The 55,828-nt window shown below is 46.5% G+C and carries 64 protein-coding genes and 1 pseudogene (1 of these 65 cut by a window edge); 47 read left to right on the top strand and 18 right to left on the bottom strand.

Annotation, left to right across the window (positions count from 1 at the left end; genetic code table 11):
- The 4 genes in view from CXF70_RS04080 to CXF70_RS04065 are tightly spaced (at most 9 nt apart) and all read right to left on the bottom strand, a layout consistent with a single transcriptional unit that may run on beyond the window.
- Positions 1 to 1,215 carry the 5' portion of a phytoene desaturase family protein gene (locus CXF70_RS04080; RefSeq protein ID WP_101801653.1) on the bottom strand. Its footprint begins 267 nt before the window's first position, so only the first 1,215 of its 1,482 coding nucleotides appear in the window; it begins with the start codon at positions 1,213 to 1,215; its stop codon lies off the left edge, out of view.
- The gene (locus tag CXF70_RS04075; RefSeq protein ID WP_233208538.1) at positions 1,212 to 2,321 is read right to left on the bottom strand and encodes a glycosyltransferase family 2 protein; all 1,110 of its coding nucleotides are present in this window, start codon (positions 2,319 to 2,321) and stop codon (positions 1,212 to 1,214) included. The genes CXF70_RS04080 and CXF70_RS04075 overlap by 4 nt, the downstream gene beginning before the upstream one ends.
- A gap of 9 nt (positions 2,322 to 2,330) precedes the next feature.
- Positions 2,331 to 3,002: a lysophospholipid acyltransferase family protein gene (locus tag CXF70_RS04070; RefSeq protein WP_101801644.1), complete on the bottom strand. Its 672-nt coding sequence runs from the start codon at positions 3,000 to 3,002 to the stop codon at positions 2,331 to 2,333.
- Complete coding sequence (locus CXF70_RS04065) at positions 2,999 to 3,757, bottom strand: carotenoid biosynthesis protein (RefSeq protein WP_101801643.1); 759 nt, start codon at positions 3,755 to 3,757, stop codon at positions 2,999 to 3,001. Before CXF70_RS04065 ends, CXF70_RS04070 begins: the two co-directional genes overlap by 4 nt.
- Before the next feature lie 248 nt (positions 3,758 to 4,005).
- Between CXF70_RS04065 and CXF70_RS04060 the strand changes: the two genes are divergently transcribed.
- The 5 genes from CXF70_RS04060 (at position 4,006) to CXF70_RS04040 (ending at position 7,857) form a co-directional block, all read left to right on the top strand.
- A complete protein-coding gene (locus CXF70_RS04060; protein ID WP_101801642.1) occupies positions 4,006 to 4,848 on the top strand; it encodes a MurR/RpiR family transcriptional regulator in 843 nt (280 codons plus the stop codon).
- 76 nt (positions 4,849 to 4,924) lie between these two features.
- Positions 4,925 to 5,764, top strand: coding sequence for a transporter substrate-binding domain-containing protein (locus tag CXF70_RS04055; protein WP_101801641.1), 840 nt, complete (start codon positions 4,925 to 4,927; stop codon positions 5,762 to 5,764).
- Positions 5,765 to 5,903: 139 nt separating this feature from the next.
- Complete coding sequence (locus CXF70_RS04050; protein ID WP_101801640.1) at positions 5,904 to 6,572, top strand: amino acid ABC transporter permease; 669 nt, start codon at positions 5,904 to 5,906, stop codon at positions 6,570 to 6,572.
- Between the two features lie 12 nt (positions 6,573 to 6,584).
- Positions 6,585 to 7,307 (top strand): amino acid ABC transporter ATP-binding protein, encoded by a 723-nt coding sequence (locus CXF70_RS04045; RefSeq protein ID WP_084243924.1) that lies wholly within the window; start codon positions 6,585 to 6,587, stop codon positions 7,305 to 7,307.
- Positions 7,308 to 7,431: 124 nt separating this feature from the next.
- Positions 7,432 to 7,857 carry a CBS domain-containing protein gene (locus tag CXF70_RS04040; protein ID WP_084243925.1) on the top strand — a complete coding sequence of 142 codons (426 nt, stop codon included), beginning with the start codon at positions 7,432 to 7,434 and terminating at the stop codon, positions 7,855 to 7,857.
- A 67-nt stretch (positions 7,858 to 7,924) separates the two neighbouring features.
- Here the strand turns inward: CXF70_RS04040 and CXF70_RS04035 are convergent, their stop codons facing one another.
- Entirely contained in the window at positions 7,925 to 8,344 is a 420-nt protein-coding gene (locus CXF70_RS04035; protein WP_101801639.1) for a hypothetical protein, read from the bottom strand.
- 146 nt (positions 8,345 to 8,490) lie between these two features.
- Between CXF70_RS04035 and CXF70_RS04030 the strand changes: the two genes are divergently transcribed.
- A complete protein-coding gene (locus tag CXF70_RS04030) occupies positions 8,491 to 8,790 on the top strand; it encodes a cupin domain-containing protein (protein WP_101801638.1) in 300 nt (99 codons plus the stop codon).
- Positions 8,791 to 8,859: 69 nt separating this feature from the next.
- On the opposite strand, the gene CXF70_RS04025 is transcribed toward CXF70_RS04030, so the two are convergent.
- Both CXF70_RS04025 and rluF read right to left on the bottom strand, forming a co-directional pair.
- Positions 8,860 to 9,576, bottom strand: coding sequence for a DUF6904 family protein (locus CXF70_RS04025; RefSeq protein WP_101801637.1), 717 nt, complete (start codon positions 9,574 to 9,576; stop codon positions 8,860 to 8,862).
- 12 nt (positions 9,577 to 9,588) lie between these two features.
- Positions 9,589 to 10,296 (bottom strand): 23S rRNA pseudouridine(2604) synthase RluF, encoded by a 708-nt coding sequence (rluF, locus tag CXF70_RS04020; RefSeq protein WP_101801636.1) that lies wholly within the window; start codon positions 10,294 to 10,296, stop codon positions 9,589 to 9,591.
- A gap of 240 nt (positions 10,297 to 10,536) precedes the next feature.
- Here rluF and adh point away from each other — a divergent pair, with 240 nt between their 5' ends.
- The 4 genes from adh (at position 10,537) to CXF70_RS04000 (ending at position 13,677) form a co-directional block, all read left to right on the top strand.
- On the top strand, positions 10,537 to 12,057 hold the full coding sequence (adh, locus tag CXF70_RS04015; protein ID WP_084246734.1) for an aldehyde dehydrogenase: 1,521 nt from the start codon (positions 10,537 to 10,539) through the stop codon (positions 12,055 to 12,057).
- Between the two features lie 42 nt (positions 12,058 to 12,099).
- Positions 12,100 to 12,462 (top strand): DUF779 domain-containing protein, encoded by a 363-nt coding sequence (locus CXF70_RS04010; protein WP_084243930.1) that lies wholly within the window; start codon positions 12,100 to 12,102, stop codon positions 12,460 to 12,462.
- Between the two features lie 443 nt (positions 12,463 to 12,905).
- Complete coding sequence (locus tag CXF70_RS04005) at positions 12,906 to 13,094, top strand: hypothetical protein (RefSeq protein ID WP_084246736.1); 189 nt, start codon at positions 12,906 to 12,908, stop codon at positions 13,092 to 13,094.
- 16 nt (positions 13,095 to 13,110) lie between these two features.
- On the top strand, positions 13,111 to 13,677 hold the full coding sequence (locus CXF70_RS04000) for a Fic/DOC family protein (protein WP_233208537.1): 567 nt from the start codon (positions 13,111 to 13,113) through the stop codon (positions 13,675 to 13,677).
- A gap of 35 nt (positions 13,678 to 13,712) precedes the next feature.
- Here the strand turns inward: CXF70_RS04000 and CXF70_RS03995 are convergent, their stop codons facing one another.
- A complete protein-coding gene (locus CXF70_RS03995) occupies positions 13,713 to 14,516 on the bottom strand; it encodes an AAC(3) family N-acetyltransferase (RefSeq protein ID WP_101801634.1) in 804 nt (267 codons plus the stop codon).
- Positions 14,517 to 14,622: 106 nt separating this feature from the next.
- Here CXF70_RS03995 and CXF70_RS03990 point away from each other — a divergent pair, with 106 nt between their 5' ends.
- Positions 14,623 to 15,099 carry an acyl-CoA thioesterase gene (locus tag CXF70_RS03990; RefSeq protein ID WP_084243934.1) on the top strand — a complete coding sequence of 159 codons (477 nt, stop codon included), beginning with the start codon at positions 14,623 to 14,625 and terminating at the stop codon, positions 15,097 to 15,099.
- Positions 15,100 to 15,167: 68 nt separating this feature from the next.
- On the opposite strand, the gene CXF70_RS03985 is transcribed toward CXF70_RS03990, so the two are convergent.
- Entirely contained in the window at positions 15,168 to 15,677 is a 510-nt protein-coding gene (locus CXF70_RS03985; protein ID WP_101801633.1) for a DUF421 domain-containing protein, read from the bottom strand.
- Between the two features lie 265 nt (positions 15,678 to 15,942).
- On the opposite strand from CXF70_RS03985, the gene CXF70_RS03980 reads away from it, so the two are divergent.
- Positions 15,943 to 16,149: a hypothetical protein gene (locus CXF70_RS03980; RefSeq protein ID WP_101801632.1), complete on the top strand. Its 207-nt coding sequence runs from the start codon at positions 15,943 to 15,945 to the stop codon at positions 16,147 to 16,149.
- Positions 16,150 to 16,203: 54 nt separating this feature from the next.
- On the opposite strand, the gene CXF70_RS03975 is transcribed toward CXF70_RS03980, so the two are convergent.
- Entirely contained in the window at positions 16,204 to 17,226 is a 1,023-nt protein-coding gene (locus tag CXF70_RS03975) for a YecA family protein (protein ID WP_101801631.1), read from the bottom strand.
- Positions 17,227 to 17,339: 113 nt separating this feature from the next.
- Entirely contained in the window at positions 17,340 to 18,242 is a 903-nt protein-coding gene (locus CXF70_RS03970; protein WP_101801630.1) for an acetamidase/formamidase family protein, read from the bottom strand.
- Between the two features lie 96 nt (positions 18,243 to 18,338).
- Between CXF70_RS03970 and lepB the strand changes: the two genes are divergently transcribed.
- The 8 genes from lepB to CXF70_RS03930 all read left to right on the top strand — a co-directional run bounded on the left by lepB (position 18,339) and on the right by CXF70_RS03930 (position 29,032).
- A complete protein-coding gene (gene lepB, locus CXF70_RS03965; RefSeq protein ID WP_233208536.1) occupies positions 18,339 to 18,911 on the top strand; it encodes a signal peptidase I in 573 nt (190 codons plus the stop codon).
- 23 nt (positions 18,912 to 18,934) lie between these two features.
- Positions 18,935 to 20,359 carry a helix-turn-helix transcriptional regulator gene (locus CXF70_RS03960; RefSeq protein WP_101801629.1) on the top strand — a complete coding sequence of 475 codons (1,425 nt, stop codon included), beginning with the start codon at positions 18,935 to 18,937 and terminating at the stop codon, positions 20,357 to 20,359.
- Positions 20,360 to 20,550: 191 nt separating this feature from the next.
- A complete protein-coding gene (gene hutU / locus CXF70_RS03955) occupies positions 20,551 to 22,233 on the top strand; it encodes a urocanate hydratase (protein WP_101801628.1) in 1,683 nt (560 codons plus the stop codon).
- A complete protein-coding gene (gene hutI, locus CXF70_RS03950) occupies positions 22,226 to 23,473 on the top strand; it encodes an imidazolonepropionase (protein WP_101801627.1) in 1,248 nt (415 codons plus the stop codon). The genes hutU and hutI overlap by 8 nt, the downstream gene beginning before the upstream one ends.
- A complete protein-coding gene (locus CXF70_RS03945; protein WP_101801626.1) occupies positions 23,470 to 24,414 on the top strand; it encodes an agmatinase family protein in 945 nt (314 codons plus the stop codon). The genes hutI and CXF70_RS03945 overlap by 4 nt, the downstream gene beginning before the upstream one ends.
- A gap of 293 nt (positions 24,415 to 24,707) precedes the next feature.
- Complete coding sequence (locus CXF70_RS03940) at positions 24,708 to 26,048, top strand: YjiH family protein (protein ID WP_369916917.1); 1,341 nt, start codon at positions 24,708 to 24,710, stop codon at positions 26,046 to 26,048.
- A gap of 141 nt (positions 26,049 to 26,189) precedes the next feature.
- Positions 26,190 to 27,704, top strand: a complete 1,515-nt coding sequence (gene hutH, locus CXF70_RS03935; protein ID WP_101801624.1) for a histidine ammonia-lyase — start codon at positions 26,190 to 26,192, stop codon at positions 27,702 to 27,704.
- A 257-nt stretch (positions 27,705 to 27,961) separates the two neighbouring features.
- A complete protein-coding gene (locus CXF70_RS03930) occupies positions 27,962 to 29,032 on the top strand; it encodes an NAD(P)-dependent alcohol dehydrogenase (RefSeq protein WP_101801623.1) in 1,071 nt (356 codons plus the stop codon).
- A 95-nt stretch (positions 29,033 to 29,127) separates the two neighbouring features.
- Here CXF70_RS03930 and CXF70_RS03925 read toward each other — a convergent pair whose 3' ends face one another.
- Positions 29,128 to 30,291, bottom strand: a complete 1,164-nt coding sequence (locus CXF70_RS03925) for a pyridoxal phosphate-dependent aminotransferase (protein ID WP_101801622.1) — start codon at positions 30,289 to 30,291, stop codon at positions 29,128 to 29,130.
- A 155-nt stretch (positions 30,292 to 30,446) separates the two neighbouring features.
- On the opposite strand from CXF70_RS03925, the gene CXF70_RS03920 reads away from it, so the two are divergent.
- Together CXF70_RS03920 and CXF70_RS03915 are read left to right on the top strand one after the other, a co-directional pair.
- On the top strand, positions 30,447 to 30,896 hold the full coding sequence (locus CXF70_RS03920) for an OsmC family protein (RefSeq protein WP_101801621.1): 450 nt from the start codon (positions 30,447 to 30,449) through the stop codon (positions 30,894 to 30,896).
- 294 nt (positions 30,897 to 31,190) lie between these two features.
- Complete coding sequence (locus tag CXF70_RS03915) at positions 31,191 to 32,231, top strand: M14 family zinc carboxypeptidase (protein WP_101801651.1); 1,041 nt, start codon at positions 31,191 to 31,193, stop codon at positions 32,229 to 32,231.
- A 68-nt stretch (positions 32,232 to 32,299) separates the two neighbouring features.
- Here CXF70_RS03915 and CXF70_RS03910 read toward each other — a convergent pair whose 3' ends face one another.
- Complete coding sequence (locus tag CXF70_RS03910) at positions 32,300 to 32,965, bottom strand: oxidoreductase (protein ID WP_101801620.1); 666 nt, start codon at positions 32,963 to 32,965, stop codon at positions 32,300 to 32,302.
- 135 nt (positions 32,966 to 33,100) lie between these two features.
- On the opposite strand from CXF70_RS03910, the gene CXF70_RS03905 reads away from it, so the two are divergent.
- From CXF70_RS03905 to CXF70_RS03885, 5 genes are all read left to right on the top strand, one after another.
- The gene (locus CXF70_RS03905; RefSeq protein WP_101801619.1) at positions 33,101 to 35,209 is read left to right on the top strand and encodes a type IA DNA topoisomerase; all 2,109 of its coding nucleotides are present in this window, start codon (positions 33,101 to 33,103) and stop codon (positions 35,207 to 35,209) included.
- 25 nt (positions 35,210 to 35,234) lie between these two features.
- Entirely contained in the window at positions 35,235 to 35,894 is a 660-nt protein-coding gene (locus CXF70_RS03900) for a potassium channel family protein (RefSeq protein ID WP_233208535.1), read from the top strand.
- Between the two features lie 27 nt (positions 35,895 to 35,921).
- Complete coding sequence (locus CXF70_RS03895; RefSeq protein ID WP_084243950.1) at positions 35,922 to 36,128, top strand: heavy-metal-associated domain-containing protein; 207 nt, start codon at positions 35,922 to 35,924, stop codon at positions 36,126 to 36,128.
- A 191-nt stretch (positions 36,129 to 36,319) separates the two neighbouring features.
- Entirely contained in the window at positions 36,320 to 36,562 is a 243-nt protein-coding gene (locus CXF70_RS03890; RefSeq protein ID WP_199172786.1) for a hypothetical protein, read from the top strand.
- 205 nt (positions 36,563 to 36,767) lie between these two features.
- Positions 36,768 to 37,277 carry a DUF2243 domain-containing protein gene (locus CXF70_RS03885; protein ID WP_101801618.1) on the top strand — a complete coding sequence of 170 codons (510 nt, stop codon included), beginning with the start codon at positions 36,768 to 36,770 and terminating at the stop codon, positions 37,275 to 37,277.
- 397 nt (positions 37,278 to 37,674) lie between these two features.
- Here the strand turns inward: CXF70_RS03885 and CXF70_RS03875 are convergent, their stop codons facing one another.
- Positions 37,675 to 38,256, bottom strand: a complete 582-nt coding sequence (locus CXF70_RS03875; RefSeq protein WP_101801616.1) for a protein-L-isoaspartate(D-aspartate) O-methyltransferase — start codon at positions 38,254 to 38,256, stop codon at positions 37,675 to 37,677.
- Between the two features lie 187 nt (positions 38,257 to 38,443).
- On the opposite strand from CXF70_RS03875, the gene msrA reads away from it, so the two are divergent.
- From msrA to CXF70_RS03835, 8 genes are all read left to right on the top strand, one after another.
- Positions 38,444 to 39,124, top strand: a complete 681-nt coding sequence (gene msrA, locus CXF70_RS03870) for a peptide-methionine (S)-S-oxide reductase MsrA (protein ID WP_101801615.1) — start codon at positions 38,444 to 38,446, stop codon at positions 39,122 to 39,124.
- A gap of 155 nt (positions 39,125 to 39,279) precedes the next feature.
- Complete coding sequence (locus tag CXF70_RS03865) at positions 39,280 to 39,474, top strand: PLDc N-terminal domain-containing protein (protein ID WP_084243956.1); 195 nt, start codon at positions 39,280 to 39,282, stop codon at positions 39,472 to 39,474.
- Entirely contained in the window at positions 39,471 to 40,352 is an 882-nt protein-coding gene (locus CXF70_RS03860; RefSeq protein ID WP_101801614.1) for an ABC transporter ATP-binding protein, read from the top strand. Before CXF70_RS03865 ends, CXF70_RS03860 begins: the two co-directional genes overlap by 4 nt.
- Positions 40,349 to 41,134, top strand: a complete 786-nt coding sequence (locus tag CXF70_RS03855; protein ID WP_101801613.1) for an ABC transporter permease subunit — start codon at positions 40,349 to 40,351, stop codon at positions 41,132 to 41,134. The genes CXF70_RS03860 and CXF70_RS03855 overlap by 4 nt, the downstream gene beginning before the upstream one ends.
- 76 nt (positions 41,135 to 41,210) lie before the next feature.
- Positions 41,211 to 41,606, top strand: a complete 396-nt coding sequence (locus tag CXF70_RS03850; RefSeq protein WP_101801612.1) for a VOC family protein — start codon at positions 41,211 to 41,213, stop codon at positions 41,604 to 41,606.
- 1 nt (position 41,607) lies between these two features.
- Positions 41,608 to 42,312, top strand: coding sequence for a CBS domain-containing protein (locus CXF70_RS03845; protein ID WP_101801611.1), 705 nt, complete (start codon positions 41,608 to 41,610; stop codon positions 42,310 to 42,312).
- Positions 42,313 to 42,324: 12 nt separating this feature from the next.
- Positions 42,325 to 43,152 carry a metallophosphoesterase gene (locus tag CXF70_RS03840; RefSeq protein ID WP_101801610.1) on the top strand — a complete coding sequence of 276 codons (828 nt, stop codon included), beginning with the start codon at positions 42,325 to 42,327 and terminating at the stop codon, positions 43,150 to 43,152.
- 39 nt (positions 43,153 to 43,191) lie between these two features.
- On the top strand, positions 43,192 to 43,686 hold the full coding sequence (locus tag CXF70_RS03835; protein ID WP_101801609.1) for a GNAT family N-acetyltransferase: 495 nt from the start codon (positions 43,192 to 43,194) through the stop codon (positions 43,684 to 43,686).
- 19 nt (positions 43,687 to 43,705) lie between these two features.
- On the opposite strand, the gene CXF70_RS03830 is transcribed toward CXF70_RS03835, so the two are convergent.
- Positions 43,706 to 44,029: a CHY zinc finger protein gene (locus CXF70_RS03830; protein ID WP_101801608.1), complete on the bottom strand. Its 324-nt coding sequence runs from the start codon at positions 44,027 to 44,029 to the stop codon at positions 43,706 to 43,708.
- Between the two features lie 425 nt (positions 44,030 to 44,454).
- Between CXF70_RS03830 and CXF70_RS03825 the strand changes: the two genes are divergently transcribed.
- From CXF70_RS03825 to CXF70_RS03805, 5 genes and pseudogenes are all read left to right on the top strand, one after another.
- Entirely contained in the window at positions 44,455 to 44,739 is a 285-nt protein-coding gene (locus CXF70_RS03825; protein ID WP_101801607.1) for a hypothetical protein, read from the top strand.
- Positions 44,739 to 45,371, top strand: coding sequence for a riboflavin synthase (ribE, locus tag CXF70_RS03820; protein ID WP_101801606.1), 633 nt, complete (start codon positions 44,739 to 44,741; stop codon positions 45,369 to 45,371). The genes CXF70_RS03825 and ribE overlap by 1 nt, the downstream gene beginning before the upstream one ends.
- 13 nt (positions 45,372 to 45,384) lie before the next feature.
- A pseudogene (gene ribB, locus CXF70_RS03815) lies at positions 45,385 to 45,981 on the top strand (3,4-dihydroxy-2-butanone-4-phosphate synthase); the annotation flags it as partial.
- A gap of 44 nt (positions 45,982 to 46,025) precedes the next feature.
- Positions 46,026 to 46,493, top strand: a complete 468-nt coding sequence (gene ribH / locus CXF70_RS03810) for a 6,7-dimethyl-8-ribityllumazine synthase (protein ID WP_101801605.1) — start codon at positions 46,026 to 46,028, stop codon at positions 46,491 to 46,493.
- A gap of 38 nt (positions 46,494 to 46,531) precedes the next feature.
- Positions 46,532 to 47,062, top strand: coding sequence for a histidine phosphatase family protein (locus tag CXF70_RS03805; RefSeq protein WP_101801604.1), 531 nt, complete (start codon positions 46,532 to 46,534; stop codon positions 47,060 to 47,062).
- 33 nt (positions 47,063 to 47,095) lie between these two features.
- Here CXF70_RS03805 and CXF70_RS03800 read toward each other — a convergent pair whose 3' ends face one another.
- Positions 47,096 to 47,719: a flavodoxin family protein gene (locus tag CXF70_RS03800; protein ID WP_084243969.1), complete on the bottom strand. Its 624-nt coding sequence runs from the start codon at positions 47,717 to 47,719 to the stop codon at positions 47,096 to 47,098.
- 132 nt (positions 47,720 to 47,851) lie between these two features.
- Here CXF70_RS03800 and CXF70_RS03795 point away from each other — a divergent pair, with 132 nt between their 5' ends.
- The 4 genes from CXF70_RS03795 (at position 47,852) to CXF70_RS03780 (ending at position 52,430) form a co-directional block, all read left to right on the top strand.
- On the top strand, positions 47,852 to 48,865 hold the full coding sequence (locus tag CXF70_RS03795; RefSeq protein ID WP_233208534.1) for a GTPase: 1,014 nt from the start codon (positions 47,852 to 47,854) through the stop codon (positions 48,863 to 48,865).
- A gap of 94 nt (positions 48,866 to 48,959) precedes the next feature.
- Entirely contained in the window at positions 48,960 to 49,640 is a 681-nt protein-coding gene (locus CXF70_RS03790; protein ID WP_101801603.1) for a response regulator transcription factor, read from the top strand.
- Complete coding sequence (locus tag CXF70_RS03785) at positions 49,621 to 51,024, top strand: sensor histidine kinase (RefSeq protein WP_233208533.1); 1,404 nt, start codon at positions 49,621 to 49,623, stop codon at positions 51,022 to 51,024. The genes CXF70_RS03790 and CXF70_RS03785 overlap by 20 nt, the downstream gene beginning before the upstream one ends.
- Positions 51,025 to 51,236: 212 nt before the next feature.
- Positions 51,237 to 52,430 (top strand): S1C family serine protease, encoded by a 1,194-nt coding sequence (locus CXF70_RS03780; protein WP_101801602.1) that lies wholly within the window; start codon positions 51,237 to 51,239, stop codon positions 52,428 to 52,430.
- A 77-nt stretch (positions 52,431 to 52,507) separates the two neighbouring features.
- Here CXF70_RS03780 and CXF70_RS03775 read toward each other — a convergent pair whose 3' ends face one another.
- Both CXF70_RS03775 and CXF70_RS03770 read right to left on the bottom strand, forming a co-directional pair.
- Positions 52,508 to 52,726 (bottom strand): hypothetical protein, encoded by a 219-nt coding sequence (locus CXF70_RS03775; protein WP_101801601.1) that lies wholly within the window; start codon positions 52,724 to 52,726, stop codon positions 52,508 to 52,510.
- 56 nt (positions 52,727 to 52,782) lie between these two features.
- A complete protein-coding gene (locus CXF70_RS03770) occupies positions 52,783 to 53,487 on the bottom strand; it encodes a type 1 glutamine amidotransferase domain-containing protein (protein ID WP_084243974.1) in 705 nt (234 codons plus the stop codon).
- A 226-nt stretch (positions 53,488 to 53,713) separates the two neighbouring features.
- On the opposite strand from CXF70_RS03770, the gene CXF70_RS03765 reads away from it, so the two are divergent.
- Genes CXF70_RS03765 through CXF70_RS03755 form a run of 3 tightly spaced genes read left to right on the top strand, consistent with a single transcriptional unit; the run spans position 53,714 to position 55,618 of the window.
- The gene (locus CXF70_RS03765) at positions 53,714 to 54,031 is read left to right on the top strand and encodes a hypothetical protein (protein WP_101801600.1); all 318 of its coding nucleotides are present in this window, start codon (positions 53,714 to 53,716) and stop codon (positions 54,029 to 54,031) included.
- A 23-nt stretch (positions 54,032 to 54,054) separates the two neighbouring features.
- A complete protein-coding gene (locus CXF70_RS03760; protein WP_101801599.1) occupies positions 54,055 to 54,873 on the top strand; it encodes a manganese catalase in 819 nt (272 codons plus the stop codon).
- A 55-nt stretch (positions 54,874 to 54,928) separates the two neighbouring features.
- On the top strand, positions 54,929 to 55,618 hold the full coding sequence (locus CXF70_RS03755) for a YqjF family protein (RefSeq protein ID WP_145990703.1): 690 nt from the start codon (positions 54,929 to 54,931) through the stop codon (positions 55,616 to 55,618).
- Positions 55,619 to 55,828 lie beyond the last annotated feature (210 nt).

Genomic DNA, 55,828 nt, shown 5'->3' with positions numbered 1-55,828 from the left:
TCCATAGTTTTCCAGAAAATCGTATATCCGATTCTTATATGTTTCGGCGTCGATCTGCAGTTTTCCATCCGGAGTCAGCGCAGGAGCATTTACAAGGATGAACAGATTATCACCTTCTGGGGATACCGAAGGGTCCGTTGCAGAAGAATTACTGATATACACGGTCGGCTCTTCGGAATAGCTTTTCTTTTCAAAGAGTTCATCAAATTCTTTCGGATAATCTTCTGAGAAATAGACGTTATGATGCTTCAGTTCAGGCAGGCGGGTATTCAAACCTGCCAGTATAACAAAAGCGGAAATGGAAGGCTCGAAGGATTCGCTCTTTTCATTGCTGAAAGACGGCCGTTCATTTTCAGCGGTGAGCTGGGGGAAGGCAGTCAACAGGTCGCCGTTCAAAATGACTGCGTCCGCCTCAGATACAGTGCCATCATCCAATTCCACTCCTGCAGCTTTACCGTCTTTGACGATTATTCTTTTGACTGGCTTTCCGGAATAAAGACGTGCCCCTCTTTTTTTTGCCACCGCGGCAAACCCTTCCGCTATGCGAGTGTTTCCCCCTTTAGCGTAATAAACGCCGCCGACCAATTCCAGATAAGCGATCATAGAAAAAGTCGCAGGAGCTTTATAGGGAGATGACCCGATATACGTTGCATACCGGCCGAACGCCTGGAGCAAAACGGGATCTTTGAAATACTTCTTGTAAAAATGATCCATCGTCTCTGCCGGCCGAACCTGCAATAGGGCTTTGCCCAGTGAAGGAGACAGGTAATCACGCCATGACTGAAAAGTGGAAGGGAAGAAATAGCGTTCCGATAAATCATAGATGCGACTGATTTCATTGAGGAAACGTCTATAGTTCTTCGCGTCATCCGCTGCAACGCGGTTCAACTCAGCCTGCATAATTTCCTGATCGGAAGAAAAATCAAGGTGGCGGCCATCTGCGAAATGGTTTCTTGTATGGGTAGTCAATGGGATCAGATCAAAATAATCGGCGGCGGCTTCTCCGGTCTGTTCAATAACCGCTTTAAAAACTTCTGGCATCGTGATGGTATTAGGACCGAAATCAAACGAGTGGGTGCCGAGTTGGACCGGCATCAGCTTGCCGCCGAAATGATCATTCTTTTCATATAACTCTACTTCCATTCCTGCATTGGCAAGAGTCACTGCTGCGGACAGCCCGCCAAGGCCGCCGCCGATGATAATCGTTTTGCTCATAAATAATTCCTGCCCTTCCATGAGTATGATTGCCTTCTGCGGGATTTTTGCATTGCGTGGAGGAGCACAGCAATCATCGCGCCAGCCTGAAAAGGCATCAAAAATGCCAAAAGAGGATTCTGCCGGGTCCTCAGCATGATGTACAGCTGCTGCAGGCAAATAAGCAGATAAGGGACAACGAAAAGCGGCTTGAGCATAAAAATGCCGATGACAGCCAAGGCGAAAGGAATAACATAAAACAGTATATAAAATAGAGTGAGCAAAACTGCCATCACCGGCGATCGCCCGATGCCGGTATAACTATTTTTCAAAAATCCTTCCCAGACTTCCTTGTTGGTGTCATACATTTTACTGCTGACGGATTCCGTAATATTGGCCAGCAGCATGCGGTGGCCGGCTTTCTTTATTTCCCGGGAAATGTGGACATCTTCGACGAGGGAGTTTCGAACCGACTGGTGCCCGCCAATATCTTCATATACTTTTCTGTCAAAAAGCATCCATGCTCCGTGCGCTGCTGTTGCTGCAGGAAATGAGGCATAATTCGCCAATCCCAGCGGCAAATGGAAGAAGACAACAAAATGCTGCATCGGAACCAGCAGTTTACTTAAAAATGGCGCGACTTCGAAGGCCGGAAAGCCAGAAAGCGACTTTGCGTTCTTCTGCTGCATCAATGCAATAGACTGTTGGAATGCTTCGGGACCGAAATTGATATCAGCATCCACAAACATTAAAAGCTCCCCGGCAGCAGCCTTTTGAAGCTGATGGCACGCATGAACTTTTCCCACCCAATCTGTTGGAAGTTCGGCTCCCTGCAAGATCGTAAAACGGCTGTCGCCGCCAATTTCTTCTTCAAGCAATTGCTGCGTCCGATCGGTGGATTGGTCATTCAGGATGATAAATTCTATCTTCGGGTATGTACTGTTTTTGAGCGAAGCAACAAGCGATTTGACATTCCGCTCTTCATTGCGCATGGGCACCAAAACCGACAGCAAGGGATACCCATTGACTGCCGGATTTTTTTTAGGAAGAGAAGGCATGAAAAAGCTATTGAAGATCGTCCATAGCAGAAAAGCGGCCAGGCAAGGGATGAAAATCCACATAATCATTGTTTTGCTTCACTCCTTTCCCAGTAAATCGTTGAATTCAGACACGTTTTCAGCGATGGCTTCTTTCTTTAATGCATCCAACTGAGCGGTTACAGTATCCTGTAGAAACGCTGTGCGCTCTTTTCTGGAAGTTCCAGCGATTTTCTCTATAGATAATGGTGAACTTTGCCGGATCCAAACTTCGGGTTTCTGATCGTGCCGGAATGAATAATAGAATGTAATCGGAACTACCGGTACATCGGGATGTTTTTCAACCAGATAACCGATTCCGGTGGAAAAAGCGAGCGGGCGGATTTCCTGATGATATTCATCGCCTTGCGGAAATAACACAACCGATTTGCCTTCAGCCAACAATTTTTCAGCATATTGAAGGGACCGGATGATATCTTTCGGATTTTGCTTATCAATCGAAAACGCACCTAGATAACGGAAGAAAATATATTTCCTCAGGTTCTTTTCATGCATCATCATGTGGATGTCATGCTTCCAGACTGTGTGGTTCAAAAAGAAGAACAGCAGGCCGTCCCACCAGGAACTGTGGTTTGCGATGAAAATCACCGGTTTTTCAGGAATCTTTCGGATGCCGTATCCCAATAGATGAGAAAACGACCTGCGAAGCAACGGCAAAAGATAGAGTGCAAACCCTTTTTCAAATAAACGGCTTTTTTTCGCAATAATCATAGAGGCCTCCTTTTCCATGCAAGCACTACAAGCAACACAGCCGGAATAGTGCTGGCTGCCACAGCCAGCCATAATCCGCCCAGGGCACCCAGCATGGCGAACATGGCGATCATGAGAAGGTAAAGCAGCACAAGCCGGCGCTCGGCCGTGTCATTGGTAATTGCCATCGATTTACGGCGCATCACCCAATCGATCAGCAGATGAAGAACGAACGATACAATAAACCAGCCCAAAAAATTGGTCCAGGGAATTCCGTAATACCAGCCGGTGTCTTCCCAAATCCAATAAGTTTTTATGCGATAGGCAACAGGATCGATTATAAGGTCCATGATGACCGCCCCTATTCCGCCGGTTACAGCATAAGCGAAAGTGCCGTTCGGAAAAATCCAGCGCGCCAGCACATGGGACGTTGCAACCACCATCAGCCAGGCAAAGCCGATGGCGATGGGCACACCGAACAGGTTCGGAGCAAAATGATCTGTGTAATCATACGAACCGAACAGAAACCCGGAATTCGCGCCTGCTCCTTCAACGATAAAAGTGGCGAAGAATATGATTAAGCCGATGGTGATTCCGGCAGGCTTGCCGAAGCGTTTCAAAAAGTATAGAAAACCTATTGTGCCAGCAAGTATAAGAAAGACGGCGTTAGCCCATTCCAGCCACGAAGGCAATAAATCAAAAGCCAGCAGTATGATGCCGATTGTATACCATATTAAAAAAAGTCGATAAATTCCTTCTTCCCATTTCAAAAACATCACTCCATTACAAGTTATACAAACAGTATACTTGAAAACCGTTTGAAGAGAGAGAAAGAGGACGGCGGCAGGGTGTCTTAAAAAATCCGTAGTAGTTTAGGTGTAAGTAAGGTGGGGAAAAAGAATTAAATAATTCTTCAAATTTTACTTTCTACAAAGAATATTCGGATAATTATTGAAGGAAATCCTGCATTATAGTATACTTAAATTAGTATAGAAGCTTGTTTTTACATTGGGGGCTGTAAAATATGCAGGATTTACTGCGAAACGTTTCGAATTCGTATAAAGATTTTAGTTCTGGACAAAAAAAAATTGGGGATCTTTTTTTCAAAGAGCCCATCTTTCTTGCCTTTTCATCGGCACTTGAAGTAGGCAGGAGGGTCAATGTCAGTGAATCCACAGTAATCAGATGGTCCCAAAAACTCGGTTACCGTGGATACGCGGAATTTCAGCATGTGCTGCAAAGGAAGCTGGCGGAAGAACGTTTTGAACAAGTGGAGGAATCCGATACCCAGCCGGCGGTCGAACAATCCTTTCTTGCAAATCTGCTGGATGCGGATATCGCCAGCATCACCCAGTTGAAGCAGTCTGCGGACGAAGACCAGCTCCTGCAGGCAGTGGATTACATCGGCCAGGCGAAGAGTATATATGTAACCAGTAATTTTTTCGATTTCGGCCTCGCACATTTTATGACGTCCTGGCTAAATTTGACGCTCGATCACGCTGAATTGATGATGCATGGAGACGCCCAATACTACCGGCAATTATCAGCACTGACTGAAGGGGATACCGTTATTGCTTTCGTGTTTCCACGTTATACGAAATCAGTCATCGACACATTGGCGACTGCCAGTAAACAGGGAGCAAAAATTGTGCTGATTACGGATACCGCGGATTCTCCGGCAGCAGAATATGCCGATATAAAGCTGGAGGTTTCCGTAAACTCGAATCTGAACATCGATTCTTACACCGCTGTGCATGCGCTGATTGCTTCAATCATGCGTTTTGTATATGTCAAAGAACATTCAAAAGTAAAACGGAATTTGGCAAAGGTGGAAGCGATATATATGGAGAAAGAAGTTTTTATCTGATTAGACCCAATGTAAAGGCAGGTCCCGGAATGCCCAGGCGTTTTGGTGAATCATAAAATGAAAAGGGGAGAACGATATGAAAAAGAAATATCCATTTTTAGGAATAGTTTTATCAGCAGGGATGATCATGGCCGCATGTGGTGAAGACGATTCGTCTTCCGGTTCAGAAAGTACAGGATCAGAAGGAGCGGGGAGCGATTTCGATCTATTGGAAGAAGGCCAATTCACAACTGCTTCAAGTGGATTATACAAACCCTTCAGTTTTGAAGAAGGCGGCGATTTGAAAGGCTTCGATATCGATATCGGGAATGCGATTGCAGAAGAAATGGGACTGGAGCCGAATCCCGTCACTACACCTTTTGAAACGATCATCCAGGGGTTGAACTCAAACCGTTACGATGCCATTATCGGATCAATGTCGAACACGAAAGAACGCTCGGAGCAGGTTAGCTTCTCTGACCCATACTATTATTCAGGCGGAGCAATCTTTGTAAGGGAAGGAAATACCGAAATCCAATCAGCTGAGGATCTTGAAGGCAAGAAAATTGGCGTAGTTGGACAAAGTACTTATGAAACAGCAGCAGCCGAATATACAGATGACATCCAATATTACACAAGTGATGTCGTAGCGCTTCAGGATTTGACGATTGAAGGCCGTCTGGACGCAGTAATTACGGCAGATGTAGTTGGTTTTGAAGCACAGAATGCCGGACTTGAAGTCGAAATGGTCGGCGAACCGCTATGGATCGAGCAGCCATCCATCGCTGTGCGTAAAGACGATGAAGAACTTCTTGCGGCAATCGATGAAGCATTGGATACAATCATTGAAAATGGAACATATGAAGAGATTTCAGAGAAATGGTTCGGCCGCAATCTCCTCGATGTAGATCTTGAAGGTGTGGAAGTACTCGAATAGAAGCTGTTTGATTGAGTTTACAGCAGCCTGCACTCAGAAAGTGCAAGCTGATTCAATCGGGCTTTTACGGCCAGTGGAACTCTACTCGTATAAGTGGAGTTCCTCCTGCCGTTAAAGAGGGAAAAGAGGAGTGGAATTTATGCCGGACTTATTTGTCGACGTTTTTGACGTATTCATGCGTACTTATCAGGGATTCCTGGAAGCGACAGTCATCACTCTGGAATTGACAGCGATCGGCGTCGTTCTCGGAACGGTCATCGGCCTGATTTTCGCATTGATGAAAATCTCAGGATCAAAAATCCTGAGAGGAATCGCTAATATCTATATCACAGTAATACGAGGCACACCTTTGATTGTACAGATCATGTTCCTGTATTTCGGGATTGTTGAAATTTATACCATGTCTAATTTCTGGGCAGGCGCCATTGCACTCGGCGTCCATAATGGTGCTTATATCGCGGAAATCTTCCGTGGCGCCATTCAGGGGATTGACCCGGGCCAGCGCGAAGCCAGCCTGTCACTCGGGATGAACCGCAAGCAGACCATGCAGCGAATTGTATTTCCACAGGCATTGCGCCGCTCAATTCCGCCGCTCGGCAACCAGTTCATCATTACGTTAAAAGACTCATCACTTGTTTACATCATCGGTGTGGCGGAAATCTTCTCACTTGCAAACCGTGAAGCGGCTCAATCCTACCAGGCTTTCGAATCTTTCCTGGTGGTCGCGCTCTATTACTTAGTGCTTGTAATGATTTTCACATTCCTGTTGCGCTTGTACGAAAATAAACTTGATGTGGACAAAGCCTAAGGAGGGACAGACATGATAGTAGGGAAAAATATACACAAATCCTTCGGCGATCTGGAAGTGCTCAAAGGGGTTGATTTGCATGTGAAACCCCAAGAAGTGGTTGTTCTTGTCGGTGTCAGTGGATCGGGGAAAAGTACACTTCTGAGGTGCTTTAACTTTCTGGAAATGATCAACAGCGGAGAAATTACTATTGACGGGCACACAATCAACCCCAAAAAAGAGGATTTAGCCAAAATACGGGCTGAAGTCGGTATGGTATTCCAGCATTTCAATCTTTTTCCGCACAAATCAGTTCTGGAAAATGTGATTGAAGCACCGATTACAGTCAAGAAGATGAAAAAAGAAGAAGCGAAAAAACTGGGTATGAACCTTTTGAGAAAGGTCGGCCTTGAAGACAAAGCGGATGTTTATCCGAGCAAATTGTCAGGCGGTCAAAAGCAGCGTGTGGCCATTGCCAGATCCCTGGCGATGGAACCGAAAGTCATGCTGTTTGATGAACCTACTTCTGCGCTTGACCCTGAATTGGTCGGTGAAGTCCTGCAGGTTATGAAACAGCTTGCAGAAGAAGGCATGACAATGGTTGTCGTCACCCATGAGATGAAGTTCGCCAAAGAAGTGGCGGACCGGATCATCATGATTGACCAGGGCACTATCATTGAATCTGCGGATCCGAAGAATTTCTTTGAAAATCCCCAGAATGAACGTACAAAACAATTCATCCAATTGGTTGAGTAGTCGATGAGAGCGATTCCGTCTGTAAAGCGGAATCGCTTTTTTCGTGGCCAAAAGGTTTCGGGCGTATGATAAAGGATAAACAACGTATATAGTGTAAATACAAAAAACTAAGGAGGAACATTCAATGAAAGTCGCAGACATAATGACCAAAGAAGTTGATACATGCAATCCGGGACATTCGCTTCAGGAAGTGGCCGCCAAGATGAAGGAGATTAATGTCGGCTCTATACCGATATGTGAAAATGAAAAATTAGTCGGCATCATTACAGACCGCGATATTGTGGTTCGCGGCATTGCGGACAACCTGTCATTGGAGTCAGCTGTTTCTGAAATTCTTTCTGAAAATATGGTGACGGGCAATAAAGACATGAGCGTTGAAGAAGCCGCAGAACTGATGGCTGACCACCAAATCCGCCGTTTGCCGATTGTGGAAAATGACAAAGTCGTTGGAATCGTCTCACTTGGCGACATCGCTGTAAAAGATAAATCGTATGGCAATGCTGATATTGCGCTTGATGAAGTTTCAGAACCGGCTGAACCCGAGAAGTAAGAAAAAGAATAAGCAAAACACCGGCCGAAGTTTCGGCCGGTGTTTTAGTATGCAAGCTTGCTGGATTTTATTCGACTGTAATCACTGAAGCGGAAATGAGTGGCATATCCTCTTCTGCGTTGCCGTCATAGATGCCTTCCAATTGGATGGTGTCTCCCGGTTCAACAGGCGTTTCAGCCATATTCCGTATATATACCTGCTGGCCGTCATTGGAAAGGATAAAGGAAGGGAAAGCGACATCATCCGCCAGTTCTTCTACTGTACCTGAGATTTTTACTGCTGCGCCTTCTTCTATATTCCCAGCAGCCAGGTCTGAAACAAGAGTCATTTCGGCATTTTCCACTTCTTCAGGATCAGTGGGATCAAGGTCGTCGCCTTCAGGAGCGGAAACTTCCGTTTGCGATTCCTCTTCAAGCTCAGGCGTGTCTTCGCCTCCACAGGCTGACAGCAATAGTGCAACACTTATCGGCAAATACCATTTCTTCATTGTGCTCACTCCAGTACGTTGAATTTGATCGTTTCAGGAAATATACCCTTCTTTCGGAGGTTTTAAAACGGTAGGCGGAATTCGCGGGCAGGGATTGCCTGTCATTTGTCGAATGGAATAAACAAGGAAAGGAATGAGGTGCAAGCATGGAGTTATTTGAAATGCCCAATCAGCTGGACAATAAGAAAAAGCACGTACAGAAAGTTGCGAAATTCGAAAAGACCAATATTGTGAATATGCAATTGGGAGCAGGGGAAGAGATATCGGAACATGACGCCGACGCGGATGTTCTGATAATCGTAAACAGCGGACGAGTCGAGTTTACAGTAGAAGGAACAGTCGCGGAAGTATCTACAGGTGTCATGATGAGGATGACGCCGAAAGAAAAGCACAGCCTGAAGGCGATAGAAGATTCAAACTTCCTCGTCATTCAAATTAAGCAATAGAAAAATCCCAAGTCAAACGGCTTGGGATTTTTTCTGTCAATCTATACTTTTGAGATGGAAATTCTCAAATCACCATTCGAAGTCCTCGGGATACTTTGCGGATACTTCGATTTCATGTATTTGCTTCTTGCCGGGTGTGGCGGCAGAAAGAACCTGTTTGCGAAATGCCTGATAATCATTGTCCTGTACAGCCAGTTTCATAGCAATTGTGGAAAGGCTCTTTTCGCGCTGCTCTTTTGTCATGCCGATATACTTGAGGTTCATCAGGTCCACATATTGAATGGCGTAATCATCCACTGTGACGGGCTGGTTAAAACCTTTTAAAATCGTCTCGTATTCTTCATCGGGAACATGGCCCTGCAGGCAATCCAGAACAAGCGACTGGAAACGATAGATGACCGGCAGATGAACATCCCATATCGATTGTGAAACCCGTTTCTGATAAAGGCTCACGAAATCCTTCAGCGCAATTGCCGCGTAAATCAATTCAGGCCAAAGGATTTCTGCAGAAAAATAAATGTTTTTTTCAGGTGCGATAAATCCGTGCTGCTTCATCGTGTGTTCATGGAGGCCGTTGAAGACGAAGTCCACATTGCGGTCGCCTTGGGCAGCATGGCGGATTTCATATGAAATCCCGAGTATGCGCCGGCGTGAACCCTCATAGCCGTGATACTGGTCTTCTTTGCCGATCACTTTATAAAATGCCTGGTTCAACTCATCCAGGTCAAAATAATCACCGCTAATTTTTACACCGGTATGATTCGGTGTACTCTTCATCGTCAGCATGCAAAATCCTCCTCAACGTTTCGGTTTGTAGTCGAGCTGCTTGAATAATTCATTGCGTTCATCATCTGTAAGATCACGCCATTCGCCTATAGGCAGATCTCCGAGCTGGATATTCATGATCCGGATCCGCTGCAGGCTGCGAACTTCATAGCCAAGTGCTGTACACATCCGGCGGATCTGGCGGTTCAATCCCTGTTTGATCGTCAATTTGAAAATATATTTCGTCAGTTTCTCGGCTTTTGCCGGAAGCGTGACTGTATCCAGAATTTCAACGCCTTCCCGCATTTTTTTCAGGAAAGAATCGGTGATCGGCATATCGACTCTGACAATATATTCTTTTTCGTGTTCATTTTCCGCCCGCAGAATTTCATTGACGATGTCGCCGTCGTTTGTCAGAAGGATCAATCCTTCTGAATCTTTATCCAGGCGTCCGACATGGAAAATCCGTTCAGCGTGATTGACGAAATCGACGATATTCCCTTCGATGTGGCGTTCGGTCGTGCTTGTGATGCCAACCGGTTTATTCAAAGCGATATAGACGTATTCCTGCTGCGGCTGTTCGATCAGCTTGCCGTCGACATGCACTTGATCACCCGGCTGCACTTTGCTGCCGAGTTCCGCCGGAGCGCTGTTAATGGTAACGCGGCCGGCTTCGATAAATTTATCCGCGCCGCGGCGGGAGGTGATCCCGGTCTCACTTAAAAATTTGTTGATTCGCATAATAAAATCCCTTCGATTTGTAGAATTTGCTGTGTGTTTCCATTATACCCTCAAAAGGGACAGAACAAAACGAAGGGCTGATTACTTTTACAGCGAAAAAGAAAGTATAATCTATTGCAATTTTCTAATTTGTTTGACAATATAGAAGGTAAGCTGTTTCATTATGCGCAGCCAAATCGACAGTATAATGAAAGCGCATACATAACGGCAAACCAATCAAGGGGAGGAAACAGAATGGTAATGGAATACGCAATTCCGAATACAGCTGGTGCAAAGAGTTCGTTCAAGGAAAGGTACGAAAACTATATTAACGGCGAGTGGAAAGCGCCGGCAAAGGGACAGTATTTTGATAACGTTTCTCCTGTAAACGGCAAAAAGTTCACGGAAATTGCCCGTTCGACAGCCGAAGATGTTGAAGCAGCGATTGACGCGGCCCATGCAGCGAAGGATGCCTGGGGCAAGACATCAGTTACTGAACGCGCTAATATTCTTTTGAAGATCGCCGACCGGATGGAGCAGAATCTTGAAATGCTGGCAGTTGCCGAAACCTGGGACAATGGCAAGGCGGTACGGGAAACCCTGAATGCTGATATTCCTTTGGCGATCGACCATTACCGGTATTTTGCAGGCGTTATCCGTGCGCAGGAAGGATCGCTCAGCCAACTGGATGACGACACTGTCGCGTATCACTTCCATGAGCCTCTCGGAGTGGTTGCCCAAATCATTCCGTGGAACTTCCCGCTTCTTATGGCCACCTGGAAACTGGCGCCGGCGCTTGCTGCAGGAAACTGTGTCGTATTGAAACCGGCAGAACAGACGCCTGCAAGCATCCTGGTATGGGCTGAACTGGTAGGGGATCTGCTGCCGCCGGGCGTATTGAATATCGTCAACGGCTTCGGTCTTGAAGCAGGGAAGCCGCTTGCATCCAGTCCACGAGTCGCGAAAGTCGCCTTCACAGGTGAAACGACTACTGGCCGGATGATCATGCAATATGCATCGCAAAACCTGATTCCGGTCACTTTGGAGCTGGGCGGCAAATCACCGAACATCTTCTTCAAGGATGTGATGGACCAGGATGATGCTTTCCTTGATAAAGCGATTGAAGGGTTTGTCATGTTCGCACTAAATCAAGGCGAGGTGTGTACTTGCCCATCGCGCGTGCTCATCCAGGAGGATATTTATGAAGAATTCATGGAACGTGCGTTGAAACGCGTTGAAGCGATCAAACTTGGTAATCCGCTTGATCCGGAAACGATGATGGGAGCTCAGGCTTCGCAGGAACAGATGGAAAAAATTATGTCCTATCTGGATATCGGCAAGCAGGAAGGCGCCGAAGTCCTTGCAGGCGGCGACCGGAATGTGCTTGAAGGCGATTTGGCGGAAGGTTTCTATATCAAACCGACTGTATTTAAAGGAAACAATAAAATGCGGATTTTCCAGGAAGAGATTTTTGGGCCGGTTGTTTCCGTAACGACTTTTAAAACGAAAGAAGAAGCGATGGAAATCGCCAATGATACATTATATGGCCTTGGAGCAGGCATCTGGACCCGCGATACGCATACGGCTTACCGTTTCGGCCGCGGCATCCAAGCGGGACGCGTCTGGACAAACTGCTATCACCAATATCCAGCCCATGCTGCATTCGGCGGCTACAAAATGTCCGGTTTCGGCCGTGAAAACCATAAAATGATGCTGGACCATTACCAAAACACGAAAAACATGCTGGTCAGCTACAGCCAGGACAAGCAAGGGTTCTTTTGATCGAAAGAAAAGGTCCTTCTTCATTGAAAGGAAGGGATTGCAATGGTTGAACGTGTAACAGCTACTGATGCCGCCCTTGAATTGATCGAGTTTTTAAAAGAGAAGCATGGCCCACTGATGTTCCACCAGTCAGGCGGCTGCTGTGACGGCAGCTCGCCGATGTGCTATCCGGAAGGTGACCTCTTTATCGGTGACCAGGATGTGCTGATGGGTGAAATCGGCGGAAGCAAATTCTATATGCACAAAAATCAGTTTGATTATTGGCGACACACCCAATTGATCATCGATGTAGTGCCGGGACGCGGAGGGATGTTTTCACTGGAAGGCGTTGAAGGGAAACGTTTCCTGACAAGGTCCCGCGCGTTTACTTCGGAAGAATCGAAGGAATTGCAGGAACAAGTGTGAAGATGAAGACGGGATTTTGCTCCCGTCTTTTATTGTTTGGCAAAATTATTGGAGTGGGACTGTTATAAATATACAATTAAATCACTTGCGAATTCCTGAAATGAAATTGGAAAGTATTTGAGTCGAATTGGAAAGTATTTCAGGTATTTTGGAAAGTATTTTAGGAGAACTGGAAAGTATTTTGGTTGAACCGGAAAGTATCGCCAAATTATGGAATTATAAATTCAAGTAATTTAATTTTTGAGCTGCCAAAACTTAAAAATAATTATTTCTGTAAAGAATTTGAAATGATAAACTGCATGATTTTCATTCCTTCTGAAATCCATAAAAATACGAGGAACAGCAAGCGGAAGAAAGTGAGTTTTTTACTCAAAAACGCTTGCTGTCAATAGATTCCGCGCTTGTAAAATGGTATAATGGAAGAATGAAAGGTGGTCATCAATTTGACGAAATTAGTTAACCGGATTTCTTTTGAACAAGCCGAACATGCGATTTCCTATGCCTCACATTCGCTCCATATCGAGGGCTTTGATGTGACACATGAGGACTGTAACTTTGTACGGTCGGTTTTGACAGGGGAAAAAACGGAAGCTCAATTCCATAAGGCCATTCGAAACAGATTTGATGTCTAGGTATAAGCATTCTTCCATGTATTGCTATCCGGGCACGGATGTTCTGGTCAATCATTTTTCCATTCATGATGACAATAAACTGAAGGAATTGGAAACGGTGTACACCTTGCTGCGCCTCTCCGAACTGAAGTTGAAGAAGCCGGCTGATCCTTTGGATATGGACGCTTTTATCGATATTCATCGGACCATTCTTCAGGACATTTATCCGTTTGCTGGTGAATTGCGCAAAGAGATGATTTCCAAGGGTTCGTCGTCTTTCGCACACCCGGATCACATCGAAGTGCAGATGCACCGGATTTTCAACGAACTGAAAGAAGAGAATTACTTAAAGGACCTTCCGCGCGATAAGATGATCGAGCGTTTGGCCCATTATCTTGCAGAACTCAATGCATTGCATCCATTCAGGGAAGGCAACGGCCGGACAGTCCGCGAATTTGCGCGCCAATTGATGGCGAACGCAGGCTACCAGCTGGACTGGGAGAAAATTGCAGGGCCAGCTGAAATCATCAACGCATTCGTGGACTCGTTCAATTCGACTAACGACCGGCTGGAAAATCTTCTTGATGAAATGATAAAACCATAGGATCGCCGCATTTGAAAAGCGGCGATCCTATGGTTTTATTGTTTTTTATTTTCCCGCAGCCACTCGATGCCGAATTCCACCAATGGCCTCATATAGACTAGTTTGACCTCCGCCTGGCCAAGCTTGCCGGTTCTGATGTCACCCTCAAAATCTTTGGTGATTTCGGGAAAACGGTCCGAATCCATATCGACGCATTCGAACCGTTGCCATACCCGTTCGCCGTTCTGCATGACTGCAGCGCCTTGCGGAGAAGTTGTCCGATCGTCCTGTGCAAATTCGGCGTAATGCAAAGCGGTACACGAATCAAAGCCGACGCCAATGAACAGGATTTTCATTTCAGCCTTCATCATTTTCGCAAGCGGTGAGCCTTCGCCGAATGAATCTTCAATGGGATGGTCACGCATCCACTCTGCTGCGTCAGCGCCCCAGGCCATAAAAGAATGGGACGGATGGGGGCTCCGGATCGTGGCAGGGTGCCGGTGAAAGCATTCGGCGATTTTCCCCATGCCTCTGAGCCCCGTCAGATGGGGGTCATAGGCAGGAAGGTTCTCCCGCAAATCCGCGTGCCAGTTTTCAGGGATAGGGGGCTCCATCCAATACACCGGATCTGAGTTGTCAGCGGATTGTGAAGGCATTACGAGGGTGCCGCTCCCAGTCACTGTTTCCATCAGCGCTTCGACGACTGCCTGGGCACCGCCCGCAATCCACCCCATCGACTTCAGCGAAGAGTGGACCATAAGCTGATCACATTCTTGGATGCCGAGTTCTTTAAGTTGTGTTTTCAATGAATCTTTCGATTGGAACTCAGGTGTATTTAAAATACTCATTAATTCTGACATAATGCACCTCCTGTAAGTTCAATATATCATACGGCTAAAAGTTGCCGACCTGAAATATTGCGTATAGCATTAGTATATATTGATTAAAAAAGTAGGAGTGAAAATTATGGAAGCAAGGCTAATGAAAGAATCACGGACAATCCAGACGAAATTGGTGCTTCCGCCAGACACGAACCACATGAATTCAATTTTTGGAGGGAAAGTTCTGGCGTATATCGATGAAATTGCAGGCATTACGGCAATGAAACATGCCCGTCGGCAAGTCGTAGTGACAGCTTCCATCGATTCGGTCGACTTCCTTTCTTCGGCACACGTAGGAGATGTGCTTGAGCTTGAAGCGAATGTCACGTCAACGGGCCGCACTTCCATGGAAGTCTATGTAAGGGTGAAATCGAAAAATCTCCAGACAGGGGAAGAACGGCTTACAACTGAATCCTTCCTGACCATGGTGGCGATGGGCGATGACGGCAAACCAACGCCAGTTCCGGCTGTCATCCCCGAATCAGAAGGCGAGAAGCTGTTTTTCGAAACGGCGCCAGCGCGCCGGGAACACCGCAAGCAGAGAGCGAAAACGCCACGTTAATCCCGAAAGGCCCGGCAGCTGTATCTTATCAGAAAAAGGTTCCGGCAAAAAACAGCCGGAACCTTTTTTTATATCTTCTTATCAGATTTAACATTGGCCAGCGTATTGCCCGGCTCTCCTTGGATGACGGACATACTGCCATCGGTTTCAAGCACTACAGCCTGCACTTCTTCAAGGCTGCCTTTGCCCTGGTTGCGGATGGACTGCAAAATTTCCACTCTGTTGATCCGTTCTTTTTTCATCGCATCTTCCAAAAAGTTGCCGTTCAGATACAATAATTTGGGTTCGGATTTTATGAACTTATTAAAAGTCTTTGATCGTACCGCCAAAAATGTCATGATGTATTGTCCGCCGATCAATAAACCAAATGCAGTCAGCCCTTCGAAAAGGCTGATTTTATTGTTGAGCAATATGGTAGCCAAAGTGGAACCGAGGGCCACAGTCACAACAAGATCGAATGCATTCAATTTAGTCAGTGTCCGTTTTCCTGAAATTCGAAGAAAAAAAACCAAGCCGCTATAAGCCAGAAAACCGACGGTCACGATTCGAGTAAAGCTGCTCCAGGTTATTTCAAACATTCTTCAGACTCCTTTCTGTGGAAAAATACACTTTTTCCAACTTATCAACATGTTGATAACTCCGCTTTATGTTTTCGGAATAAACGCTGAGTTATCCCCGTCATTCACAAAGTTTTCCCATATTCCATCTTTTCCCCATAAACTTCTGAACAAACAGTTTTGGGTGAATCCGTTCCTGAAAAAGATAAGGCTCTGTTCAGGGAGCTTAGTTTGCGCAAAGAGGGTATGTAAAGAAGTAAGAAATTCAGTAAAAGGAGCGCTTGTGATGAAAACGTTTCTGAAGTTCATCCGCTATACGGGATTGGTCATTTTTGGATTGGCAGTCCTTATGCTGCTGGCAGCCATACTTAACTACTTTATATCGTTTACAGATATACTGTGGTTTGAACCGGCCTTCATCCGTCTCTATCTGTTCCTTGCAGTCACTGGGATCCTTGCGTATATATTGGTCAGATTTCGGAGGAGAAAATAAAAAAGCAAAGAGTCGGCCGAAATTTCTTCGGTCGACTCTTTGCTTTATACCTGCTTATTTAGCTTTAGCCAATAGCTCATCAAAATATGAGCTGAATTCTTTTGAACGCTTCAGGATGGTGCTTGAAGCCACGCCGAACTTTTCGCTTAATTGTTTAGGAGCAAGCATAGGTCCCTTGATCAACTCATGATCCTGCAGGAATCTCCAATAACCGCCGACAAGTGCCTCCGGTTTTTGGACGCTTGGCTGCTGGCTTGCCAGGTAGCTGTTCATGATGCTGGTCACATTATCTACCGTTTCCGCGTCAAAATCGGCTTCCTGGACATGCTTTTGCAATTCGTCCATGACAGACTGGTGTTCAGGTGAAAGGTCGATGCTTTCATCTACAGTTCCGGTAGAGTATTTGACGATGCTTTCAACAACCGCCAAATAATTGTCGCGAACGTATTGTTCGCCGTCAGTTGCATTCTCTTTCGCCATCTCCGCTTTTAATTGTTCAAAGTAAGGAGCGAATTCGCCGACAATCGTCAAGTAGCCATTAAGGAATAAAGCACCTTCTTCACCGACGCGTGAATCAGGCAACAGGATTGCAAGCAAGCCTTGTCCGTCTTCCATATCTGTCGGTGGCTGGTCAGCCATTGTGTACATATGGCCGGTAAAGGCATCTTTGAATTGAGCAGAGCTTTCATCGCCTTTTACATATTGGCCGACGAAGACTTTTACGTCGTTCCAGTTTTTCAGGACGTCCTGAGTGGTAGGGCGCTGGGAAAGTTCAATCTGCTTATCCAGGTGTTCCTGCCAAAGTTCAGGTTTTTTCATGAACAGAAAATTCTCGATGACAAATGCCTGTGCATCATTTTCTGCCATTGTTTTCATCAGGCGAGGCTGCCATTCCTGCTGCAATTCACGGAAATCCGCAAGCTGTTCCTGATTCGGGTTTTCTGAAAAGAACAACTGGCGCACTTTGAATAGTTCTTCGTTCACCAAGTCATTTACCGAGACAGTTTGTTCTTTTCCGTGACATTTCTTGTATTTTTTTCCGCTGCCGCATGGGCAAGGATCATTTCTTCCTACCATTCTAATCACCTACATTTTTTCTTGAGTGTACCATACATTGCGGTTTCGCTCAAAAGTCCGACGATTCTGACGCACTTTTGGTAGGGGAATCGCAAATGATTGGTCTTTTAGACCTATGAAAATAACTTAATTTCTAAAGCTTCCAGAATGTGCTGAGGAACGAAGAAGCGCGCCGTTACCAGTGGATCGACGACTTGGCTGATCTGCGCTTCGCCGGCCGCACTCATGAGCATGGTCATTTCGCTGACGCTCAAATCCGTGAACGGCAATAATAGATCGATCATCTCTTCAGTGGCGACTTTTACAGCTTCATCGAGCGTCATTGCGGAGACGAGAAGTGAAACCCCTTCGCTGTTAATCAGTACTGGGAATTTGGAATGGAAGCCTTTCACCACTTCAAGGGTCACCGTGGCGCGTCCTGGCACTTCAATGCCGGAAACGCTGACTTCGCCGTCGCCCATGGCGGCATGGAAATCACCAAGGGCAAACAATGCACCTTCGGTAAAGACGGGAAAGTAGAGGGTGGCGCCTTGGGTGATGTGCTTTGTATCCATATTGCCGCCGTGAGCACCGGGCGTCCCACAGGAAACCGGTTCACCTTCAGGGGCAACACCGATGACACCGATCATCGGGTTCAATGGCAGATGCAATTTTTCATTGAAAATGGCTTTACCGTCCCTGATCGGAATGATTTTGGATTCCATCTCCTCAAGGCGGTGGCCCATGACACCAAGATCCGGACCTGTGACCATGACGCCCTGATCACCGATTTCAAGTTCATCGATTGTCACTTTGAGTAAATCGCCGGCGGAAGCTCCTTCCACATAGACAGGACCAGTTGCCGGATTGATCCGGTTCCAGTCGATCGCAGCCACTTCCTGATCCGCCGAATGGATCTGGTCGGTGAAGCAATCGCAGGTATCAATGCTGACCGTATCTCCCGAATTCACACGGAGTACGGGGGCGTTTTTTCTTGAAAAAGAATAAATGACATCATTGTTGGACAGTTTATGCACAGAAAATCACTCCTTTTCTTACTATTTAGTTAATTGTAGCAACTGCCACTTTGAATAGCAAAACCCTGGATGCGCCCAGTTCAGCAGTATAGTATGATGAGAGAAAACAAAGTGGCGTTGAAGGAGGAAGCTGAATTGATCGAAGAACCTTCTGAGCGGTTGATTGCCTGGATGAAAGTAATCATTTTAGCCTCATTGGTCGTTCTGGGCGCCCGGCAATACATATTTGAACCAGTTGAAGTGCACGGCAAGTCGATGATGCCGACATTTGAGGAAAATGACCGCATCATCCTGATGAAAATAAGTGAAATCGAACATTCCGATATGATTGTGTTCAAAGTGGCTGAGGATAGAAATTATTTGAAGCGTGTAGTTGGAATTCCGGGAGACGTGGTGGAAATGAACAACGACCATCTATATATTAATGGCATAGAGACAGACGAACCTTATCTTGAGCAAAACAGGAAAGTGGCAGAACAATTGGGATTCAGTCAATTGACGGAAGATTTTGCGGCAGTGACTGTGCCTGCCGGTTATTACTTTGTGATGGGCGATAATCGCCTGAACAGTGTCGATTCCAGGATGCTCGGCTTTATCAAAGGCGATAATATCCTTGGGGAAGTGAAGTTCAGGCTGTCACCAGTTGACCATTTGGGACCGGTCAAATAGCGTCGAAGGAAAGGGGAGTCTTTATGGAAATTGCGGTGATTTCTCAGAACGAACTGGAAGCCCAAGGATTGAAGTGGGTGATGGAGTCGCATATGAACGGGGTCTCCGTCTCATTTTCAAAGGATGCTCGGGCAGACTGCCTGGTGGTTGATATGGATATGTGGACCGATGATCTGGAAAAGGAATTGAACCAGCGCAATATTTCATGGGTCGGTTTGTCATCCGACCGCACATTCATGACGGCTTACCGGGCTTTAAAAGGGAAAGCGGCCGATTTGCTGTTTCGGCCATTCGATCCACTGCTTCTCGTAAAGCAGCTGCAGCAGATCCGCTTCCAGCTTCGCAATGAAAAAACAAGTGAAGGAAGCTTGAAACAGACGCTTCTCAGATACGAAGATTTCTTTGATGCTGAAGTTCTGACCCCAGCTGTGACGTTGGCTGCATTCGTGTTGCCGGATAAAGCGGGCTATCCGCTGTTGAGCAAGCAGCTGAAAAATTATCCTTTTCATAAAGGGGCGGAAATCTTCGCTTTTTCCGATTTTGTTTTAGCTGCGTTTCTGACGGATGATGAGCAGGCCTGCATCGAAGAAAGCCGGATGTTCTATGAATCCTGGAAACGGGAGAACCGGGAGGACCTGTCGATTTTCGTCAACGCTAACCGCCAGCTGCGGCTGAAAGACTATTATCAGGGAACAAGGGATATGACTTCTCTGATCTTTTATGAAGGCTATGATATTACTGTCATTGAATATGAACCGATTGGCTGGCAGCCGCTGGACCCATTTTTGACGCCGGTTGAGCAGCGCGAATGGATTGAAATGCTGGAGAGGAAAGACACACGGGCCATCCATGCCTGGATGCAGCATGAATTTCTTTCCTATTCGCGTCCATATCCAGATCCGGAAATGATCCGCGTTCGGCTGACAAGTGTCCTTGCCCAGGCGCGCCGATACATGAAGTCCGTCCATTTGCAGGATGAGCAATGGGAGCAGCGCTATCATGAAATTTTTGAAGTGATCGTCAAAGATCCCGTCGTCTATAAGATCGCGCAATCCACATTGAACTTTATTGTGAATGTGGTGTCCGCAGCAGTGAAGCATGCGGAAAGCGGAGAATCACCCGCTTCGGAAGAAATCCGTGCGCTCATGGAAGCGAATTACTGGAATCCGGATTGGAATTTATCGGCCTGTGCTGAACAGCTGCGCATGAATAAGAGCACATTAAGCCGCAGATTCCAAAAGCAGAGCGGCCGGAAGTTCAGCGACCTGCTGATGCAGATCCGCATACGTGAAGCCAACCGGCTTATGAAAGAGACGGATATACCACTCGATGAAGTGGCTCGGCTCAGCGGCTTCGGCAATGCTTCTTATTTCAGTGCAGTCTATAAGAAACGTGAAAAATTGACTCCTTCCCAATATCGGCAGGGAGAACTTCATACGATGGATTGAACGGTCTTCTTCGGAAGGCCGTTTAAAATTTGTTTAAAATTCATGAAAATAAAGTGATTTGAAAAATAATTCTAAAATCGACTGTTTTATTCAAAATTAAAGTAAATAAAACTAAATAAATGAAATAAATTATAAATAATTAACTGAATAATTCATATAGAATGAAAATATACACAAAGGAGGAAGTCGAAATGAAAACGGTTTCAGAACAAAAAGTGATTCAATATACAGGCACAAAGCTTAATACAAAAGGGTGGCAGCAGGAAGCGGCATTGCGCATGCTGATGAATAATCTGGATCCCGATGTGGCGGAACGGCCCGAAGATCTGGTCGTCTACGGTGGTATCGGCAAAGCGGCGAGAAACTGGGAAAGTTTTGACGCTATCGTACGTTCATTGAAAGAACTGGAGAACGATGAAACGCTGATGGTGCAGTCCGGCAAACCGGTCGCTATTTTCAAGACGCATGAAAATGCGCCGCGAGTGTTGATTGCCAACTCAAATATTGTTCCGGCTTACGCAAATTGGGAAACGTTCCATGAACTCGATAAGAAAGGGTTGATGATGTATGGCCAGATGACAGCCGGTAGCTGGATCTACATCGGTTCGCAGGGCATCGTGCAGGGGACGTATGAAACGTTTGCGGAACTTGCGAAACAGCATTTCGGCGAGTCGCTGAAAGGGACAATTACGCTGACTGCAGGACTCGGCGGCATGGGCGGCGCACAGCCGTTGGCGGTCACGATGGCCGGCGGTGTCTGCATCGGCATTGAAGTGGATGAGACCCGCATCGATCGCCGCATCGCCACACGCTATACAGACGTAAAAACAGATTCACTCGACGAAGCGATCCGCTTGGCTGAAGAAGCGAAGCAGGAAGGGCGCGCGTTATCCATCGGCTTATTGGGCAATGCTGCGGATGTCCTGCCGGAAATGATCGACAGGGGCTTTACACCGGATGTCCTGACGGATCAGACTTCGGCGCATGATCCATTGAACGGCTATATTCCGTCGAAAATGTCCTTGGAGGATGCAGCTGCTCTGCGGGAATCCAATCCAACGGAATATGTCAAGCTGTCGAAAGCGTCGATGGCGCAGCATGTTCGTTCAATGCTGGAAATGAAAGAAAAAGGCGCCATTACATTTGATTACGGCAATAATATCCGCCAGGTCGCAAAAGACGAAGGCGTCGAAAATGCGTTTGATTTCCCTGGATTTGTACCGGCTTATATCCGTCCGCAATTCTGTGAAGGCAAAGGTCCATTCCGATGGGTGGCGCTATCCGGCGATCCGGAAGACATCCGCAAGACGGATAAAGTGATTTTACGTGAATTCAGCTACAACACGCATCTTTGCAATTGGATCAAGATGGCGCAGGAAAAAATCCAGTTTCAGGGATTGCCTGCGCGGATCTGCTGGCTCGGGTACGGCGAACGCGCCCGCTTCGGAAAGATCATCAACGATATGGTGGCGAGCGGCGAGTTGAGCGCTCCGATCGTTATCGGGCGCGACCACTTGGATTCCGGTTCCGTGGCATCGCCGAACCGCGAAACCGAATCGATGAAAGACGGCTCGGATGTTGTTGCTGACTGGCCGATCCTTAACGCCATGGTCAACGCGGTCGGCGGCGCGACATGGGTTTCGCTTCATCACGGCGGCGGTGTCGGCATGGGCTATTCCATACACTCCGGTATGGTCATAGTTGCGGATGGCACGAAAGATGCCGAAGCGCGTCTGGAAAGAGTATTGACGACAGATCCGGGAATGGGTGTCGCGCGCCACGTCGATGCCGGCTACGAAATCGCCGAGAAAACAGCGCGTGAAAAAGGCGTTAACATTCCGATGATGAAAGGTGGAAACCAGAAAAATGACTAAAGCGGTTTGGATTAAACATGCACAGCTTGCAACCATCAAAGGCCAGCAGGGCCCAAGATCTAAAGAAGCGATGAGCGAACTTGGATTGATTGAAGACGGCAGTGTCTGGCTTGAGGATGGAAAGATAGCGGCAGTAGGCACAACAGCCCAATTGGAAGAGAAATACGCTGACCGTTCAGCGGAAGCCGAAGTCATCGATGCCAAAGGGCAATTGGTGACGCCGGGGCTAGTGGATCCGCATACACATGTCGCGTATGGCGGAAGCCGCGAAGGCGAATTTGAAAAACGGCTGCAGGGCGTTTCCTATATGGACATTATGAATGCCGGCGGCGGAATCCACGCCACGATGCGCATGACCCGTGAAGCGACGGAAGAGGAATTGGTGGAACAGACGATAAAGCGGCTGGACTCGTTCCTTGAACACGGCGTGACAACGGTTGAAGGCAAAAGCGGCTACGGCATGAACCTGGAAACAGAGCTGAAGCAATTGAAGGTCATGAAACGATTGAACGCGGAGCACCCGATTGATCTGGTGCCGACGTTCATGGGCGCGCATGCGGTGCCGTCCGAATACAAAGGAAAAGAAGATGAGTTCGTCGATTATTTAATAGAAACAATGCTGCCGGAAGTTGCGGACTTGGCAGAATTCAACGACGTGTTCTGCGAAAAGAATGTCTATACGCCGGAACAGTCTGAGCGCATTCTGGAAGCTGGCAAAAAGTACGGCCTGACGCCAAAAATCCACGCTGATGAAATCGTCTCTTACGGCGGAGCGGAACTGGCTGCGAAAGTCGGCGCCATTTCAGCGGAGCATCTATTGAAAGCTTCCGATGAAGGCATCAAGGCGATGGCGGATGCCGGCGTAATCGCCTGCCTTCTTCCTGCAACAGCCCTTTATCTCCGCGAGGAAGCGGCACAGGGCCGTAAAATGATCGACTCGGGAGTAGCGGTTGCGATATCGACTGACTGCAATCCGGGGTCATCGCCGACCGTCTCCATGCCGCTGGTCATGAACCTGGCCTGCATCTCGATGCGCCTGACGCCTGCGGAAGCTTTGGTGGCTGCGACGTATAATGCCGCCTGTGCCATCAAGCGTGAAAACCGGGCCGGATCGATTGAAGTCGGCAAACAGGCGGATGTTGTTCTGTGGAAAGTGAAATCGTATCAGGAACTCCAGTATTTATTCGGCGTGAATCATGTTGAATCGGTTTGGAAAAATGGCGAGAAGGTGGTCGGATGAGTTATTTGAAAAGACCGGAATGGGCATGGCAGCCAGCGGACAGAGTGACTCATGTGCATCATTGGGTGAAACAGGAAGGGGAAGCGGATGTCGTCCTTTTCGGCGCGCCGCTCTCGCGTTCGTCCATCTCCGCTTCAGCGGCTTCGGAATATCCCGAAGCTTTCCGTAAAATGTGGAAAGGCTTTGCCGCCTACAATCTGGACGAACGAATCGATCTGACAAAAATTTCAGTGCGTGATGCGGGTGACGTCGCCATGCACACGACGAACATCAAAGAATCGCAGCGGCGCATTGAAGAATCGGTGGAAGGTTTGGCCGACAGCAAATTCACCTGCATGATCGGCGGCGACCACTCGACGACGGCCTGCGCTGTCAGAGGGGTGAAAAAAGCCTTTTCCGGTGAACGCATCGGTATTCTGCAGCTCGATACGCATCTCGATGTGCGCGACCCCAAGGAACTGGGGCCAGCGAACGGTACGCCAATCCGCCAACTGATCGATGGCGAAACGGTTCGAGGGGAAGATGTTGTGAATATCGGTCTTCACGGCTATTTCAATACGAAAGACCTGGTTGAATACGCGGATCAAAACGGCATCAGGATGGTGACAATGCGGGAAGCGAGAAAGGCAGGTTTAACTGAAACAATCCGCAAAGCAGTGGAAGCTCTTGACCATGTGGACCGCATCTACGCCACGATCGACATGGATGTGCTCGACATCAGTGTGGCTCCGGGGGTCCCTGCTTCGACGCCGGGCGGAATGAAATCAGAAGAGTTATTTGAAGCTTTATTGGAGATAGGAAAAACGGAGAAAGTGCGGCATATCGATTTTGTCTGCCTGGATCCGCAGAAAGATGATCATGTGGCAGCCACAGTCAAAACAGGGGTGTATGCGTGGCTGCAGTTTATGACAGGCGTTGCGATGAGAAGTTCTACAAGTTGAAATAGCTTTTATATACCGCTTCGGCGCTTTGGACAAGTCTCCCGCAATAAGCCGAGAAGGACACTCGTCTTATTGCTCCGACCAGTCCGGAGGCGCGCCGGCGCTGAGGGAAGTCTCTGAAGATATGGAGCAAAACAGCGAAGACTCCCAGGGGAGCAAGCGAAGTGCTGAAATCCACTCGGGCGTTTAGCCCGAGTGGATTTCAGCTCGAGCCCCCAGGAAAGCGCAGCTGTTTTGCGGAATATCGACTACATTAGATTATTGATTCAACTTACTTAATCCAATAAAAGGGGATGGGGAAAATGGTCACAAAAGGGGTTAAAGAAAACGATTTTCCGGAAGTGAAAAGTAATACGGGGATGTGGAAATTCTTCGTTTACAGTTTTATCGGCGCGTTCATGTTTTTTGTACCTGTGACAATCGGTGAAAAGAACTCGATCATGCTGGATCACATCGTTACTTTTCTGCGCGCTAATGTCAGTGGCGTTCTGCCTTATTATGCACTTGCGATAATTGCTGCAGGCGCGGTTTATCCATTTGCATCAGGAACCTGGAAAAAGAGCGGTGTTGATAAAGTATTCTCCATCTTTAAAGTGGTCGGCTTGCTGGTCGGCGTGATGATCGTTTTCAATATCGGTCCCGCCTGGCTGTTTGACCCTGATATGGGGCCATTCCTTTTCAATACACTGGTTATTCCGGTTGGGTTATTGGTGCCGATTGGTGCTGTGTTCCTGGCATTATTGGTCGGTTACGGCCTGCTTGAATTCATCGGTGTTTTGCTGCAGCCGATCATGCGTCCGCTCTTCAAGACACCGGGGCGTTCTGCGATTGATGCAGCGGCATCGTTTGTCGGCAGCTATTCATTAGGGTTGCTGATCACAAACCGTGTTTATAAAGAAGGGAAATATTCAGCGAAGGAAGCGGCCGTCATTGCAACCGGCTTCTCAACTGTTTCCGCCACTTTCATGGTTGTTGTCGCATCAACGCTGGATATTATGGATATGTGGCTGACATATTTCTGGGTTACTCTAGCCGTGACCTTCCTGGTAACAATGGTGACCGTCAGAATCTGGCCGTTATCAAAAATAAAGGACGATTACCATCCGGATGCAACTCCGCAGCCTGAACAAAAAGCAGAAGGTAATCGCTTCGCTGCCGCTTGGAAAGAAGCGAAAGAAACAGTTGGACAAGCGCCGCGGCTCGCAGATAATGTCGTCCAAAATCTCAAAGACGGTTTTTTAATGACAATGGCCATTTTGCCGACAATCCTGTCAATCGGCCTTTTAGGGCTGGTGCTGGCTGAATTTACTCCGGTATTCGACTGGATTGGCTATCTTTTCTATCCGTTTACCTGGGCGCTCCAATTGCCTGAACCGATGCTTGTTGCCAAAGCCAGCGCACTCGGCATTGCAGAGATGTTCCTGCCTGCGTTATTCGTGGCAGAAGCCGCTCTATTGGTGAAATTCGTCATTGCGGTGGTTTCGGTTTCATCCATCATCTTTTTCTCAGCGTTGGTCCCTTGTATCGTAGCGACGGATATTCCGCTTTCCATTCCCAAATTGGTTGTCATTTGGGTACAGCGTGTCATTTTGACTTTGGTTTTCGTAACGCCAATCGCTTATCTGATCCTTTAACGCACTGATACGTTACCACTGTATCTTGTTAAAATATGGTAATTAATACTTGAGCTTTGGTTTGCTGAAATTTATACTGAGGGTAACTCAAGATGCGATAGCGGCTGCTATCGCATCTTTTTTCGAAGGGATGGGAAACGAATGATTACATTAACAGGGAACGATTTAACGATTGAACAATTGCGCAGAATCCTGTTTGAGAATGAGAAGATCAAATTGGACGAAGAGGCAATGGAGCGCGTCCGTAACAGTCGGGCAGCGGTTGAACGGATTGTAGCGGAGAAAAAGACCGTTTACGGCATCAATACCGGTTTCGGGAAATTCAGCGATGTGAGCATATCGGAAGAAGATGTAAACCCGTTGCAGCTCCATTTGATCCGCTCACATGCATGTGGCATCGGCAGCCCTTTTTCGGAAGCGGTTTCACGCGCCATGGTCGTGCTGCGCTTGAATGCGTTATTGAAAGGTTTCTCTGGAATCCGTCCGATTGTCGCTGAACGGCTGGCGATGATGGTCAATGAAAAGATTCATCCGGTCATTCCACAGCAAGGTTCACTGGGAGCTTCCGGTGATTTGGCGCCGCTTTCGCATCTGGCATTGGTGCTGATCGGGGAAGGCGAATACTGGAAAGACGGCGAACCGGCAGACGCTTCATCAGTTTGGCAGGAAAAAGGTCTGTCTCCTGTGGAACTGCAGGCGAAAGAAGGGCTTGCACTGATCAATGGCACCCAAACGATGACAGCGCAAGGAGCAGTCACATTCATCGAAGCGGAAACGCTGGCGCTTCAAAGCGAATGGATTGCAGCGATGACTTTTGAATCCCTGTTCGGTGTCATGGATGCATTTCATCCGGCGGTACACGAGGCGCGCGGCTATAAAGAACAAATGGCAGTCGCCGAGCGCATGCGCTGGTGGCTGGACGGCAGCCGCCTTTCAACGGTGCAGGGAGAAAAACGCGTCCAGGACGCCTATTCACTGCGCTGCATCCCGCAAGTCCACGGTGCCAGCTGGCAGACGCTGGCATATGTAAAAGAGAAATTGGAGATTGAAATGAATGCAGCTACGGATAATCCACTGATTTTTGAAGACGGCGAAGTGGTGATTTCAGGAGGCAACTTCCACGGGCAGCCGATCGCTTTTGCGATGGACTTCCTGAAAGTCGCGGTCGCTGAACTCGCGAACATTTCTGAACGGCGCATCGAGCGTCTTGTCAATCCGGCATTGAACGAAGGACTGCCTGCATTCCTCAGTCCAGAACCGGGTCTGCAATCGGGAGCGATGATTCTGCAATATGCTGCGGCAAGTCTTGTGTCGGAAAATAAAACCTTGGCACATCCCGCATCGGTAGATTCGATCCCATCTTCCGCCAATCAGGAAGATCATGTCAGCATGGGCACGATCGGGTCGCGCCATGCCCGTGACATTACGGAAAATGCCCGCCGTGTACTGGCGATCGAAGCCTTCTGTGCGGCACAGGCAGCCGAATACCGCGGAGCGGACAGAATGTCGCCAAGAACAGCAGAGCGCCTCGGGGCAATCCGGAAAGTAGCCGGGCCGATCGACGAAGACCGCGTATTCAATCCGGACATTGAGCGTATTGCGGCTTTTCTATTGGAAGAGGCTTATTTTGGTATAAAGAGGGAAGTAGTTTCTTGAGCTGTTGATGAAATGGATATGTATAGGCGCTGCAGGTTATGCAGCGCTTTTTGCAGTTCTATGAAGTTTTCCATTCCCAAAGCAATCGGAAGTTTGGCTGATGCCAGAGTAACTTATAAAAGTTTGTATATTTTATATTGGGGAAGAGAAGAAGTTGAATCCGATTCTTTAATCTTGGTTCCTTTGCTTCAATTAGCAGTTTCGATGAATTGCCATGGCATATTGTGATGAATATCATAAAAGGAGTGGGTATCATTATGAAAATACAGGCAGCAATCACCCAGGAAACGGGAAAGCCATTTGAAATCAGTGATGTTGAACTGCCCGAATTGGGTCCTAAAGATGTTCTGATAAAAGTGAAGGCATCCGGGATTTGCCATACGGATGTTTCGGGAAGAGACACAGGCATGGTAGACCCGCCTGCAGTCCTTGGACATGAAGGGGCAGGAATAATTGAGGAAACAGGCACTGAAGTTACTGATCTCCAAAAAGGAGATCACGTGGTCGTCTCATTTGCCAGTTGCGGGCATTGCGATAATTGTATGACCGGACATCCTGCCCATTGCAGGCATTACGGTGAATTGAATTTAAACAGCCATATCGACCAAGACACCAATACATTGGTTTCAAGATTCTTTGGGCAATCTTCTTTTGCCACATACTCGCTCGTCAACCAGCGGAATGTGGTGAAAATTGATGACGACATGGACTTGGCATTAGCGGCACCACTGGGCTGCGGCCTGCAAACAGGAGCCAGCAGTGTATTGAATGTGCTGAAGCCCGAAGCTGGCAGTTCCATCGCAGTGTATGGGGTAGGTGCTGTTGGGTTAAGTGCCATCATGGCCGCTAAAATTGGCGGCTGCAAAAATATCATTGCTGCTGATCTCCATGAAAATCGCTTGGAACTTGCTGAAGAGCTCGGCGCTACAGCTTCTATAAAAAGCGGCAAAGACGTAAATATTGCTGAGAAGATTCAAGAAATCACAGGCGGAGGAGTGCAGCATGCACTTGATACGACCGGCGTGGATATGGTGGTCGCACAAGCAATCGAAGCACTGGATTCTTTCGGTAAACTGGCTACGGTCGTCACAGATTCTCATCTTTCAATCCCTTTGGAAATCCTTGCGTTAAGAGGGGCCAGCATTGTCGGAACCAGTCAGGGCGATGCAACTCCGCAAACGTTTATACCGGAAATGATTTCCTACTACAAACAAGGGCAATTTCCATTTGATCGCATGGTGAAATTCTATGAATTTGATGAAATAAATAAAGCGTTTGAAGAATCAGAGAATGGCTCGGTCATTAAACCTGTTTTGAAGATGGATTAATATCAACCTATTTCGGCAGCGCGGAAGTGAAACAGAACAGCACCTGGCTAGCGGCTTTTAGCTGCTTGCCAGGTGCTGTTTTTTAGATGTTCCACTTAAAATAATTCTAATTTTTCTATACGGCGGATCGCTTCCGCAATTCGCTCTTCATCCACCAGCAGGCCGACACGCACAAACCCTTCGCCGCTTCCGCCGAATCCGCTTCCCGCCGCAACGGAAATATCTGCATGCTTCAGCAGGTGATTGACGAATTCAATGCTTGTGAATCCTTTAGGCACCGGCAGCCAGGCAAAGAAAGAGCCTTTCGGCGCTTCGATTTCCCAGCCGATGCGGGCACATTCCTCAATCAGCACCTGCCGGCGTTTTTCGTAAGTTTCAACAAGTTCTGTAACGCAGGACTGATCTCCGGTCAACGCTTCGGCTGCAGCATGCTGCAAGGCAGGCGACAATCCCGCGAATAGATGATCCTGTATCAAGTTCAACGCTTCAATCATTTGTGAGTTGCCGACAGCGAAACCGATCCGCCATCCTGCCATATTATAAGTTTTTGATAAGGTGTACATCTCGATTCCAATTTCCTTGGCTCCTTCAGACTGCAGGAAGCTTGGCGGTTTCACACCTTCATAACCGATGGCGCCGTATGCGAAATCATGAACGACAGCAATGCCGTTGGTTTTCGCAAATTGAACGGTGTCGTCGAAAAATTCTTTGGTAGCGACTGCGCCGGTCGGGTTATTAGGATAATTCAGGTACATCATCGAAGCCCGGTCGAGCGTTTTTTGTTCCAATTCGCTGTAATCAGGCAGATAGCCGTTTTCAGATTTTAACGTCATCAGATCCATATCGATTCCTGCCAAAGGGGCGCCGGACATGTAATCCGGGTAGCCCGGATCAGGCAGGAGGAGTGATTCGCCTGGATCCAGGAATGCGAGCGGCAGCTCTACAAGTCCGATTTTCGTACCGGCCAGCAAGGCAACTTCAAGGTCAGGATCGATATCGACATCATACTCGCGTTTATAGAAATCAGCAGCGGCTTGACGCATCTCCTTTATCCCCCGGAACGGTGAATATTTATGGTTTTTCGGATCAGCGACAGCTTCCTGCATGGCTTTGATGATATGTGCAGGCGTAGGCTGATCAGGATTTCCCTGGCCCAGGTTGATGACGTCGCGTCCTTCAGCCAAAGCTTTTGCTGTCTGTGCAGCCAGTGAAGAAAAGAATTGTTCCGGTAATTGCTGCAAACGCTTTGAAAATTCCATTATGCATTCCCTCATTTTCTAAATAATTGCGCATCTATCCCAAATCTTATAGAGTTTAACCATATCTGTCCACACTGGAAATTGCCGATTTCATTGCGGAGCTGCGCAATGAAAGGCGGAAACAGATGGTAAACGAGTTTAATGGAGGAGATTGGATGGCTGTTCACAGTTTTCATGTAAAAGCGGATTGGCCAGGTCTGCGCAATGATGTAGGAACAATTGAAACGGGCAATTTGAAGACGGAGATATCGATTCCACCCGAAATGGATGGCCCGGGAACCGGGACAAACCCGGATGAAATGCTGCTCGGTGCTGCGGCGACTTGTTATATTATCACGCTTGCTGCGATGCTTGAGCGCAGTAAAATCGGAAAAGAAGCGTTGACGATGGAATCGGAAGGGGTTGTGGATGTCACCAACGGCGTCATCACGTATAAAAAAATCATTCACCGGCCGAAGCTGGTGTTGAAAAAGGACGCTTCTGAAAAAGATTTCTCGATGGCAGGGAAGCTTGCCGAGAAAGCGGAAAGTTCCTGCATGATCACACGCGCCATCAAAGGCAATGTGGAAGTCGAACTGGAAGCGGATATTTCCGCAGCCGAATAAAGGATGCAAGCCACCAGTGAAAAGAGCTGGTGGCTTCTTTTATTGCTGCATGGATGAAAAATGGATCATGTTGAAATAGGTACAATATCTCTTAATATTATTTATTTATGGAACAATTTACCTCTTTTTAAAAGTAAGAAAGGAATTCCCGAAAGACTTAAGGAATCTATTTAGGGTAACGAAACGCTTAAGGGAGAAGGAGGACGCTCAAGTATAGGAAGAGAAATTATCGCTTGGAGTTAAGGTGAAAAATCAAACACAAAAGGAGCCGATCATTTGACGAAGAAGATGGAAATGAAGAAAAGCATGTTAAGTCTTTCTATTGCAGGCGCATTGGTTTTCAGCGCATCGCCACTGGCTTTGCCGACAGCACTCGCAGTAGGTGAAGGTCCAGGATACGGCGGCAATGAAACAATCAACACTTCAATTTTGACCACTTCTGATGAAATGGCAGATTTCCTAAAAGAGCAGGACGCAAAGCAGGCAAATATGGAATTGGAAGTCATTGGGCAAAGTGTAAAAGGCCGTGACCTCTATCTAGTTAAATATATGACAAATCCGGAAAATCCGACAATCCTGTTTCTGACGCAGCAGCACGGCAATGAACAGTTGACTACTGAAGGCGCCCTCGAATTCGTCAAACACATGGGTACAGGCAAGATGAAAGGTGTGACGGATGGCGTCAACGTGCTGATTGTACCGATGCTGAACGCTGACGGTGCAATGGGTGATGTGAATTTTTCACTTGAAGATTATGTAGCTAAAGGCGACCGGAACCTGACCCGCTACAACGCGAATGAGGTGGATTTGAACCGTGACCACGTCAATAAAATCCAGCCGGAAACTCAGGCACTTCACTTTAACGTTATGCAGAAGTACGACATCGATTATATGATCGATTTGCATCACCAAGGCACGCAAAGTGAACGCGATGGCGAATTGGTGTCCGGATCGATCCTGTATCCGACTACCCCGAACGTCGATGAAGATGTACTGCTGAAATCCAAACAGCTTGGCGCAGTCGTTTTTGACGCGGTGGATTCGACGGGCTGGGGACATCTCGGCAAATACAATGGCGGCAACGCGGAAACGATCAGCCGAAACGGCATTGCAGTGGAATACGGCATATCGACGCTGTTGTTTGAAATGCGCGGCATGTCTGACCATGAATACGAGCCATATGTTCTTGGGCAAAAGAGCAATGGCTATTTGATCAAGCAAACAATTACCACACTTGATGCGGCTGTCCGTGCAATTGCTGACGGTTCGATTGAAAATGCGGATATTTCATTCTGGGATACGCTGGCGACTCAAACTACCCGCCGTACAGAATAATTTATTTACAACAGAATGGCCGTAAAGAAAGCGGAGCCGATTGCCGGCTCCGCTTTTGTGTTGAAAGATTATTGTCCAGCCAGTTCGACAATTTCATCAGATGGATGTATATGGACGCCGCCACTTTCACTCTGCGCTGCAGCATACATTGCCTGTGCAACTTGCTCCGCCTGTATCGGCTTGTATTTTTTCATGCCGCCGCGCAGAATAGGGCTGATGAAAGGAGAGACCAGACTGGCGGCTTTTTCGCCGAGCCTGAATTCTTTCCGGTCACCAAGTAAAAGAGACGGGCGGAAAATATGCAGCGCGGACAAATCCAATTTCTTCAGGCTGTCTTCCATTTGGCCTTTGACCCGGTTATAGAAAATATTAGAGCGTGAGTCTGCACCCATTGCGGAAATGACGAGGAATTTTTTTGTGCCGGCTGATTTCGCCAGCTCCGCAAGTGCCACAGGATAATCGTAATCGACTCTTCGAAACGCTTTTTGTGAACCTGCCTTTTTAATAGTGGTACCCAGACAGCAAAATACATCGTCCACTTGAAAGTGCTTTTTATAATCTACGAGTCTATAATAATCGACCTGGATTTGTTCCAGTTTCGGATGTTCAAGCTCCAATGGGCGGCGGACAAGAACGGTTACTCTATCATATTCAGGACGATCCAGCAGGACCTCCACCAGCTTACTGCCGGTAAGTCCGGTGGCTCCTGCGATCAATGCGGATTTTCCAGTCATGGCAATGCCTCCTCTTTTTTATTATTATACCGCTTCCAGCTGTAATCTACACATTCGCCTGATGTCTATTGGTTATGAAATATTGACCGGCAGGGTACAATAAAGGAAAAGAAAGTTTATGGAAGGAAGAAATTGATGAAACCAGTGATAGTGGCTGAAAAGCCGAGCCAGGCCAAAGCTTATGCGGAAGCCTTCAAAACAGCTAAAAGGGAAGGTTTTTTGGAAATCATGCCGGACGCCATATTTCCGGAAGGCGCTTATATCACTTGGGGAATTGGCCATCTGGTGGAGTTGAAGGAGCCGAAAGCGTACGATCCGAAATGGGGGAAGTGGTCGCTCGCTGCCCTTCCTATATTGCCGGGGGATTATCAATTCCAAGTGGCGCGCGGCAAATACCAGCAATTCAATATCATCAAGAAATTGATTCAGCAGACCGATACGGTCATTAACGCATGCGATGTAGACAGGGAAGGATCGAATATTTTCTACAGCATCTATTATCATACAGGCGCAAAAGGAAAAAACATCAAACGTCTGTGGATCAATTCACTCGAAGCGGATGAAGTGAGAAAAGGATTTCAGGAGCTCCGTGATAATAAACAGGATCTGCTGCTGTACCAGGAAGCGAGGGCACGGCAAATCAGCGACTGGCTGGTCGGGATGAACGGCTCTCGTTTATACTCGCTGCTGCTTCAGGAAAAAGGGATCCGCGAAGTATTCGCTATCGGCAGGGTACAGACGCCGACGGTCTATCTGATTTATCAGCGCGAGAAAGAAATCGAGGCATTTGTGCCGGAACCTTTTTATGAAGTCGAAGGTGACTTCCAGGCGGAAAAAGGGAAATACAAAGGCAAGGCGAAGATTAAAGCGAAAGTTCGGCAGGAAGCGGAAGATCTTCTCGAAAAACACGCCATTGATCCGAAAGAAGAAGGGACAGTGCTGCAGGTCAAGACTGCTGAAAAACGACAGCCGGCACCGCAGCTGCATTCATTGTCGACGCTTCAAGCCGCAGCAAACAGAAAGTGGAAATACAGTCCGGCGAAAGTGCTTTCCGTGATGCAGACTCTGTATGAAAAGAAGCTGGTGAGCTATCCGCGGACAGACACCCAGCATATTACGAACGCGGAATTCAGTTATTTGGCGAAGCAGGTGGAAACCTACCAGAAATTGATTGGCGCAGAATTTCCGGTTGCGTCAAGGGCCCCCAAAAAACGTTTCGTGGATAACGCAAAAGTGCAGGAGCATTATGCCATTATCCCGACAAAAAGCATACCGACCGCGAGAAAGCTGGAAGGGCTGGCCCGGGACGAACGGAATTTATATGAAGAAGTGCTGCGGACAACGCTTGCGATGTTCCATAGGGATTACCGCTATGCGGAGACGAAAGTGACAACCGATGTCAAAGGCCTGCATTTTTTCACAACAGGAAAAACGGAAATTGATAAAGGCTGGAAGGAACTGTTTACTGCTGCGAAGGACAGTAAATCAGACCCAGCGCTGCCCGAACTTCGCGAACAGGAGAAAGTGGCGGCCAAAGTTGCCGTAAAAGAAGGCATGACGACACCTCCGAAGCCATATACAGAAGGGCAATTGATCGCGATGATGAAGACTTGCGGTAAATTCGCTGAAGACGCCGAAGACAGTGAAATACTGAAAGAAGTGGAAGGTCTGGGTACAGAGGCGACCCGCAGCAGTATTATTGAAACTATTAAACGGCATGAATACATCCAAATAAAGAAAAACATTGTTTCTGTTACTGAAAAGGGACGGATTTTATGTCAGGCCATTGAAGGGAATTTATTATCGAGCCCTTCCATGACTGCTAAATGGGAAAGTTATCTGAAAAAGATCGGACGCGGAGAGGGGTCACCGGAAGTATTTCTGGCTACAATCGGAAAGTTTATTGAAAAGCTGCTGACAGACGTTCCGTCTCAGCTTCAGACGAACGGCTTGCCGGACCGTGTGGAAATGGTCAACAGCAAAGATGCGATCGCTCTATGTCCACGCTGCAAAAAAGGAAGCATCGTCTCCAGTAGAGGATTTTTCAGCTGTACAGAATACGCCAATGGCTGCAAGCAGTCATTTCCGGCAACATTCCTGAAGAAAAGGCTGACAGCAAAAACGATTGAATACTTATGCACAAAAGGCAAGACGCCTGTAATGAAAGGCTTCGTATCAAAAAACGGCAAAAAGTTCAGCGCTAAGCTGATTCTGGAAGACGGCAAACTGAAAATGGAATTTTAGTTTTTATTGGAAATGAGGAGAGACAGTGAAAAAAAAGCAAATAGTAGTTGTTGGATTGGGAAGGTTTGGCAGCAGTGTGTGCCGGGAATTATATAAACTCGGCCATGAAGTGATGGCATTGGATATGGATCCTGATAAAGTTGAGAGCATGGCTGAATATGCTTCGCAGGCATCTGTTGCCGACGCGACGGATAAGTCCCAGCTGAAAGCTTTAGGAGTCAGGAATTTTGACCAGGCTATTGTAGCCATTGGGGACGATCTGCAGGCAAGTGTTTTGTGTACACTGATGCTGAAGGAAATTGGATTGGAAAGAATATGGGTGAAAGCCCGCGATCTTCAGCATAAAAAAATTCTTGAAAAGGTCGGTGCCGACCGTGTTATCCAGCCGGAATATGAAATGGGCGTCCGCGTCGCTCACCATGTCGATTCGGAAAAGATCGTCGATTATATCGATCTTTCGGATGACTATAGTATCGTGGAGTTGGCGGCGACAGAGAAAATTGCCGGCAAAACGCTGATGCAGCTGGACATTCGGACAAAATTCAATTGTATTACTCTCGCTATCAAGAGAGGGCAAGATGTTAATATCGCTCCCCATCCAGATGACGTTATTTCAATGGAAGATATTCTAGTGGTAATGGGACATCGAAATGATTTGAAAAAACTCGAAGATAAGAGGTTATAAATAATTCTGTTATGGAAGGATGATTCGATGCAGACAATGACTATCTACATTAAAGAAGCGACAGCAGAAAAACCGATACAATCACTGGAAGGGATTTTAGCGGATGTTCCCGAAGTCGAAAGAGCTTTGATCGATGTTGAGGATGGAGAAGTGAAAATCACTTTCGACGAAAATCAAATTTCCGAAGAACAGATTATTCAGCGAATACAAATCGAAGGGTTTCATATCGCGTGAAAGCTCTCTTTCCTTTACGCATAGAGTTATCTATAGTAAGGTGAAACTACTTGGAAAACAACTAGCATTTCCATTTAATATTTTATCCATAATTCATCAGGGCGCAGCCCTGGACTAACAAAACACATACATTCATTGGTAAAATGTTTCAGACAATAGAGCTGGAAACAGAGCCGGAAAGAGCCCCTATAATGGGTTCTTTTCGGCCTTTTCTATTTGAGGGAAAGAAGGGGGCGTTCACTATTACTTATTTTGTAGACCATAAAAATAAGAAGATACATGACCAAAGGTTTGCGGGTGATGAATGCGGCTTTCTGGATACACCTGTTGATAAGAGGGAATTTACTGCGGCAAGAGATTATGTACTGGAATTGGAGTCGGCAGAAGGATTTGAATTTTGTACGCATTGCCATAAACCTCAACTTGTTATGTAAATGGTAATTAACTTTCATAATTGGTATTTATTTGTTTGAAAAGGACTATAGAGGGTATTTTATCCTAAGAGGCTTAATAGAACCTGAGTAAAATGGATAATGGAATTTATCCTCAGTTTTTGTTTTATGGTTCTACTTTCAATATGTAATTGCAGCAGCCGTTCTGTTCTGTCTCTCGAAATTCAAATTCTGGGAGGGGGATGGAATGGAAAACAATTCGGATCGAGTGGTTTCTTATGGGAATTTAAGAAACCGTGAAGTATTCGCTCCCCGCAATTTTTGGTCAGGACTCCTCTTTGGAATCGGAATGATGTCATTTTTCATCGGGACTGTATTTAATCAGTTACTGCAGTGGAATCATTTTTATGATCTTGCCGATGAAAAGACAGGTGTTTTTTCGGATGGTTTGGTGAATTTATTCGCTTGGATTGCGACAGTAACTGGACTTTTCCTGCTTTCCAGTTTACGCCGGAGAAATGCTGTCTGGCCGAAAAGGTGGGTGGGTTCTGCGCTGATGGGCTCAGGGCTTTACTTGCTGTTCGATGGTTTTGTCATCCATAAGGTGTTCGGTTTCCACCAAGTCCGCTATGGCATGGATGTCCTGCCTTATGACATTGCCTGGAATGCAAGCGGCGGACTTTTTTTACTGACCGGATTATTTCTGGTGCTTCAGACAAAAAAGGAAAATCAACGAAAGAAAAAAAGCGCGAATTAATACAGGTTCCATTGATCGGAAAAGAAGAAGCTGTGCTCCAGTCCCTGTGAAAGATGGACGGAGCACAGCTTTTGTTATTTATCCTTTTTAGCTTGTCGGAGCTAATCTGTTTTATGCTTGTCGGAGCTGAGCGGCCGTTTCCGCTTTTCTGTGTCCAGACTCCGGCGACCCAGCTCTTCGAGTCATAAGCCAAATCAGCTGCGTGGCTAAAGCCACTACGCAGATTCGTCTTATGCTTGTCAGAGCTAAACGGGTGCCGTCGCTTTTCTTATTGTCCAGACTCCAACGGCCAACTCCTCGAGTCGTAAGCCACTTTGGCTGTGCGGCTGAAAACACGCCGCTTCGCCAAATCGTCTTACGCTTGTCGGAGCTGAGCGGCCGTTTCCGCTTTTCGTGGCTACTCATACTTCCCCTTCAACGGCACAAAGCGGACGTGGTTCAATACGGTGGATTGGATTTTGCCATTTTTGTCTTTTTCAATCAGCTTTAATTCCTGACTGAAGGAAGAACCGACCGGAATGATCATTTTACCGCCGAAAGCCAATTGGTTCAGCAGCTCTTCAGGGATTGCCGATGCCGCAGCGGTCACCATTATCCGGTCATAAGGGGCATTTTCTTCCCATCCCATACTGCCGTCATCAAGTTTAAAGGAGATATTACTAAAACCTGATTCATCAAGCCGCTCTTTTGCGCGATGATACAGTTCTTCAATCCGTTCGACCGTGTAGACTTGTGAGGCGAACTCAGCCAATAAAGCAGTTTGAAATCCTGAACCTGTTCCTATCTCCAGCACTCTGGAATCGGTTTCGGGCTCAAGGGCAAGAGTCATTTCGAGGACGAGGGAAGGCTGGGATATAGTTTGTTCGTGCCCGATTGGGATTGCTTCATCGAAGGAAGCCATTTCCTTGAATCTGTCCATGAAAAAACTTCTGTCGAGCTTATTGAAATAAGCTCTGATGTCCTTCTCCTTATTTTTCATTTTCAACACCCGCTTTCTTTTTTTGAAGCAGCAGCCTGTCATGAAAAAATTTATTAACTCTATTTTATTGGATGCTTCAAGTCTTGTCGTGTGATGTCCCTTTGCAATTCATTGTATTTGGCCGCTTTTCAAATCGCCCGCTTAAGTTGTGGTATTTGGTGAATAAAATAAACAAGGAGTGGTGAATATGTTCCAAGGTTATCAGACTGTCGAAGACATGATCAAAAAATATAATCCGCAAGCTGAAACGGTTGAGACCGCAACATTCGGCATGGGGTGTTTCTGGGGGCCGGAAGCGATGTTCGGCAGCATGCAAGGTGTATTGAGAACACGTGTAGGCTTTGCGGGCGGCACTTCTCCGAAGCCGACCTATCGTCATATGGGAGATCACACTGAAACAGTGGAGATTGATTTTGATCCCACTATAATCAGCTATGAGGAAATTCTGAGGAAGTTTTGGCAAAATCATTACCCGAACCGCGGAAACTATAAAGGACGCCAGTATATATCAATGCTTCGCTACCGGAGTGGACAGCAAAAAGAAGCGATAAAGAAAGTCCGGAAGGAAATGGAGCGAAATCTCGGTGAAGCGATTGAAACGGAAATTGCAGAATACGAGAATTTCACAATGGCGGATGAGCGGCATCAAAAATACTATTTGAAGCGATATCCGAATACGCTGCAGCAATTACAAGATCTGTTCCCGAAACCGGAACTGCTCATCGATTCGACTTTTGCGGCGAGGCTGAACGGATTCGTCAAAGGGTATGGGAAATTACGTTTGCTTAAGAACGAAATAGCCTTATGGAATATTGACGTAGAGGATAGGGAAGTCCTGCTCAATAAATTGGAGACCATTAAATGGTGAAATGGCTAAAACAGTCTGCGGCTTTTTGCTGCAGGCTATTTTTTATGTGCTTATATGCAGTGCAAATCTAAAGCACATATGGCTATAAGGTAAGCTTTGTTCTATATTAGTATCAAGGAACAATTTGTAAACAGCCAAAAAAAGGGGTTGCGAAAATGGAAGAATCCAAGCTTTTACTGCTATTATTGCCGGTACTGCTCATTCAATTGGGATTAATGATCTTCGCTTTGATTGACTTGATAAAGATTCCTTATACGAACGGACCCAAATGGATGTGGGGAGTAATCATTGTAGTGGTGAACATCATCGGTCCTATTTTATACTTTGTGGTTGGGAGGCGGAACTATTGAGTTTGTTGGAAGTGAAAGGACTGACAAAATCCTATAACGGTAATTTGGCGGTGGACCGCGTTTCTTTTGCGCTCGAAGAAAGAACCGCTACTGCATTGATTGGGCCGAATGGTTCCGGAAAAACGACGACGCTGTCGATGATCGCGGGGCTATTGAAGGAATCGGAAGGTTCGATTCAACGGGATTTTAAATCGGGGGTCGGCTTCTTGCCGCAGTATCCACAATTTTTCCCTTGGTTAAGCGCGTTGGAATTTACTGAAATGGCGGCGCAGATCAGCGGTGTAGACGGGAAAAAAGTGCGGCAGCAATCGATGAGGACATTGGATTTTGTCGGACTTGGTTCAGCTGTCAATAAAAAGACCGGAACCTTTTCAGGTGGAATGCGGCAACGGCTGGGATTGGCCCAGGCAATTGTGCACCAGCCGAAATTACTATTGCTGGATGAACCGGTGTCAGCGTTGGATCCCACGGGCCGACGCGAAATTATGGATTTATTGAAATCGCTGCAGCATGATACGACCATTCTTTACTCCACACATATTTTGAATGATGCGGAAGAAATGACAGACCAATTATTATTTCTGAAAGAAGGAAAACTCGTCGAGCAGGGATCCTTGTCAGAAGTGAAGAAACGTTACGCTGAACCGAGAATCCGTCTTCGTTTTGAAACGGAACAGGCCGCCATGCAGTTTGAGAGCCGCAAGTTATGGCCGATGATCAGAGACAGGCATGTTATTGCACTTCCTTTAACTGATGAAGGCCCCACGATGCGACAGGTCCTTGCAGTCTTGGCAAATGAGGAAAGCGGAATCGCGGGAATCGACAGGCAGAGCGCTTCGCTGGAAGAAATATTCCTGAAGGTGGCGGGTAAGAGATGAATCAATTTGGTGTGTTGCTGAAAAAAGAATGGCGTGAAAACCTGAGGAATTATAAATTATTCTGGATTCCGGCAGTGTTCGTCCTTTTAGGGATCACTGAACCCGTCACTAATTATTATTTGCCTCAAATCCTGGATTCGGTGGGGAATTTGCCGGAAAGCACCGTAATGGAATTTCCGGTGCCTGAACCCGAGCAGGTGATGGTTGCCATCATGGGGCAGTATCAGCTCCTGGGACTTCTCGTTTTAGTGCTTGCGTATATGGGGGCCATAGCCGGCGAACGGAAGAGCGGAACTGCGACTCTATTATACGCCCGCCCTTTATCGTTCAAGGCATATTTTATGAGTAAATGGATGATGGCGTCTATTATTGCGCTGCTGAGTGTCTGGCTTGGATTTTTGGCAGGCTATTATTATACATACCTGCTGTTTGGCAGTATCGGCCTTATGGATCTTGTCCGATTCGGCTTTACTTATAGCCTTTGGATTCTTCTCGTAGTCACGGTCGTTCTTGTCGCCAGTGCGTTAATGCCGAATGCGGGTCTCGCCGCGGCAGTTTCGCTTGGTGTTATCGTCATCAGCCAGTTGGTGGATGGTTTGCTGGGAGCTTACTGGCCGGTTTCTCCGTTGAAGCTTTCTGCATATGCTGCGGCCTGGTTTGAAAATGGTCCGGACCTGGCTGACTTCTGGTGGACAGCAGGAACGACTGTACTGTTAATCGCCCTGCTTCTTGTACTTGGGATTTACATTTCGTCCAGAAAAGCGGCATCTACAAAAGTTTAATGGAAGTGCCGTGGCTCTGTATGTAATTGGGCTGCGGCATATTTCTGTTTACAGACATGATTGGAGGAGAGAGGCTTTGATTCACCATATCGAACTGAATGTTTCGAACCTTAAGCTTACCAGGAAATTTTATGACAGTTTACTGCCTTTGCTTGGATATCATCAATTCCAGGACTGGAGTGAGGGTTTCAGCTACCGCAAGGACAAAGAGTATATCGTCTTTGTCCAAACCCCGCCCGAATATCTTGAAGCCGGTTACCACAGGAAAGCTGCCGGGCTGAATCATATAGCCTTTCACGCACCATCATCCTTGGAAGTGGACGCAATTACAGCAAAAATGCGACAATCAGGTATAAGCATCCTCTATCAGGATCGCCACCCATATGCCGGTGGCGCCGAAACTTATGCCGTATTCATGGAAGATCCGGATCGTTTGAAAATTGAAGTAGCAGTATGGGGAAGCGGGGATTAGAATGGATAAGCAGAATTCCGAACGGTTCTTAATTGCATTCAATAAAATCGAGAAGATTATGAAAGGCATGGTCGACCAAAACGGCCACATCAACTTTTTTAAAGCGATTGAACTTTCGAAGAAAGAACACGCGGCAATAAGGAAATATGAAGATGAACTGCGTGAATTTGGAGATTTGCGGAATGCGATTGTCCATCACCGGACAGAGGTTGAATATGTTATCGCCGAGCCGCATACAGAAATCGTGGAATTGATCGAGCATATTGAAAAGCTGTTGTCGCAGCCGGTCACAGTAGGAACCAGCTTTGCCAGGGAAGTTCATACTTTCCAATCAAATGACACTTTGAGCGAAGTATTACGTAAGGTGAGAGATAAGAAATTCAAACACATTCCTATATATGATAAAGAGGAATTCATGGGTCTGCTGACAGCAAGCGGCATAATGCGCTGGCTCGCGGCTACAGTTGAAGAGGAAACTATTTCCCGGGAAATAACTACGATGGATGACATGTTGAAATATGAGAGAAACGGGAACACTTACCGGTTTATCGCGTCAAATACACCAGTATATGAAGCTGAGGAAATATTCAAGAACTCGGTTTTATCAGGGCATAAGCTGGAAGCGCTGCTGATCACACGAAATGGCAGAAAAGATGAAACGCTGACAGGCATCATAACGCCGATAGATTTGATTCAAATAGAATAGTAGGTTGATAAAATGAAAAAATTAATTGTGCTTTTAATTACGGCAGCTTTGATCTGGCTTTTTATATGGGGGAGCAATAACTGGATTCAGACTACAGAATATACCATTTCTTCAGAAAAACTGCCCGAGGCTTTTGATGGCAAAAAAATTGTGCAAGTTTCGGATTTGCATAACGCAATGTTCGGAAACAATCAGAAATCATTGATTGAGAAAGTGGAGAAAGCGGAGCCGGACGCCATATTCATCACCGGGGACCTGATTGACAGTGAAAGGTACGATTTGGATACTGCTCTTATACTGGTGGATGCGTTAGTTGAAATGAGTGACGTCTATTTTGTCACCGGCAACCACGAAGTGGCGGTCAATAAACTCGAGGACATTAAGGCCGCTCTTGTTGAGCGTGGTGTCATTTATCTGGAAAATGAAGCAGTGGAATGGGAAGTGGACGGTGAAGTTCTCCAGATTGCCGGCATCCATGATCCTTTGATGGATATGTATTACCGTGATGAAGAATACACAAGAGATGCAATCGCCACCGCTTCGCTGACGGATGATTTCACTTTGCTTCTTGCGCATCGCCCCGAACAGATTGCTGTATATGCGGACAATGAAATTGATGTTGTTTTTTCCGGGCACGCACATGGTGGGCAAGTGAGGATCCCCGGTCTGGGCGGTTTATTTGCACCTGGACAAGGCTGGTTCCCGCGAATGACTGAGGGGATCTTTGAAAACAGGGAGACGCAGCTCGTCTTGAGCCGCGGTCTGGGTAACAGCGGTTTTCCTTTGCGTATTCTGAACTTGCCGGAAATAGTGTCGGTTACATTGGAGAAAACTGAGTAACTTCATCAATTCACAATGCTACAGAGAAGGGGAGAAATCATGATCAAGAAAAAGGAAGTTTCCCTCAGCTTGTACAATCCGAAAATCTCTGTTGAATATGAGCTTCCTACAGAACAATTGGAGTTTTCTGGAATGCCGCAGGATATCATTAAGCGCGATGTGGAGAATCCGCTGAAGCATCTTGTCATTATTCATGCGAGAGACGAAGCCGCGGGTTTTCTCGAATTGGATGAATCAGAAGACAGGAAAAAATATTCCAATAATCCCGACGCTTTATTATTGAGAGGTTTTTCTGTAAATCCAAAATTCCAGGGGCGCGGGATTGCAACAGGTTCGATATACGCTCTGCAGGATTTTATTCGTATTGAATTTCCTGATTTTAATGAAGTCGTTCTGGGAGTGAATGCAAGGAATAAACCGGCGAAGAGACTTTTTGAAAAAGCCGGGTTCGAAGATACGGGCAGGCGTTTCATGCGTACGAGCGGGGAACAGATTGTAATGAGTATGAGAATTGAAAAACAGCACAAGGCGTAAAATGCCTTGTGCTTTTCTTCTATTCGAAATAAAGATGTTTATGGAGGCTGCAGCCAGGATTAAATGCTGCTGAACAATTTGGGCACGTTGATTCACATTGCAAATATTGTGCTGTTGTAAGCTCGTAGCCACAGGAGCCGCAAAGCACCGTTTTTTGGCTGAACTCTTCTTTAGGCCACACTTGAGGATTGCCGCAGCCGACAGCCTGGTGGCATTCAAAGCAAGGATAATATTCCCGGCAGCAATAAAATTTAATGGCGATTCGGTCGATTTCAGAATGGTAATGGGTGCAGCGGGTTTCCGGGTCAACGCCAATGCCCTTCACTTTTACAGCATGTGCCATTTACAATTCTCCTTTCGCTGGTGGTGAAATGATGTTTTCTTCTTTTATCCTATGCTACTATGGAAAGGACAAATAATCGAATTGAATTCTTCGGGGCGGGGTGGAATTCCCCACCGGCGGTGAGCAGCGCCCTGCTGCAAGTCCGTGACCCGATAACGAAAAGCGAGAGCGCCCGTTAAGCTCTGAAAGGCATAAGACGGATCAGCGGAGCGGCGTTCTTTGCCGCATAGCTGAGCTGGCTTATGACCCGAAGAGGTGGGCCGCTCGAGTCTGGACACCGAGATCATTGTGTCTAGCTTTTCTTTATCGGTGGAGCTGGTGAGAATCCGGCACCGACAGTTAAAGTCTGGATGGGAGAAGAATTCATGCTCTATTTGTTATGTGCCTCTTCTTTTCGATAACCGAATCGGAAGGAGGAAATTTATATGAAACGAACCAAATCAAAAAAGTATTTCAAGTTCAAAGATTCTCAAACTGCAAGTGAATTTACACACACCCTCGCAAAAGAGGGTTATTTGGGCACGGCAAAAATTTGTTTGCCCGCAATTCATGAAGAGAAGTTCGGCACATCGGTAATAGTAAAACCATCTCAAACCTACTCTGCAACCCTATCCCCACCACCCATTCGCCCCATGGTGGAAAAATACCCATACTATCGATCGAAACAATCAGTTATCAAAGCCCAAAAAAGAATAGAGGAGGGTGCCTGATGTTCACAGGAATTGTGGAAGAAGTGGGACATGTCACTTCGCTTCGCGCAAAACCTCAAGCTATGGAATTGACGATTGCCTGTGCTCTGATTTTGGAAGACATCAAAAGAGGGGACAGCATTTCAATCAACGGTGTTTGTTTGACAGTGTCAACTTATGATCAGCATTCTTTTACAGTCGATGTCATTCCGGAGACAGTGAAATCCTCAACCATGTCTGACCTGAGGACCGGTGCGCGTGTAAATCTTGAAAGGGCGATGCCGGCCAATGGACGTTTTGGCGGACACTTTGTAAGTGGCCATGTTGATGGCGTCGGTGTCATCCGTTCAGTGAAAAAAGAATCGAATGCAGTAACAAAAACAATCGAACTGGAATCTTCATTGATGAAATACATGATGGTCAAAGGGTCCATATCCGTAGATGGAACATCTCTGACGGTTTTTTCGGTTGGCAAAGATACAGTCGCGATTTCATTGATCCCTACTACACAGGAAGATTCATTGCTGGGTGAAAAAGGGATTGGCGAACGCGTCAACATCGAATGTGATCTTTTGGCGAAATATACAGAACGGATCCAACAGTCCGATAAACCGGAAATGTCGAGAAGCTGGCTGGCTGAACATGGATTCTAAGGGAGGCATAACTTTGTTTTACAAAGTGGAACAAGCGTTAGAAGATTTGAAACAAGGCAAGGCAGTCATTGTTATTGATGATGAGGACCGTGAGAACGAAGGTGATTTTATTGCGTTGGCAGAACACGCGACACCTGAAATCATCAATTTGATGGCAACTGAAGGCAGAGGGTTGATATGCGTGCCTGTCACAGAAGGACTCGCCAAAAAACTCAAAGTCGGGTTGATGACTGACGAAAATACAGACGAATATGGCACTGCCTTCACCATCAGTGTGGATCATAAAGATACGACCACCGGAATCAGCGCTTTTGAGCGTTCCCATACAATATTGAGCTTGATCAATGAAGATGCGCAGCCTTCAGATTTTAAGCGTCCAGGCCATGTGTTTCCGCTGATCGCTAAAGATGGCGGCGTACTCGAACGTTCTGGGCATACCGAGGCAGCAGTGGATTTGGCAAAGCTTGCAGGTTCAGCTCCGGCAGGTGTTATTTGTGAAATCATGAATGCAGATGGAACGATGGCGAGAGTCCCCGATTTGGTCAAGGTGGCTGAAAGGCTGGGAATGGGCATTTTGACGATAAAAGATTTGATTGCGTATCAGCAAAAAACAGCAGCTGAGGTTTCAAACCGCAGCGAAGGAGGAGAATGAATATGACAGTACATTATGAGGGATATTTAAATGGAGAAGGATTAAAGATTGGAATCGTTGTCGGCCGTTTCAACGAATTTATCACCAGCAAGCTGCTGAGTGGTGCTGAAGATGCATTGAAAAGACACGGTGTAAACGATGAAGATGTGTCCATTGCCTGGGTGCCGGGTGCATTTGAAATTCCGTTGGTTGCAAAAAAGATGGCGGTCAGCGGTAATTATGATGCGGTCATTACGCTTGGAACCGTAATTCGCGGAGCAACGCCGCATTTCGACTTTGTCTGCAGTGAAGTGGCAAAAGGTGTATCACGTGCCAGCGACCAGTCCGATATTCCGGTGATATTCGGTGTATTGACAACGGATTCCATTGAGCAGGCAATCGAACGCGCTGGAACAAAAGCGGGCAATAAAGGCTGGGAATCGGCAGCAGGCGCCATTGAAATGGCCAATTTGATGAAGAAAATCCAATAAAGCTTACTGATTTAAAATATATTCAATGAGGTGGACTTATGCAGAAGAATTTCTATTTGATCAGGCATTGCAAGGCTGAGGGCCAGGCACCCGACGCGGAATTGACAGCCGAAGGCAGGGAGCAAGCCGAGGCATTGACTGCATTTTTCGAAGATATCGAAATCAGCCATATTATCAGCAGTCCTTTTACACGCGCCATCCAGTCCATTGAGCCGTTGTCGGCATCACGTGATTTGCCGGTCCAAATCGATGACAGGCTGGCAGAGCGAGTGCTGAGTACAGAAGACTTGCCTGATTGGATGGAAAAACTTGAGCAATCCTTCAATGATTTCGATTTGAAATTTGAAGGGGGCGAATCTGCAGGGGAAGCTGCTGAACGGGGAGCTGAAGTGCTGGCTGAAGCTCCTGGCAACGCGGTACTGGTGACCCATGGGAATATGATGGGCTTGCTGCTGAAAAGATTCGAAGAAGCTTATGGTTTCGAGGAATGGAAAGCTTTGTCGAATCCGGATGTATACGTTCTTTCCATTGAAGGAGAAAAAGCGACTGTAAAAAGAATGTGGAAATAAAAAAAGTCCGGAACCTTCGTTCCGGACTTTTTTCTATTCCAATGTATTGCCTTCAGCTGGAATCGGATTGTTTTTCAGCAACCCTGCAAAGTGGTATGTGTTGTAGGCCAGTCGTTCGATGGCTGATTTGGTGAAGTCATTGTCACGGCCGGCATCCATGTAAGAATCTCCCGGACCCGCTTCGCCGACCCAATAAGCGTCAACGTTCGGCGGAATCGTAAAGCCGATGTGGGATAAGCCATACAGGATTGATGCCGCTGAATGTTTGGCGCCGTCTTCATTGCCGGTAACGATGGCTCCGCCGACTTTATTGTAGAAAACAGCCTGTCCCTTATCATTGGTTACGCTGCTGCTGCCGTAAAGCCGCTCGATTGCCTGTGTGCACAGCGAACTTTTTTCACCGAGCCAGATAGGCGTACCGATGATCAAAATGTCAGCTGCCATCACTTTTTCCAGAATCTGCGGCCACTGGTCACCGTCTCCCATATCTTCCTGGACTCCATAGGCGATGTTATAATCCGCCAGACGGACAATTTCCGATTCAACCCCAAGCTGATTGAAATGGACTTTCACGTCTTCCATAAAGCCTTCCGTATGGGAAGGGTCCGAGGTGCTTTTTAAAGAGGTATTAAGAAATAAAGCTTTTATATTCTGCATATGAACACTCCTTTTCTTCTGATATTCCTTGTTATTCCCTAACTGTTATTTTTTATTCACAGCGTTAGAATAGTTACAAAGACGGGAAACGACTATAATAAGTGTAGATATTCTCTAAGGAGGCGACTGGGTTTGGTGAAGAAGTTTGAAGATGAAGTTATGCAGACAATGAATAAGATGTTTGAAAATGAGATGAAAAAAGTGAATGATACATTGGAACAGGATTTGCTGATCTCGATGATCGGCGAAGTCAATGCCGGAAAATCCTCAACGGTTAATAGAATCATCGGAGAAGACATTGCGAGTACAAACCCGATGCCGGGCGAAACAGTCAGTGTCGATCCTTATAATATGCGTGGGCTAGAAAATATCAAATTTATGGATACGCCGGGATTGAATGATCCGAACGATGAGAACCCCAAAAAGACGCTTGAATTCGTCCAGAAATCTGATGTCGTCTTATTTTTCCTCAATGCTGCGGGAACAGTATTTTCCGACAGTGAAAAAGAGAAATTTTCTGCTATCGAAAAGAATAATAAAGATATCCTTATTGTCTTGAATAAAATCGATGCTGCTGAAAATATCCCTTCTTTAATCCAATTTGTGAAAAAGCACACCAATCACAAATACAAAGTCATCCCGGTTTCGTCAAAAACAGGCGAAAATTTTGAAGATCTCAAAAGGGAAATTCTAGTGATGCTCGAAAAAAAGGGTAAAGACCTGCTTTTCGCTAAAAGCATGAAAGAGAAATCAGCCGCAGCTACCAGATGGATTGTCGGAGCCGGTGTCTCGGCCGGGATTATCGGGGCATCCCCGATTCCGGGTTCGGACGTTGTACCGCTGACGTCCCTTCAAGTAGGTCTCATTATCAAGCTTTCAAAACTATACGATAAGCCTTTATCCAAAAAAGCTGCGAAAGATATGATTGTGATAACGGCCACCCGGACAGTCGGCCATACAATCTACCGCCAGGCATTGAAATTCATTCCGGGAGCAGGTTCGATTATTGGTGGAACTGTGGCCACTGCCATGACAGTCGCGCTTGGTTACGGCGTAAAATACGCTTACGAAAATAATATGGCCATCGATTATGATATGATCGGCAATATATTCGATAAATATAAACAGAAGACGGAAAAAGCCTGATAATTCGAGCCACTCTAATTTGAGTGGCTTTTGTTCAATTGCCTTAATAACAGCTTTGGTTTAACTTAAGTACATAGAAGCGGAGGGATTTGGGATGCATATTTTAGTTGTGGAAGACAATCCGAGCGTCAGTTCAATGCTCGAATTATTCTTTTCAAAAGAAGGGATCACTGGAGACTTCGCTTCGGATGGCATCGACGGGTTCGATAAATATCAGCAGAATGACTATGATCTATTGGTGCTGGATTGGATGCTGCCAGGCATGGATGGCATTGCCCTGTGCAGGAAAATCCGGGAACAGGGAGATCAGGTGCCGATTATCATGCTGACTGCAAAAGACAGTGAATCGGATCAGGTGATCGGTTTTGAAATGGGGGCGGATGATTATGTCACAAAACCCTTCAGCCCTCTAACTTTAATGGCGCGGATAAAGGCTGTGACAAGACGCAGCCAAAAAGGGGAAGCCATGGAAGACCGCGTGCAAACAAAGCATTTCACGATAAATAAAACGACGAGGGAAGTATTAAAAGATGGCGTTGTTGTAGACGATCTCACACCGAAAGAATACGATCTGCTCGTTTTTCTCCTGCAGCATCCTAAACAGGTATTCAGCCGGGAGCAGCTGCTTGAAAGATTATGGGGCTATCAATTTTACGGTGATGAGCGTACAGTCGACGTCCATATCAAACGGATCCGCAAAAAAATAACCGGCGGTGAACAATACTTCCACACCGTTTGGGGAGTTGGTTATAAATTTGAAGAACAGGCGGATTAATTATTTTTATCAATTGATGGGAAGCCATCTGAGCATCCTGCTGATATCTTTCCTGATTCTCAGTCTTTTATTCGTGCGCTTCGTCGAAGATTTTGCCTATCAGGATAAAGCGGAGGAATTGGAGAACTATGGTGAGCAAATTTTGACTGAGTTGGAAGGTCCGCGTCCCGGCGTAAATCTGGAGCCGTATGTTTCCATTTTACAGGCTCAGAATATCAACTTCATTGTTTTTGACCAGCAAAGCAGAATCCTCTATCCGATTTCAGAAGCCTTCCCGCCAGTCGAATTGACTGGGGAGGAATGGGATACGATTGAACGCGGTGAAACACTTGTCGTCAATCGGGATGTTCAGCGTTTTGAAGATACGGTGACATTTGTGGCATTGCCTTATGTTGAAAGCAACCAGCTGGTGGGCGGGGTGCTGCTTGCGGCACCAGTCAGCGGAACAAGCGAAATGATCTTCGAACTGAATCGCACTTTATTGACGGCGATGCTGGCGGCATTGGCCATAGCCCTTCTGCTCAGCTATTTGTTGTCGAAACTGCATGTCAGCCGATTGCAGCGGATGCGGAAAGCGACAGCGATGGTCAGTGAAGGAAATTATGACGTGAAATTACCGGAGTCCGGTTACGATGAATTCGGTGATTTAGCGAAAGATTTTAATGACATGACAGCCAAGCTCCATAAATCCAATGAAGAAATTGAACGACTTGAAAATAGGCGGCGCCAGTTCATGGCGGATGTATCGCACGAAATGAGGACGCCGCTGACGACGATTGCAGGAGTCATTGAAGGTCTCCGCAGCGATATGATCAAAGAAGAACAGCGGGAAAAGGGCATTCGGCTTGTCAGCGAAGAAACGAAAAGGCTGATGCGGCTGGTCAATGAGAATCTGGATTACGAAAAAATCCGGTCAAACCAGGTTTCGTTGTTGAAAGAATCAGTGGAAACAAAAGAATTACTTGAAATCATCCAGGAGCAGATGGAGTTTCTGGCAGCTGAAAAAGGAAATTCCATCATCATTGATGCCCCTGAAGACCAGAAAGTATATGTGGATATGGACCGCATGATTCAGGTGCTTACTAATATTGTGAAAAATAGTATCCAGTTTACCGAAAATGGGGAGATCCGCATCACTTCTTATTCTGAACCCGGCTATGCGATTATTGAAGTGGAAGACACAGGGAGTGGAATCGATGTAGAAGAGATCGATCTGATTTGGCGCAGGTTCTTCAAATCCGATGTTTCCCGAGGAAGCGGTCAATTCGGCCTGGGACTATCCATCGTCAAACAATTAGTGGAACTTCATGGCGGAGACGTAAGGGTAGAGAGTGAACTGGAAAAAGGTACGAAATTCATAATTCGTCTCCCTGATGAAAAATGAAGCACAAGCGAATTTTGCTTGTGCTTTTTTATGTCTTCAAAATGTGTTGAAAGTTTCCATATTATTTAAAGCTTCGGTCATAGTTTATTCATATTTGCTTGTTATTGTTTATACATCGGCATAAGTAATGCGGCAAACAGTAATTGCCGGCACTGTTATTTATGGCCAAAACACGATAGGTGAAGAAAATTATAACTCAGGAGGAATTTAAATTGGGATACTATAATTCAACAGAACCAAAAAGAAGAAATAGAGGGAACTTCGCTTCAGGATTTACGGGTATATTGGCGGGTGCTGTATTGGCGGGCGTCGTATTGCCTGGATTTACAGATATTGAACAGGGAATAGGAATAGGTGAAGATACTCAGGAAGTGGAAAATGTCAGCGGAGTGGAGAATGTTTCTTCTATTGTCACTTCTGATGTTACAGAAGTCGTTGACGCCACTTCGGCAGCAGTTGTCGGTGTAACGAATTTGCAAAGTGCCCAGCAAAACCCTTTCACACAGAACAACGGCGGTGAGCCGCAGGAAGCGGGAGCCGGTTCAGGTGTAATCTATAAAAAAGAAGGGGATTCAGCTTATATCGTTACAAACAACCATGTGGTCGAAGGCGCTGAACAAGTCAAAGTGACATTGTCCGATGGCACAGAAATAGATGCCGAAGTGTTGGGGACAGATATCTGGACAGACCTGGCTGTATTGAAAACTGATTCCGCAGAAATCAAAGATGTGGCGGAATTCGGTGATTCTTCAGTCCTTAAAGCAGGCGAACCGGTTATCGCAATCGGTAATCCACTGGGGCTCCAGTTTTCTGGATCAGTGACAACGGGCGTGATTTCAGGAACTGAACGTTCGATACCGATAGACATTAATAAGGACGGAACAGAAGACTGGCAGGCAGAAGTGCTTCAAACTGATGCGGCCATCAACCCTGGTAACAGCGGAGGCGCTTTGATCAACAGCCAAGGCCAATTGATCGGAATCAACTCGATGAAAATTGCACAAGCTTCAGTTGAAGGAATCGGCTTGGCTATCCCGATCAATTCAGCAATTCCGATCATTGAAGATTTAGAAACGAAAGGCGAAGTTGAAAGGCCGGCGCTTGGTGTAAGCATTTTGGATCTTCAGAATGTACCTGCCCCGATTCGGCAAAATGAACTGAACTTACCTGCTGAATTGGAAAAAGGTGTAGTCGTTGAATCGGTCGCTAAAGGCTCTGGCGCAGAAGCTGCCGGTCTGCAGCAAAGCGATGTAATTGTCGGGATGGGCGGAGATGATATCACCTCTGTACTTGAACTTCGTCAATACCTCTACACAAAAGCGGAAGTTGGCGATACTTTGGATATTAAATTCTATCGCGGATCAGAACTGATGGAAGCGAAAGTGGATCTTACAGAAGGTATATAATCTTTTCAACCAAAAGAACTCTCCCTTTTTAAACGGGAGAGTTCTTTTGGTTCAGCGGAATATATTGGTGGAAATCGTCAATCCATAAGGCCGAACAGATCGAAACCGATTCCTATAGCTAGAATAATCAGGACAATGACTACGAAGATGGCAACACCGATTTTGATCTTAGGCATTTCCTTTACATTGGGTTCTTCCAGCCCTTCTTTTCTTTCAGGAGGATGGTCCATATTGTCTGTGCTGTCTCTCATGTAATCTTTTCGTTCATCTGGTTCATTATTATTTTTATCATTCACAAATACTACCTCCCCGTTCTGTTTATTTCTGTATATATACCCTAAGAAGAGGGGTGTTAATCAAAATACTTCTCTTCCTGTTCCAGTTCCCGGCGCGTTAAGGCTTTGGCCAACTCTTTTCCGAACAGTTCAGAAGAATGGGGATCACGGCCGGTCAGAATGCGTTCGTTTGCCCAAACCGCATATTGATCCTGGTCTTCTGCTTTAGAATAATTGGCGACTCTGTTCAATTCATCTTCAAGACTGAATGGCAGCAAGTCACGTACTTCTTCAGGTTCTTTGTCGTTGGGATAACCTGTCACATCCAGTCCCTCTAAGAATGGACGGCCTTCTTTTGTTTTCGCGTAAACCAACGGAGCGGGACCATGGCAGACAGCTGACACAATGCCGCCGAGTTCATATACTATATTGATCATGTTATGAAGTTCTTCGCTGTGGGCGAGGTCGAACATCGCTCCGTGGCCGCCTACGATGAATATAGCGTCATAGTCGCTCGCTTTTACATCGACAAGCGGAGTGGTCTTATCAGCGAGTCCGGATTCATATAATTTTTTGTATTTCCCTTCAGGGTCATAATCTTTTGAAATACTCAACGGATCTACAACGGGTTTGCCGCCAAGCAAGGATGCAATGCCTACTGTATGGCCTTCTTTTTCAAGTTCCATAGCCGGTGCGAATAACTCTTCGGCCCACCATCCTGTTACGTAATTGTTTTCTTCATCTGCATAACCGCCTGATAAAACAGCCAAAACTTTTGCCATGCTTTTTCCTCCTCAACATTATAGAATCTCTATTTCTTCATTTACCCTTCACCGCAATACTGAAACACAAACTCGGATGGAGCCTATGCATGAAAGGAATAAAGACAAAAGGGCAAAGAAATGAATCGGCTCAATTTTGTGTTTAATTATCAAAAAAGTATGTTTTGTTTGAAATGACCGGGGTATTCAAAGTATGTATGTAAAATTTTTGAAGGAGGAGGCCGTTATGACTGAAAAAAAGAATGACCATAATCTCGATCCTGAAAGAATGGAACAGAACCACGATGATGGAAGCTCAGATGATAAAGGTTTTAATGCGGGAGGAAACGCTTCCGACTACGATGGTGGGCACCCGAAAGACACGAAGCCGGAAAGCGAAGGACGCATAAAGAATGGTGAAGAATACGCCAGACGCCAAGAAGGCGTGGATGAAATTGACAACGATTCATATAATTCCGGCGGAAACGCGTCGGATTATGATGGCGGCCACCCGGAAGACAGTTCAGGCAATAGCGAAGGAAAGGTCGATTCCGATAAAAAATAAAAAACTGACTGGAGAGTGCGTGTATGTTTTTCCATAGAAAAGAATTGCAGTATCACGCGAAACCGGATGCACCGGATGCAGTTTTTGCAAAACAGGTCCAGGAACTGATTGGTGGTCAATTCGGTGAAATGACTGTAGCGCTTCAATACTTATTCCAAAGCTGGGGGACGCGCGGCAACGATAAATACCGTGATTTATTGATGGATACAGGTACTCAGGAACTCGGACATATTGAAATGCTTGCAACAATGGTTGCGCGATTATTGGAAGGGGCGCCTGTCTACGAACAGGAAAAAGCCGCTAAAGACCCTGTAGTTGGCGCAATAATGGGAGGGATGAACCCGCAACATGCGATTGTGCACGGTTTGGGGGCATCTCCTAAAGACAGCAATGGCGTGCCATGGAATTCGGGCTACATCATCGCCAGCGGCAACTTGCTGGCTGACTTCCGGGCCAATGTAAACGCAGAATCGCAAGGGCGGCTGCAAGTGGCGCGTCTTTACAGCATGACAGACGACAGAGGTGTGAAGGACCTCTTCTCATTCCTGATTGCTCGGGATACCATGCATCAGAACCAGTGGCTGGCAGCAATCAAAGAAATGGAAGCAAAAGAAGGTGTCATTGTTCCGTCTACAGTGCCGCCTGAATGGGAAGCGACAGAGTTCTCCCATACCTTGTACACGAATGCGGACAGCACTGCTTCGCAGCTGGATTTCCTGAAACAGCCTGCTCCTGATGGTGCGGCATTCAAAGAAGAAGAAAGCAAGGCTTTCGGCGGGATTCCGGAGCTGAAACCAGCACCGCCTCAAGCACACGATACATTGCCTGGTGAAAACGATTAATAATGGACGGAGCCTCTTTTGCGAAAGAGGCTTCTTTTAATGGGGTGTGGTGAAGGTGGCAAGTAATATATGGTTGATGACACAAACATGGCGTGACCTATTGTTTCTCCATTGGCCAGTTGATCCGCCGACAATCCGTAAGTATGTACCGGAGGAATTGGAGCTGGATCTATATGATAACAAAGCGTGGATTGGCATCGTCCTCTTCAAAGCACGGTGCACGCGGCCACGATTCATGCCGCCTGTGCCTGGTGCTGCAAACTTTCTGGAAGTGAACGTACGGACATACGTCAAATATAAGAATAAAACTGGTGTTTATTTTTTCAGCTTGGATGCAAACAGCAAGTTGGCGGCAGAGACTGCTTCTTTTGGAGGCTTTCTTCCTTATCGAAGTGCCAAAATGTCATTTGGCAAGAAAAAGGGACAAATCAATTTCAAAAGTGTAACCAAAGAAAATCCACAGGAAAAAATTGCTTTACAATATCAAATATCACCGCAGCCAGTGGCTTCAACTGAGCTCGAAAAGTGGCTGACCGAACGTTATTGCCTATGGACAAAACCGGGTGATAGATTGCTGCGTATTGATATAGCCCATACTTCCTGGAAATTGAAATACGTGCAAGGGGAGATTGTTGAAAATACGATGGCATCATACCTGGGCTTAAACTTCAAATGCGAAAAACCGATGGCCCATTATGCAGAAATGAAAAAAGTGCGTTTTTTTCCACCTGTAATTGAAAAGTAAAAAACCCCGAAACTTTAAAGTTTTGGGGTTTTTGAGGATACCGTCGCTTTTCTTCTGTCCAGACTCCAGCCGCCCAGCTCTTCGGGTCATAAGCCAGCTCAGCTGCCGTGGCAAAGAACGCCACTCTGCTGATCCGTCTTATGCCTTTCAGAACTTAACGGGCGCTTGCGCTTTTCTTCTGTCCAGACTCCAGCCGCCCAGCTCTTCGGG

It is taken from the genome of Planomicrobium sp. MB-3u-38 (assembly GCF_002836425.1).
In the GTDB taxonomy this organism is placed as follows: Bacteria; Bacillota; Bacilli; order Bacillales_A; family Planococcaceae; genus Planococcus; species Planococcus okeanokoites.
The sequence above is the reverse complement of the archived record's forward strand: the minus strand, read 5'-3'. Positions and strand labels throughout refer to the sequence as shown.

Coding starts and splice junctions, on each gene's coding strand:
- CXF70_RS04075 (WP_233208538.1), bottom strand. CDS start 2,321: ATGATTATGTGGATTTTCATCCCTTGCCTGGCCGCTTTTCTGCTATGG.
- CXF70_RS04070 (WP_101801644.1), bottom strand. CDS start 3,002: ATGATTATTGCGAAAAAAAGCCGTTTATTTGAAAAAGGGTTTGCACTC.
- CXF70_RS04065 (WP_101801643.1), bottom strand. CDS start 3,757: ATGTTTTTGAAATGGGAAGAAGGAATTTATCGACTTTTTTTAATATGG.
- CXF70_RS04060 (WP_101801642.1), top strand. CDS start 4,006: ATGCAGGATTTACTGCGAAACGTTTCGAATTCGTATAAAGATTTTAGT.
- CXF70_RS04055 (WP_101801641.1), top strand. CDS start 4,925: ATGAAAAAGAAATATCCATTTTTAGGAATAGTTTTATCAGCAGGGATG.
- CXF70_RS04050 (WP_101801640.1), top strand. CDS start 5,904: ATGCCGGACTTATTTGTCGACGTTTTTGACGTATTCATGCGTACTTAT.
- CXF70_RS04045 (WP_084243924.1), top strand. CDS start 6,585: ATGATAGTAGGGAAAAATATACACAAATCCTTCGGCGATCTGGAAGTG.
- CXF70_RS04040 (WP_084243925.1), top strand. CDS start 7,432: ATGAAAGTCGCAGACATAATGACCAAAGAAGTTGATACATGCAATCCG.
- CXF70_RS04035 (WP_101801639.1), bottom strand. CDS start 8,344: ATGAAGAAATGGTATTTGCCGATAAGTGTTGCACTATTGCTGTCAGCC.
- CXF70_RS04030 (WP_101801638.1), top strand. CDS start 8,491: ATGGAGTTATTTGAAATGCCCAATCAGCTGGACAATAAGAAAAAGCAC.
- CXF70_RS04025 (WP_101801637.1), bottom strand. CDS start 9,576: ATGCTGACGATGAAGAGTACACCGAATCATACCGGTGTAAAAATTAGC.
- rluF (WP_101801636.1), bottom strand. CDS start 10,296: ATGCGAATCAACAAATTTTTAAGTGAGACCGGGATCACCTCCCGCCGC.
- adh (WP_084246734.1), top strand. CDS start 10,537: ATGGAATACGCAATTCCGAATACAGCTGGTGCAAAGAGTTCGTTCAAG.
- CXF70_RS04010 (WP_084243930.1), top strand. CDS start 12,100: ATGGTTGAACGTGTAACAGCTACTGATGCCGCCCTTGAATTGATCGAG.
- CXF70_RS04000 (WP_233208537.1), top strand. CDS start 13,111: ATGTATTGCTATCCGGGCACGGATGTTCTGGTCAATCATTTTTCCATT.
- CXF70_RS03995 (WP_101801634.1), bottom strand. CDS start 14,516: ATGTCAGAATTAATGAGTATTTTAAATACACCTGAGTTCCAATCGAAA.
- CXF70_RS03990 (WP_084243934.1), top strand. CDS start 14,623: ATGGAAGCAAGGCTAATGAAAGAATCACGGACAATCCAGACGAAATTG.
- CXF70_RS03985 (WP_101801633.1), bottom strand. CDS start 15,677: ATGTTTGAAATAACCTGGAGCAGCTTTACTCGAATCGTGACCGTCGGT.
- CXF70_RS03980 (WP_101801632.1), top strand. CDS start 15,943: ATGAAAACGTTTCTGAAGTTCATCCGCTATACGGGATTGGTCATTTTT.
- CXF70_RS03975 (WP_101801631.1), bottom strand. CDS start 17,226: ATGGTAGGAAGAAATGATCCTTGCCCATGCGGCAGCGGAAAAAAATAC.
- lepB (WP_233208536.1), top strand. CDS start 18,339: ATGAGAGAAAACAAAGTGGCGTTGAAGGAGGAAGCTGAATTGATCGAA.
- CXF70_RS03960 (WP_101801629.1), top strand. CDS start 18,935: ATGGAAATTGCGGTGATTTCTCAGAACGAACTGGAAGCCCAAGGATTG.
- hutU (WP_101801628.1), top strand. CDS start 20,551: ATGAAAACGGTTTCAGAACAAAAAGTGATTCAATATACAGGCACAAAG.
- hutI (WP_101801627.1), top strand. CDS start 22,226: ATGACTAAAGCGGTTTGGATTAAACATGCACAGCTTGCAACCATCAAA.
- CXF70_RS03945 (WP_101801626.1), top strand. CDS start 23,470: ATGAGTTATTTGAAAAGACCGGAATGGGCATGGCAGCCAGCGGACAGA.
- CXF70_RS03940 (WP_369916917.1), top strand. CDS start 24,708: ATGGGGAAAATGGTCACAAAAGGGGTTAAAGAAAACGATTTTCCGGAA.
- hutH (WP_101801624.1), top strand. CDS start 26,190: ATGATTACATTAACAGGGAACGATTTAACGATTGAACAATTGCGCAGA.
- CXF70_RS03930 (WP_101801623.1), top strand. CDS start 27,962: ATGAAAATACAGGCAGCAATCACCCAGGAAACGGGAAAGCCATTTGAA.
- CXF70_RS03925 (WP_101801622.1), bottom strand. CDS start 30,291: ATGGAATTTTCAAAGCGTTTGCAGCAATTACCGGAACAATTCTTTTCT.
- CXF70_RS03920 (WP_101801621.1), top strand. CDS start 30,447: ATGGCTGTTCACAGTTTTCATGTAAAAGCGGATTGGCCAGGTCTGCGC.
- CXF70_RS03915 (WP_101801651.1), top strand. CDS start 31,191: ATGAAGAAAAGCATGTTAAGTCTTTCTATTGCAGGCGCATTGGTTTTC.
- CXF70_RS03910 (WP_101801620.1), bottom strand. CDS start 32,965: ATGACTGGAAAATCCGCATTGATCGCAGGAGCCACCGGACTTACCGGC.
- CXF70_RS03905 (WP_101801619.1), top strand. CDS start 33,101: ATGAAACCAGTGATAGTGGCTGAAAAGCCGAGCCAGGCCAAAGCTTAT.
- CXF70_RS03895 (WP_084243950.1), top strand. CDS start 35,922: ATGCAGACAATGACTATCTACATTAAAGAAGCGACAGCAGAAAAACCG.
- CXF70_RS03890 (WP_199172786.1), top strand. CDS start 36,320: ATGGGTTCTTTTCGGCCTTTTCTATTTGAGGGAAAGAAGGGGGCGTTC.
- CXF70_RS03885 (WP_101801618.1), top strand. CDS start 36,768: ATGGAAAACAATTCGGATCGAGTGGTTTCTTATGGGAATTTAAGAAAC.
- CXF70_RS03875 (WP_101801616.1), bottom strand. CDS start 38,256: ATGAAAAATAAGGAGAAGGACATCAGAGCTTATTTCAATAAGCTCGAC.
- msrA (WP_101801615.1), top strand. CDS start 38,444: ATGTTCCAAGGTTATCAGACTGTCGAAGACATGATCAAAAAATATAAT.
- CXF70_RS03865 (WP_084243956.1), top strand. CDS start 39,280: ATGGAAGAATCCAAGCTTTTACTGCTATTATTGCCGGTACTGCTCATT.
- CXF70_RS03855 (WP_101801613.1), top strand. CDS start 40,349: ATGAATCAATTTGGTGTGTTGCTGAAAAAAGAATGGCGTGAAAACCTG.
- CXF70_RS03845 (WP_101801611.1), top strand. CDS start 41,608: ATGGATAAGCAGAATTCCGAACGGTTCTTAATTGCATTCAATAAAATC.
- CXF70_RS03840 (WP_101801610.1), top strand. CDS start 42,325: ATGAAAAAATTAATTGTGCTTTTAATTACGGCAGCTTTGATCTGGCTT.
- CXF70_RS03835 (WP_101801609.1), top strand. CDS start 43,192: ATGATCAAGAAAAAGGAAGTTTCCCTCAGCTTGTACAATCCGAAAATC.
- CXF70_RS03830 (WP_101801608.1), bottom strand. CDS start 44,029: ATGGCACATGCTGTAAAAGTGAAGGGCATTGGCGTTGACCCGGAAACC.
- CXF70_RS03825 (WP_101801607.1), top strand. CDS start 44,455: ATGAAACGAACCAAATCAAAAAAGTATTTCAAGTTCAAAGATTCTCAA.
- ribE (WP_101801606.1), top strand. CDS start 44,739: ATGTTCACAGGAATTGTGGAAGAAGTGGGACATGTCACTTCGCTTCGC.
- ribH (WP_101801605.1), top strand. CDS start 46,026: ATGACAGTACATTATGAGGGATATTTAAATGGAGAAGGATTAAAGATT.
- CXF70_RS03805 (WP_101801604.1), top strand. CDS start 46,532: ATGCAGAAGAATTTCTATTTGATCAGGCATTGCAAGGCTGAGGGCCAG.
- CXF70_RS03800 (WP_084243969.1), bottom strand. CDS start 47,719: ATGCAGAATATAAAAGCTTTATTTCTTAATACCTCTTTAAAAAGCACC.
- CXF70_RS03790 (WP_101801603.1), top strand. CDS start 48,960: ATGCATATTTTAGTTGTGGAAGACAATCCGAGCGTCAGTTCAATGCTC.
- CXF70_RS03770 (WP_084243974.1), bottom strand. CDS start 53,487: ATGGCAAAAGTTTTGGCTGTTTTATCAGGCGGTTATGCAGATGAAGAA.
- CXF70_RS03765 (WP_101801600.1), top strand. CDS start 53,714: ATGACTGAAAAAAAGAATGACCATAATCTCGATCCTGAAAGAATGGAA.
- CXF70_RS03760 (WP_101801599.1), top strand. CDS start 54,055: ATGTTTTTCCATAGAAAAGAATTGCAGTATCACGCGAAACCGGATGCA.